The sequence below is a fragment of the Pseudomonas sp. A34-9 genome (genome assembly GCF_029543085.1).
In the GTDB taxonomy this organism is placed as follows: Bacteria; Pseudomonadota; Gammaproteobacteria; order Pseudomonadales; family Pseudomonadaceae; genus Aquipseudomonas.
The window spans coordinates 4,890,227-4,947,053 of sequence record NZ_CP119967.1; the positions used below are offsets into that span (position 1 = coordinate 4,890,227).

The 56,827-nt window shown below is 58.2% G+C and carries 53 protein-coding genes (1 of these 53 only partly in view); 26 read left to right on the forward strand and 27 right to left on the reverse strand.

Translation table 11 applies throughout. The features are described from left to right. Positions 1–5,321: the 3' portion of a DUF6543 domain-containing protein gene (locus tag P3G59_RS21830; RefSeq protein WP_277758917.1), read on the forward strand. The gene continues 2,467 nt to the left of window position 1, outside the view; 5,321 of the gene's 7,788 nt are visible here — the last part of the coding sequence; the start codon falls outside the window, past its left edge; its stop codon occupies positions 5,319–5,321. 14 nt (positions 5,322–5,335) lie between these two features. On the opposite strand, the gene P3G59_RS21835 is transcribed toward P3G59_RS21830, so the two are convergent. The 7 genes from P3G59_RS21835 to acs all read right to left on the reverse strand — a co-directional run bounded on the left by P3G59_RS21835 (position 5,336) and on the right by acs (position 13,434). Then, entirely contained in the window at positions 5,336–6,328 is a 993-nt protein-coding gene (locus tag P3G59_RS21835; protein ID WP_277758918.1) for a GlxA family transcriptional regulator, read from the reverse strand. A gap of 245 nt (positions 6,329–6,573) precedes the next feature. Beyond that, a complete protein-coding gene (locus P3G59_RS21840; RefSeq protein WP_003227281.1) occupies positions 6,574–7,338 on the reverse strand; it encodes an ATP-binding cassette domain-containing protein in 765 nt (254 codons plus the stop codon). 27 nt (positions 7,339–7,365) lie between these two features. Beyond that, positions 7,366–8,478: a M14 family metallopeptidase gene (locus P3G59_RS21845; RefSeq protein ID WP_277758919.1), complete on the reverse strand. Its 1,113-nt coding sequence runs from the start codon at positions 8,476–8,478 to the stop codon at positions 7,366–7,368. Position 8,479: 1 nt separating this feature from the next. Continuing rightward, a complete protein-coding gene (locus P3G59_RS21850) occupies positions 8,480–9,178 on the reverse strand; it encodes an ABC transporter permease (RefSeq protein ID WP_277758920.1) in 699 nt (232 codons plus the stop codon). Continuing rightward, positions 9,175–9,864 (reverse strand): ABC transporter permease, encoded by a 690-nt coding sequence (locus P3G59_RS21855; RefSeq protein ID WP_016773583.1) that lies wholly within the window; start codon positions 9,862–9,864, stop codon positions 9,175–9,177. Before P3G59_RS21855 ends, P3G59_RS21850 begins: the two co-directional genes overlap by 4 nt. 91 nt (positions 9,865–9,955) lie before the next feature. After that, positions 9,956–10,732, reverse strand: coding sequence for an ABC transporter substrate-binding protein (locus tag P3G59_RS21860; protein ID WP_277758921.1), 777 nt, complete (start codon positions 10,730–10,732; stop codon positions 9,956–9,958). 746 nt (positions 10,733–11,478) lie between these two features. Further along, a complete protein-coding gene (gene acs / locus P3G59_RS21865) occupies positions 11,479–13,434 on the reverse strand; it encodes an acetate--CoA ligase (protein WP_277758922.1) in 1,956 nt (651 codons plus the stop codon). Positions 13,435–13,875: 441 nt separating this feature from the next. Here acs and P3G59_RS21870 point away from each other — a divergent pair, with 441 nt between their 5' ends. From P3G59_RS21870 to P3G59_RS21895, 6 genes are all read left to right on the forward strand, one after another. Beyond that, positions 13,876–14,136: a DUF2790 domain-containing protein gene (locus P3G59_RS21870; protein WP_008084846.1), complete on the forward strand. Its 261-nt coding sequence runs from the start codon at positions 13,876–13,878 to the stop codon at positions 14,134–14,136. Positions 14,137–14,688: 552 nt separating this feature from the next. Continuing rightward, positions 14,689–15,939 carry a ribonucleotide-diphosphate reductase subunit beta gene (locus P3G59_RS21875; protein WP_103304059.1) on the forward strand — a complete coding sequence of 417 codons (1,251 nt, stop codon included), beginning with the start codon at positions 14,689–14,691 and terminating at the stop codon, positions 15,937–15,939. A 174-nt stretch (positions 15,940–16,113) separates the two neighbouring features. Beyond that, positions 16,114–17,691 (forward strand): AAA family ATPase, encoded by a 1,578-nt coding sequence (locus P3G59_RS21880; protein WP_277758923.1) that lies wholly within the window; start codon positions 16,114–16,116, stop codon positions 17,689–17,691. Between the two features lie 419 nt (positions 17,692–18,110). Further along, the gene (locus P3G59_RS21885; protein ID WP_277758924.1) at positions 18,111–18,644 is read left to right on the forward strand and encodes a Bro-N domain-containing protein; all 534 of its coding nucleotides are present in this window, start codon (positions 18,111–18,113) and stop codon (positions 18,642–18,644) included. Positions 18,645–18,760: 116 nt separating this feature from the next. Next, complete coding sequence (locus P3G59_RS21890) at positions 18,761–19,477, forward strand: HNH endonuclease signature motif containing protein (protein WP_277758925.1); 717 nt, start codon at positions 18,761–18,763, stop codon at positions 19,475–19,477. A gap of 184 nt (positions 19,478–19,661) precedes the next feature. Next, positions 19,662–20,648 carry a hypothetical protein gene (locus P3G59_RS21895; protein WP_277758926.1) on the forward strand — a complete coding sequence of 329 codons (987 nt, stop codon included), beginning with the start codon at positions 19,662–19,664 and terminating at the stop codon, positions 20,646–20,648. Positions 20,649–20,651: 3 nt separating this feature from the next. Here P3G59_RS21895 and P3G59_RS21900 read toward each other — a convergent pair whose 3' ends face one another. From P3G59_RS21900 to P3G59_RS21910, 3 genes are all read right to left on the reverse strand, one after another. Beyond that, positions 20,652–21,842 carry a hypothetical protein gene (locus tag P3G59_RS21900; protein ID WP_277758927.1) on the reverse strand — a complete coding sequence of 397 codons (1,191 nt, stop codon included), beginning with the start codon at positions 21,840–21,842 and terminating at the stop codon, positions 20,652–20,654. 87 nt (positions 21,843–21,929) lie between these two features. Next, positions 21,930–22,649, reverse strand: coding sequence for a hypothetical protein (locus tag P3G59_RS21905; protein ID WP_277758928.1), 720 nt, complete (start codon positions 22,647–22,649; stop codon positions 21,930–21,932). A 77-nt stretch (positions 22,650–22,726) separates the two neighbouring features. Next, a complete protein-coding gene (locus P3G59_RS21910; protein WP_277758929.1) occupies positions 22,727–23,542 on the reverse strand; it encodes a sulfite exporter TauE/SafE family protein in 816 nt (271 codons plus the stop codon). Between the two features lie 112 nt (positions 23,543–23,654). On the opposite strand from P3G59_RS21910, the gene P3G59_RS21915 reads away from it, so the two are divergent. After that, positions 23,655–24,422, forward strand: coding sequence for a helix-turn-helix transcriptional regulator (locus P3G59_RS21915; RefSeq protein ID WP_277758930.1), 768 nt, complete (start codon positions 23,655–23,657; stop codon positions 24,420–24,422). A 93-nt stretch (positions 24,423–24,515) separates the two neighbouring features. Next, on the forward strand, positions 24,516–24,833 hold the full coding sequence (locus P3G59_RS21920; protein ID WP_277758931.1) for an XRE family transcriptional regulator: 318 nt from the start codon (positions 24,516–24,518) through the stop codon (positions 24,831–24,833). A 36-nt stretch (positions 24,834–24,869) separates the two neighbouring features. Here P3G59_RS21920 and P3G59_RS21925 read toward each other — a convergent pair whose 3' ends face one another. Beyond that, positions 24,870–25,925, reverse strand: coding sequence for an MBL fold metallo-hydrolase (locus tag P3G59_RS21925; protein WP_277758932.1), 1,056 nt, complete (start codon positions 25,923–25,925; stop codon positions 24,870–24,872). Positions 25,926–26,141: 216 nt separating this feature from the next. Between P3G59_RS21925 and P3G59_RS21930 the strand changes: the two genes are divergently transcribed. From P3G59_RS21930 to P3G59_RS21945, 4 genes are all read left to right on the forward strand, one after another. Continuing rightward, positions 26,142–26,750 carry a TetR/AcrR family transcriptional regulator gene (locus P3G59_RS21930; protein ID WP_277758933.1) on the forward strand — a complete coding sequence of 203 codons (609 nt, stop codon included), beginning with the start codon at positions 26,142–26,144 and terminating at the stop codon, positions 26,748–26,750. A 157-nt stretch (positions 26,751–26,907) separates the two neighbouring features. Then, positions 26,908–27,975 carry a diguanylate cyclase gene (locus P3G59_RS21935; RefSeq protein ID WP_277762192.1) on the forward strand — a complete coding sequence of 356 codons (1,068 nt, stop codon included), beginning with the start codon at positions 26,908–26,910 and terminating at the stop codon, positions 27,973–27,975. 190 nt (positions 27,976–28,165) lie between these two features. Next, on the forward strand, positions 28,166–29,485 hold the full coding sequence (locus P3G59_RS21940) for a methyl-accepting chemotaxis protein (protein WP_277758934.1): 1,320 nt from the start codon (positions 28,166–28,168) through the stop codon (positions 29,483–29,485). Between the two features lie 159 nt (positions 29,486–29,644). Further along, positions 29,645–30,178 carry a DUF1003 domain-containing protein gene (locus P3G59_RS21945; protein ID WP_277758935.1) on the forward strand — a complete coding sequence of 178 codons (534 nt, stop codon included), beginning with the start codon at positions 29,645–29,647 and terminating at the stop codon, positions 30,176–30,178. Here the strand turns inward: P3G59_RS21945 and P3G59_RS21950 are convergent, their stop codons facing one another. After that, on the reverse strand, positions 30,179–31,120 hold the full coding sequence (locus tag P3G59_RS21950) for a LysR family transcriptional regulator (protein WP_277762193.1): 942 nt from the start codon (positions 31,118–31,120) through the stop codon (positions 30,179–30,181). It lies immediately after the preceding gene. 16 nt (positions 31,121–31,136) lie between these two features. Between P3G59_RS21950 and P3G59_RS21955 the strand changes: the two genes are divergently transcribed. Then, positions 31,137–31,841, forward strand: a complete 705-nt coding sequence (locus tag P3G59_RS21955) for a CTP synthase (RefSeq protein ID WP_277758936.1) — start codon at positions 31,137–31,139, stop codon at positions 31,839–31,841. Further along, positions 31,841–32,146 carry an antibiotic biosynthesis monooxygenase gene (locus tag P3G59_RS21960; protein ID WP_277758937.1) on the forward strand — a complete coding sequence of 102 codons (306 nt, stop codon included), beginning with the start codon at positions 31,841–31,843 and terminating at the stop codon, positions 32,144–32,146. The genes P3G59_RS21955 and P3G59_RS21960 overlap by 1 nt, the downstream gene beginning before the upstream one ends. 125 nt (positions 32,147–32,271) lie before the next feature. On the opposite strand, the gene P3G59_RS21965 is transcribed toward P3G59_RS21960, so the two are convergent. Next, positions 32,272–32,598 carry a DUF2025 family protein gene (locus P3G59_RS21965; protein ID WP_277758938.1) on the reverse strand — a complete coding sequence of 109 codons (327 nt, stop codon included), beginning with the start codon at positions 32,596–32,598 and terminating at the stop codon, positions 32,272–32,274. 220 nt (positions 32,599–32,818) lie between these two features. Between P3G59_RS21965 and P3G59_RS21970 the strand changes: the two genes are divergently transcribed. Together P3G59_RS21970 and P3G59_RS21975 are read left to right on the forward strand one after the other, a co-directional pair. Then, positions 32,819–33,946, forward strand: coding sequence for a glycerophosphodiester phosphodiesterase (locus tag P3G59_RS21970; RefSeq protein ID WP_277758939.1), 1,128 nt, complete (start codon positions 32,819–32,821; stop codon positions 33,944–33,946). Then, positions 33,947–34,630, forward strand: a complete 684-nt coding sequence (locus P3G59_RS21975; RefSeq protein WP_277758940.1) for a helix-turn-helix domain-containing protein — start codon at positions 33,947–33,949, stop codon at positions 34,628–34,630. A gap of 1 nt (position 34,631) precedes the next feature. Here the strand turns inward: P3G59_RS21975 and P3G59_RS21980 are convergent, their stop codons facing one another. Continuing rightward, entirely contained in the window at positions 34,632–35,510 is an 879-nt protein-coding gene (locus tag P3G59_RS21980; RefSeq protein ID WP_277758941.1) for a sterol desaturase family protein, read from the reverse strand. 167 nt (positions 35,511–35,677) lie between these two features. Here P3G59_RS21980 and P3G59_RS21985 point away from each other — a divergent pair, with 167 nt between their 5' ends. Beyond that, on the forward strand, positions 35,678–35,983 hold the full coding sequence (locus P3G59_RS21985) for a PepSY domain-containing protein (protein ID WP_007917758.1): 306 nt from the start codon (positions 35,678–35,680) through the stop codon (positions 35,981–35,983). Positions 35,984–36,310: 327 nt separating this feature from the next. Here the strand turns inward: P3G59_RS21985 and P3G59_RS21990 are convergent, their stop codons facing one another. Both P3G59_RS21990 and P3G59_RS21995 read right to left on the reverse strand, forming a co-directional pair. Further along, a complete protein-coding gene (locus P3G59_RS21990) occupies positions 36,311–36,757 on the reverse strand; it encodes a hypothetical protein (protein WP_277758942.1) in 447 nt (148 codons plus the stop codon). A 110-nt stretch (positions 36,758–36,867) separates the two neighbouring features. Then, entirely contained in the window at positions 36,868–38,490 is a 1,623-nt protein-coding gene (locus P3G59_RS21995; RefSeq protein WP_277758943.1) for a methyl-accepting chemotaxis protein, read from the reverse strand. A 277-nt stretch (positions 38,491–38,767) separates the two neighbouring features. On the opposite strand from P3G59_RS21995, the gene P3G59_RS22000 reads away from it, so the two are divergent. Both P3G59_RS22000 and P3G59_RS22005 read left to right on the forward strand, forming a co-directional pair. Beyond that, the gene (locus tag P3G59_RS22000) at positions 38,768–39,790 is read left to right on the forward strand and encodes a transporter (RefSeq protein ID WP_277758944.1); all 1,023 of its coding nucleotides are present in this window, start codon (positions 38,768–38,770) and stop codon (positions 39,788–39,790) included. A gap of 249 nt (positions 39,791–40,039) precedes the next feature. After that, a complete protein-coding gene (locus tag P3G59_RS22005) occupies positions 40,040–41,653 on the forward strand; it encodes an inorganic phosphate transporter (protein WP_277758945.1) in 1,614 nt (537 codons plus the stop codon). Positions 41,654–41,773: 120 nt separating this feature from the next. On the opposite strand, the gene P3G59_RS22010 is transcribed toward P3G59_RS22005, so the two are convergent. Continuing rightward, complete coding sequence (locus tag P3G59_RS22010; protein ID WP_277758946.1) at positions 41,774–42,670, reverse strand: LysR family transcriptional regulator; 897 nt, start codon at positions 42,668–42,670, stop codon at positions 41,774–41,776. Between the two features lie 123 nt (positions 42,671–42,793). Between P3G59_RS22010 and P3G59_RS22015 the strand changes: the two genes are divergently transcribed. Further along, entirely contained in the window at positions 42,794–43,552 is a 759-nt protein-coding gene (locus P3G59_RS22015) for an SDR family oxidoreductase (RefSeq protein ID WP_277758947.1), read from the forward strand. A gap of 122 nt (positions 43,553–43,674) precedes the next feature. Here P3G59_RS22015 and P3G59_RS22020 read toward each other — a convergent pair whose 3' ends face one another. Then, positions 43,675–44,112, reverse strand: coding sequence for a multidrug/biocide efflux PACE transporter (locus P3G59_RS22020; RefSeq protein ID WP_277758948.1), 438 nt, complete (start codon positions 44,110–44,112; stop codon positions 43,675–43,677). An 89-nt stretch (positions 44,113–44,201) separates the two neighbouring features. Here P3G59_RS22020 and P3G59_RS22025 point away from each other — a divergent pair, with 89 nt between their 5' ends. After that, positions 44,202–45,056 (forward strand): LysR family transcriptional regulator, encoded by an 855-nt coding sequence (locus P3G59_RS22025; protein ID WP_277758949.1) that lies wholly within the window; start codon positions 44,202–44,204, stop codon positions 45,054–45,056. Between the two features lie 401 nt (positions 45,057–45,457). Here the strand turns inward: P3G59_RS22025 and P3G59_RS22030 are convergent, their stop codons facing one another. From P3G59_RS22030 to P3G59_RS22040, 3 genes are read right to left on the reverse strand one after another with little or no spacing between them, the layout of a single operon-like run. Further along, the gene (locus P3G59_RS22030; RefSeq protein ID WP_277758950.1) at positions 45,458–46,699 is read right to left on the reverse strand and encodes an RNA polymerase sigma factor; all 1,242 of its coding nucleotides are present in this window, start codon (positions 46,697–46,699) and stop codon (positions 45,458–45,460) included. Next, a complete protein-coding gene (locus P3G59_RS22035) occupies positions 46,692–47,036 on the reverse strand; it encodes a YciI family protein (protein WP_277758951.1) in 345 nt (114 codons plus the stop codon). The genes P3G59_RS22030 and P3G59_RS22035 overlap by 8 nt, the downstream gene beginning before the upstream one ends. 40 nt (positions 47,037–47,076) lie before the next feature. Continuing rightward, positions 47,077–47,502 carry a nuclear transport factor 2 family protein gene (locus tag P3G59_RS22040; protein ID WP_277758952.1) on the reverse strand — a complete coding sequence of 142 codons (426 nt, stop codon included), beginning with the start codon at positions 47,500–47,502 and terminating at the stop codon, positions 47,077–47,079. Positions 47,503–47,643: 141 nt separating this feature from the next. On the opposite strand from P3G59_RS22040, the gene P3G59_RS22045 reads away from it, so the two are divergent. Beyond that, entirely contained in the window at positions 47,644–48,129 is a 486-nt protein-coding gene (locus tag P3G59_RS22045; protein ID WP_277758953.1) for a GNAT family N-acetyltransferase, read from the forward strand. An 18-nt stretch (positions 48,130–48,147) separates the two neighbouring features. Then, positions 48,148–48,753, forward strand: a complete 606-nt coding sequence (locus tag P3G59_RS22050) for a pyridoxamine 5'-phosphate oxidase family protein (protein ID WP_277758954.1) — start codon at positions 48,148–48,150, stop codon at positions 48,751–48,753. Between the two features lie 136 nt (positions 48,754–48,889). On the opposite strand, the gene P3G59_RS22055 is transcribed toward P3G59_RS22050, so the two are convergent. From P3G59_RS22055 to P3G59_RS22065, 3 genes are all read right to left on the reverse strand, one after another. Continuing rightward, the gene (locus tag P3G59_RS22055; protein WP_277758955.1) at positions 48,890–49,378 is read right to left on the reverse strand and encodes a GNAT family N-acetyltransferase; all 489 of its coding nucleotides are present in this window, start codon (positions 49,376–49,378) and stop codon (positions 48,890–48,892) included. Positions 49,379–49,689: 311 nt separating this feature from the next. Then, entirely contained in the window at positions 49,690–50,184 is a 495-nt protein-coding gene (locus tag P3G59_RS22060; RefSeq protein WP_277758956.1) for a GyrI-like domain-containing protein, read from the reverse strand. Between the two features lie 68 nt (positions 50,185–50,252). Continuing rightward, on the reverse strand, positions 50,253–50,915 hold the full coding sequence (locus tag P3G59_RS22065) for a LysE family transporter (protein ID WP_016984180.1): 663 nt from the start codon (positions 50,913–50,915) through the stop codon (positions 50,253–50,255). Between the two features lie 139 nt (positions 50,916–51,054). Between P3G59_RS22065 and alaC the strand changes: the two genes are divergently transcribed. After that, on the forward strand, positions 51,055–52,272 hold the full coding sequence (gene alaC / locus P3G59_RS22070) for an alanine transaminase (protein ID WP_277758957.1): 1,218 nt from the start codon (positions 51,055–51,057) through the stop codon (positions 52,270–52,272). A gap of 176 nt (positions 52,273–52,448) precedes the next feature. Here alaC and P3G59_RS22075 read toward each other — a convergent pair whose 3' ends face one another. Together P3G59_RS22075 and P3G59_RS22080 are read right to left on the reverse strand one after the other, a co-directional pair. Beyond that, complete coding sequence (locus tag P3G59_RS22075; protein ID WP_034153367.1) at positions 52,449–53,804, reverse strand: GntP family permease; 1,356 nt, start codon at positions 53,802–53,804, stop codon at positions 52,449–52,451. Positions 53,805–53,886: 82 nt separating this feature from the next. Next, positions 53,887–54,420 carry a gluconokinase gene (locus tag P3G59_RS22080; protein ID WP_250608208.1) on the reverse strand — a complete coding sequence of 178 codons (534 nt, stop codon included), beginning with the start codon at positions 54,418–54,420 and terminating at the stop codon, positions 53,887–53,889. A gap of 215 nt (positions 54,421–54,635) precedes the next feature. On the opposite strand from P3G59_RS22080, the gene P3G59_RS22085 reads away from it, so the two are divergent. Beyond that, positions 54,636–55,667: a LacI family DNA-binding transcriptional regulator gene (locus tag P3G59_RS22085; protein ID WP_277758958.1), complete on the forward strand. Its 1,032-nt coding sequence runs from the start codon at positions 54,636–54,638 to the stop codon at positions 55,665–55,667. Between the two features lie 263 nt (positions 55,668–55,930). Here P3G59_RS22085 and P3G59_RS22090 read toward each other — a convergent pair whose 3' ends face one another. Next, positions 55,931–56,803 (reverse strand): LysR family transcriptional regulator, encoded by an 873-nt coding sequence (locus P3G59_RS22090; RefSeq protein WP_277758959.1) that lies wholly within the window; start codon positions 56,801–56,803, stop codon positions 55,931–55,933. Between the last annotated feature and the right edge of the window lie 24 nt (positions 56,804–56,827).

Genomic DNA, 56,827 nt, shown 5'->3' on the forward strand with positions numbered 1-56,827 from the left:
AAGTCAGCAAAGAGCCACTGGCGCAACCCATCGTCCAGCATGATCCCACCCTGCCCGCCAGCATCACCCGCGAACTGCTCGACACGGCCACCGGCGACGAACTGCTGGCGATGAGCGAAGGACAACTGCCGGCGCGCCAGCAGCAACTGATGCAACTGGCCAGTCAGGAAGTACGCGTCACCCGTGCCTACGAAGGCTTGGAACTCGACTCGGTCAACAACCCGGATTCCGACACCCTGGCCCTGCACAGCCTGCAACAGTTACCCGGCTGGAGCGGCGACGTGCGCATCGAAATCCGCGACGGCCGCTACGAAGGCCCCATGCTCGCCAGCACTGGCCGCGCCCACGCACCGGCACAAAAAATACTGGTTCGCCAGGCTGACGGCCGCTACCAACCCTACGACGACCGCGGCCAGCAACTGCACTCGGTTACCGATTTTTATACCGGCATCTTGTATGCCTTGCCGGACGCAGAACGGCAAAAGCTGAACATACAGATAGGCCAGGGCGCCACGCTGAAAGCGGCCATCCGCAAGCAACCCATGCCACGCAACGAGCTACGGGTGGCGATCGCCCATCCGCCGAATCCGGAGCCGAAGGTCGATACTCTGCGCCTGTTAGGCCGCAGAAGCACCCCGACGCAGGCCAGAGAAATCATCGACCAGGACAACTTTTTCGAAGTGGATGAAGCCGGCATCATCATTCAGGACAACCTTTTCACCCAGGGTGAGCCCCCCATCACCCCGGAACAGCGGGTACAGGCGATTCTGCGCGGGTATTCCCTCGAAGAGGCGCGGGCATTCGTCGCCCGGTTTCCGAACGACCCGGCAGGCTTCAATGCCGAACTCGTCCGCCTGCGCAACGAGTTTCTCCAGCTCACTGAATACCTGCGTCACTGGGAAACCGATGTGCCGGCTTACGATCCTTTCAACGGTCTGCCGCTGTCGGACATACAGCGCAACGCGGCCGTGCGAAACCGTGAACTCTTCGCCAGCGCCATCGAGAGCTGCTGGCGCAGACAAACCGACAGCAGGCTCGGCCCCATTCTCCAGATCGCGCAGCCGATACTCGGTGACCTGCCTGTGCTGGACGCAGACTTCAGCCATGTCACCATTCTGTCGCTCAACGGCAACCGCAGTACCACCGGCTTCGAAGCTTTTCTGCAGCGTCTCCCGGGATTGCAGACCTTCGGCGCGCAAAACCTCAACCTGCCACAGCTGCCCCAGGCTTTGACGTCGATGCCGTCGCTGCGTCAGTTGATCCTGCGCGACTGCGGCGTCACGCTCTCGCCTGCCAACCAGTCCGTGCTGGCCTCGTTGCGCGAACTCGACCTGCTGGATCTGCGCAACAATCCCCTTGGCGCGGCACCTGACCTCAACGCGATGCCGGCGCTGCGTGAAATCAATCTGAACGACACCGAGATCACGTCGGTGCCACTCGACCTGCTGGACCATCCTCGACTGATCAAGGGCAGTTTCGAAGGCAATCAGATCAGCGAGGTGCCTGCTGCGTTTTTCGACCTGGCCAACGCCCTCAGCGATGGCTTCAACTTTGCTCGCAACCCACTGTCGGCGGCCAGTCGCGAGCAGGTGAAACTTTTCTACGGGCGAACCGGCAAGCATTTGGGGGTTGTGCCCGAGCTTGCGGATATCACCCGCACTACAGCGCTGTATCCGGCCCTGAATGCCGATCAAGCGGTGGACCTGCTGTATCGCTTGCCCGGGACACTGGTTGAAGGTCGCGCGCAACTCTCGGCCTGGGAAACTGAAATCAGCCGCTTGAGCGACGACCTCGACCAATGGTCTGCCAACATTCCCGCACAAAACCCGCTGACCGACCTGCCGTTTACGGCTCAGCAAGTGCTGGATGAAGGTGTGGCCAGGAAGGAATTCGCGACCCGGCTCAAACAGTTCTGGCGTAACCGATCGCCGAATCAACCGAGTATCAGAGACAGCCATTTCATGGCGGCACCGTCCTTCATCGGCGACATGCCGGTCCTCAGCGCGGATTTCAGCCATGTGTCGCGACTCACGCTTACGGGCATCCGTACCGTTTCGGGCATGCAGCGGTTCCTGCAACGGTTTGCCAACGTGAACATTCTGGAGCTGCGCCACTTCGACTTGCCAGCCGGCCTGCTGCCCGCTCTCGAGATGCCCCGGCTCAATACACTGGAACTGAAAAACTGCGGATTGGTGATGACGCCGGAAAACCAGGCAGCGCTGATTGCCATGAACCGCCTGCAGTTTCTGGAGTTGAGCGACAACCTGTTGACGACATTTCCCGACGTAAAACTGTTGCCGGAACTGACCTACCTCGACCTGTCCAACAATGGCATTTCCGTGGCTCCCGACAGCCTGGCAGAACATCCCAAACTGCAGACGGCAATTCTCAGCGCAAACTTGATCAGCGAGATACCCACAGGCGTTTTCGAGCTACCCGCCAATCGCGGCGACGGCATCGACTTTGCCAACAACCCCTTGTCGCCAGAAAGCCGCGAGCAGATAAAAGCCTATTACCGTAAAACCGGATACGACTTCGGCGTGCCCGCCGATGCGGCCGACGTCAATCTGGCGCGGGAACTGTTTCCGGGTCTGGACCAGCAAGATGCCAGCGACATCATTTATGACCTGGGCGGCACCCTGGCGGACGGCCGTGCGCGGCTGCAGGGCTGGAGAGCCGAGCTGGAGCGCATGACCGCAGACCTGACCGCTTGGGCGCCACAGGTGCCCAGCGTACACCCCGTAACCGGCGATGTACTGTCGGCCATCGAGCTGTTCGACCAGTACGCTGCCCGCTCGGACTTCGCGCAACGGCTGGAACGACTCTGGCGCAAACGCTCAGGGATGACCGGGATGCGCGAAGATTTCTTTGGCGCGGATTTGAAGTTCATCGGTGAAATGCCACGCCTGACAGTCGATTTCAATCACCTTTCAACGGTGATACTCAGAGGTAATCCGGCGATCCAGAACACCGAAGCATTCCTTGAACTTTTTCCGCATTTGCAAATGCTGGAGATGCATGACTTCGACCTGGGCCAAGTGCCAAACGTCCTCACCCGGATGACGGACCTCAAGGAGCTGACGCTGGCCAAGTGCAACCTTGTACTCACGCCCGATGGCCAGAATGTCCTGAAGTCACTGAGCGAGCTTGAGCTGCTGGATCTGAGCAACAATGAAACGCTCGGCATGGCGCCGGATCTGCCAGGCCTGCCGGCGGTAAGCGATCTGCGGCTGTCCAACACCGGTCTGTCCACCCTTCCCGATGGCATCGTCGATCATCCGCAGCTGGAAAGCGTCGAGCTCGATGGCAACCACATTACCGAGCTGCCGGAGTCATTGTTCGACCCGATCGCGGAGCTGGTGGAGGGTGTCAATCTTGCCAACAATCCACTGTCGACGGCGGCTCGCGAGCGTATCAAGGCGTACTTTGTCGAGCAGCACATTGACTTTGGCGTACTGCCCGATCCGGGTGACATGGCCAAAGCGAAAGAGCTGTTTCCGGTGCTGAGCGATAAAGCCGCACGCGATTTGATTTACGGCCTGCCCGGAACGCTGGAAGCCGGTAGCGCTCAGTTGGTTGCATGGGAAGCAGAGCTCGCCCGGATGAACAGCGATCTGGAACTTTGGGTCAGCCGGGTTCCGATGGGTTCCCCTGCGGGCGGGCGAGTGCTGGACGCTGCCGAACTGGTGACCCAGCGCAGCGCCCGCGAAGCATTCAGGCGGAAACTGGAACAACGCTGGCGTAACAGAATCAGCGATCAGCAGGGCCTCCCCGGCATCACATTCTTCGCCGACCTGAAGCTGATCGGTGAACTCCCGACGCTGACAGCCGACTTCAGTTTTGTCACGCAGCTCACGCTTCTGGGTGGAAAAGCGCTGAACGTGCCCGACGGCTTCCTTGGCTGTTTTACCGGGCTGCGCGGCCTGGAGATCCGCAGTTTGAACCTCGGCCGGTTCCCCCGGGCACTCTCGCGGATGCCCTCGCTGCAAACGCTGATGCTGAGCAGCTGCGATGTGGTCTTCGATGCGCAGGCGCAAACCACACTGACTGCCATGCACCGCTTGACGGCGCTGAATCTGTTCAACAATGCACTCGGCAGCGTGCCGGATGTCTCCTCTCTGCAAGAGCTGGGCTTTCTCAATCTGTCCAGCACCGGGATCGACCGCGTGCCCCCGGGCGTAGCGCGATTACCGCGTCTTGGAACCACGCTCCTGGCCGACAACCAGATAGCCGAGCTACCCGAGAGCCTCACCGGATTCTCCCGCGCAGGGGTCAATCTGAAGGGTAATCAGCTCTCTGCCACATCACGGGAACGGATCAAAACCTACTACAAGGTCACCAGTCGAAACCTCGGCATCATGGCCGAGCAGGCCGATATCGATCTGGCGCAATCGCTCTACCCGCATCTGGGCAAGGCAAAAGCCAGTGATGTCATCTATCGTCTGCCCGGGACGCTGGCCGAAGGACGTGCGGAGCTGCTTCGGCGGGAGACCGAACTGACCACCCTTCTCGGCAATCTGGAAAGCTGGACCCACGAAATCCCTCTCGACCCCGTCACCGGCGCACGTATGGAGGCCGGCGCATGGGCCGAGGAAAAGTCCGGAAAAATGCAGTTCATGGCACAGCTGGAGCAGTGCTGGCGCAGCTTCCCCGGCACAGCGGACACCAACGATTTCACCTGCAATCTGTCGTTCAGCGCAGAACTGCCGCTGATCAGTGCGCAGTTTGCCCATATCCGTAAACTGAAACTGACGAGTTCGGCTTCCGCCTCGCCACGGCTCGACCGGTTACTGGACTTGTTCCCGCATTTGCAAGAGTTGCAGATCAGCGCTTATCCGTTGCACGACTTGCCTGCGCAAGTTCTGCTCATGCCCGATCTCGATACGCTGAGCCTGCCGGACTGCCGCATTGTCCTGACCCGACAAAGCGCTGATGCACTGGCGAGCATGAGTGGCTTGCAAACATTGAACCTGCGCGGCAATCCCCTTGGCATGGCGCCCAACGTGTCGCGCCTGACACAATGCCGCTTGCTGGATCTAAGCAATACCGAGCTGACCGAAACACCGGAGGGATTGTTCGAGCTCGCTCAATTGCAACATGCCAATCTGTCCGGCAATGCCATCGGTGAGTTACCGGCGCAACTGTTGTCCCCGCCACCCGGCACCACTGCTTATTTCGACTTCGCTGGCAACCCGTTGAGTGCCGAGAGCGAGCAACGTCTGGTGGCGCTTAACGCTGCCAATCAGGCAAGGCTGGCCGAGCAGCGAAGAGCGCACGCGGTCGTTCAGCCGGATCCGGTAGCGCTCGAAGGCTCTGACTGAAGCCGGCGCTGCGCCTAGCCGCGCTCGGGGGGCACTGACGACAATTCGAACGGGCTGCTGCTGCGCCGCTGGTTGCGATCTTCCCGCGGCGTGGCACCGAAGAAGTTGCGATAGGCGCTGGAGAAGTGCGGCCCCGAGGAGAAGCCACACGAGAGGCCGATCTGGATGATCGACTTGCTGGTTTGCATCAACATCTGCCGGGCCTTGTTCAGGCGCAGTTCCAGGTAGTACTGGCTCGGCACACGGTTGAGGTATTGCTTGAAGATTCGCTCCAGCTGGCGACGGGATACGCACACATGCTGGGCGATTTCGTCGGTGGTCAGCGGCTCTTCGATGTTGGCTTCCATCAGCAACACCGCTTGGGTGAGCTTCGGATGGCTGGAGCCGAGGCGGTTCTGCAACGGGATGCGCTGACGCTCGCCCCCTTCGCGGATGCGCTCGACCACCAGTTCTTCCGAGACGGCGCCGGCCAGTTCTGCACCGTGATCGCGGGCGAGTACTGCCAGCAACAGATCGAGAACGGACATGCCACCGCACGCCGTCAGGCGATCGCGATCCCAGTCGAACAGGTGGCTGGTGGCGATGACTTTCGGGAAACGCTCGGCGAAATCGTCCTGCCAGCGCCAGTGCACGGCGGCGCGATAACCGTCGAGCAAACCGAGTTGCGCCAATGGATACACGCCGGCAGACAGACCGCCAATGACCGTGCCAGCACGCACCAACTGCTTCAGTGCACTGCTGAGGGCCGGGGCCAACGTGGTCGGCGGCTCGTCAGCGAGCAGGAACAGTTTCTGGAAGTTCTCGAGCTTGCCGGCCCACGGTTCGCCGGGCAATTGCCAGGCGCCTTCGGCCCCAGCGACTGTAACGGCTTCGGCCTGCAGGAACGACAGTTCGTAAACCACGTCCGGGTGCACCCGCTGCGCAACACGCAAGGCCTCCTCCGCCAGCGCCAAAGTCAGAGCTTTAGTGCTGGGCCAAATCAGGAAACCAATTCGATGGGCAGTCATGGGCGGGCAATCCGAAGCGAAAAACAGTGATGAAGGCATGGGCCAATGCTAGCCCGGAAATGAACACAAATCTTGAGTCTGACGCGGATCACCCGTAGGAGCTGTCGAGTGAAACGAGGCTGCGATCTTTTGATCTTGAAAGCAAAGTCAAAAGATCGCAGCCTGCGGCAGCTCCTACAGGGGGATTGTAGCCAGCCATCAGGCTGCGAAGCATGCACTATTCCGGTGCATATCGGCAGCTCTGATTACTTGAGGCTACCCGACAGGAACTGCTGCAAACGCTCCGATTGCGGATTGACCAGCACTTCGCGCGGGTTGCCGCTTTCTTCCACCACACCTTTGTGCAGGAACACCAACTGGTTCGACACTTCACGGGCAAAACCCATTTCGTGCGTGACCACGACCATGGTGCGACCTTCCTGCGCCAGCGCTTGCATGACCTTCAGCACGTCGCCAACCAATTCCGGGTCGAGGGCCGAAGTCGGCTCGTCGAACAGCATCACCTCCGGCTCCATCGCCAGCGCACGGGCAATTGCCACACGCTGCTGCTCGCCACCGGACATGTGCCCAGGGAAAGCATCCTTACGATGCGCCACACCGACCTTGTTCAGGTAGTGCTCGGCTTTCTCGCGGGCTTCGGCCTTGGACACGCCGAGTACGTGCACCGGCGCTTCCATGATGTTTTCCAGCGCGGTCATGTGCGACCACAGGTTGAAATGCTGGAACACCATCGACAGGCGCGAACGCATGCGCTGCAGCTGTTTCGGATCAGCGGCCTTCAGCGCGCCGTCCTTGTTCGCTACCAGCTTCAGCTCTTCGTTGTTGAGCAGGATCTTGCCCGCGTGCGGCTGCTCGAGCAGGTTGATGCAGCGCAGGAAAGTACTTTTGCCGGAGCCACTGGAGCCGATGATGCTGATCACATCGCCGGCTGCCGCTTTCAGGGACACGCCCTTGAGCACTTCGTGACTGCCATAGCGTTTATGCAGGTCTTGGACTTCAAGTTTGTACATGCGGTCGGTTCTCACAAAAACAGTCAGTCAGTCGTTGAGCAAGCGCCCGTGACGCAGCGCTTCGCGCCCCGCCACCTTGGCCAGCCAGAAACCGGGTTGGGCATAACGCAGCCGTTCAATGGCAAACAGCACCCCGGAGGTACCAGCACACACCGTGCTGACCCGATCGGACACAGGATCAATCACTTCAAAAATCTCGTCACCGGCCTCGACCCATTCGCCGGGCTTGCGCAGAAAACTTACGACGCCAGGGTGCGGTGCGAGCAGCAACTCGGTGCCCTCGAACGGCATGCCTTCGCAGGCTTCGTGCGCCGGGTTCGGCCACTCGCCAGTAATCAAACCTTGCTCGGCGAGGAACGCAAGAATGCCTTCAGCATACGCGCAGGCTTCGGCGCGACCCGTGTCGGCCTGACCGCCCAGCTCAATCGTGGTCGCCAGACACGCCAGTGGAATCTGCGCATCGGGGAACTGCCGCGACAAACGCAACCACGGCAACGAGCAGGCTTCATCGAACGAACTGCCGCCGGAATCTTCCGCCAGCAAACCCACCTTCACGTTCAGATGCGCAGCCAGCGAACGCCACTGCGGCCAGTGCTGCGGCAACGCATACATGTGCAGCGCGGCTTCGGCATCGCAATGCAGATCGAGCACCACATCGGCGGTGCAGGCATGGCTGAGCAACACACGCTGCATGCCTTGCAACTGGCTGCTCGCTGGCGGCAATGCCGCCAGATGATCGGCCATGGCCTGACGAATCAGGCGCACATTGGCGTGCGGATCATCACCGAGGCTGTCAGCCAATGCGGCCGCAACCGGCGCGCTCAGCTCAACGAAATCACGGTTGAAATTCTTGCCGCTGCCCGCTTCGAAACGGCCTTGATGATTGCCTTGCAGCAATTGCCCAAGACCCAACGGATTGGCCACCGGCACCAGTTCGATGACACCGTTGAGCAAGCCCTTGGCTTCGAGTTCGCCGAGGCGCTTTTTCAGCTCCCAGGCGGTGCGCATGCCCGGCAATTCGTCAGCGTGCAGGCTGGCCTGAATGTAGGCCTTGCGCTCGCCACTGCCGAAGCGGAAAACCGAAATCTTGCGCTCGCTGCCCAGATGGCTCCACGGCAATACGTGGTCGATGCGTTCCATATCAGTGCTTCCGCGGCGCGAGGTAGCTCAACCAGCGACGCTCGGCCAGTTTGAACAGCTTGACCAGAATGAAGGTCAGGCACAGATAGAACACGCCGGCGGTGATGTACGCCTCGAATGGCAGATAGAACTGCGCGTTGACGGTACGTGCCGCGCCGGTGATGTCGATCAACGTCACGATGGACGCCAGACTGGTGGTCTGCAGCATCATGATCACTTCGTTGCTGTACTGCGGCAGTGCCCGGCGCAGGGCCGATGGCAGCAGGATGCGCTTGTACAGTTTGAAGCGCGACATGCCCATGGCCTTGGCCGCTTCGATCTCACCGTTCGGCGTGGCCTTGAGGCTGCCGGCGATGATCTCCGCGGTGTAGGCGCTGGTGTTGATCGCGAACGCCAGGCACGCACAGAACGTTGCGCTGGACAGCCACGGCCACAAGAAGCTTTCACGTACCGCTTCAAACTGCGCCAGACCGTAGTAGATCAGGAACAGTTGCACCAGCATCGGCGTACCGCGAATCACGTAGGTGTACAGCCACGCGGCGCCGTTGACGACCGGGTTCTTGGAGACGCGCATCAGCCCCAGCGGCAAGGCCGCGAGCAAACCGAAAAACAGCGACAGCGCGAGCAATTTGAGGGTGGTCACCAGGCCGCCAAGGTACAGCGGCAGGGCCTCCCAAATGACGTTGTAGTCGAAGATCATAGATCAGCCGCCCTTACGCCTACCGAGTAGCGCTTCTCAAGGTGACGCAGCGCCAGCAACGAGACACTGGTGATCACCAGGTACATCGCCGCCACTGCGAGGAAGAAGGTGAAAGGCTCGCGAGTGGCATCTGCCGCCTGCTTGGCCTTGAACATCATGTCTTGCAGACCGACCACGGAAATCAGCGCGGTGGCCTTGGTCAGTACCAGCCAGTTGTTGGTGAAGCCCGGAATCGCCAGACGAATCATCTGCGGCACCATCACCCGGAAAAACACCTGAAAACTGCTCATGCCGTACGCCATGCCCGCCTCGGCCTGACCTTTCGGGATGGCCATGAAGGCGCCACGGAAGGTTTCCGACAGGTAAGCACCGAAGATGAAACCGAGGGTGCCGATACCGGCGGCCAGCGGATTCAAATCGATGTAGTCGTCGTAGCCAAGCATCGGCGCCACACGGTTGAGCAAATCCTGGCCGCCGTAGAAGATCAGCAGGATCAGCACCAGATCGGGAATCCCGCGGATCACCGTGGAATACAGATCGCCCAGCCAGGCCAGCCAGCGCACCGGCGACAGGCGCAACGCGACACCGATCAGCCCGAGAACGATGGCCAGAGCCATGGACGACAAGGCGAGCTGAAGCGTCAGCCATGCGCCATCGAGGATGACAGCCCCGTAGCCTTTCAACATGATTCAGGTCCTCGAAAGTTGGGATGAAAAAATGGCGCAAACCGCAGAGATCCTGTTGCTTGCGCCATTTCGGACTTGTCGCAGAGACGTGTTACTTGCCGTAGATATCGAAGGCGAAGTACTTGTCCTGGATTGCCTTGTATTTGCCGTTTTCGCGGATGGCCGCGATGGCCGCGTTGATCTTGTCTTTCAGCGCGTCGCCTTTACGTACTGCGATGCCTACGCCGTCGCCGAAGTATTTGACGTCGGTGAACGCCGGGCCGGCGAACGCGAAGCCTTTGCCGGCGTCGGTGTTCAGGAAGCCGTCTTGCAGCAGGGTGGCGTCAGCCACGGTACCGTCGAGGCGACCGGCGGCCACGTCGAGGTAGATTTCGTTCTGCGAACCGTACGGCTTGATCTCGGCACCCAGTGGCGCGAGAACTTCGCGAGCGAAACGCTCGTGGATCGAACCACGTTGCACGCCGATGTTTTTACCCTTCAGCTCGCTCAGGTTTTCGCTGACCTGAGTACCGGCCTTCATGACCAGACGTGCCGGGGTGTTGTAGTACTTGTTGGTGAAGTCGACCGACTTCTTGCGGTCTTCGGTGATCGACATCGACGACAGGATCGCGTCGATCTTGCGCACTTTCAGTGCCGGGATCAGACCGTCGAACTCTTGCTCGACCCACACACACTTGACCTGCATCTGCTCGCACAGAGCGTTGCCGATGTCGTAGTCAAAACCGACGATGCTGCCATCCGGCGCTTTCGAGGCGAACGGAGGGTACGCCGCTTCGATACCGATCTTCAGAGGTTTTTCATCAGCGAAGGAATTCAGCGACAGCACGGAGGACAGTGCCAGGGCGCCAAGCAGCACAAGTTTCTTCATCTTGGGACTCCATCGGTAAAGGGCAAAAACGGCAGAGTGAGCGACAGCCCAATATGCGAATGGGTGAATCGGGAAATCGGTTGCTGCATCGGTGGGAAATTTCCCATTGAAACCGTCAGAGATTTCAACGTCAGCCACGATGAGCGAGTGATCGGCATTCTAACGACAGGCCCGAAGCCGATATTTCTTCAATGCGACAACTAATTACAGATGCACAGAGAAAGCGACTTTGGCACATTGACAGCCCTGCAAATTCATGCAAGAGCGCACGATTGTGAACCGATCTATGCTGCAAATTGCGGGCCTATTATTCGCAAACCCTTCTAATCCGGCAAGCGCAGCGTTGTGTCTTATTTTTCACCGCAGGTTTTAAGGCTCTAAAACGGGGCGATGCGTTTCCCTTTGCCCCGCTCCGGGGCGGGAGGTTACACATTCGGTTACGTGGAGGGCCGCGGGTAACAGGGGGAAATGTCTTACGGCACAGATCGATAATTATTGACCGCCGATCGTTCCCACGCTCCGCGTGGGAATGCAGCAAAGGACGCTCCGCGTCCCAGGAGCCGACGCAGAGCGTCGAGGGAGGCATTCCCACGCAGAGCGTGGGAACGATCATCTGAAGAAACCCGGTCAAACTGTGGGAGCGAGCCTGCTCGCGAAGAGGCCCGCCCTGCCACCACAAAACCTGCAGACACAAAAAAGCCCCACCCGGCATACACCGGACAGGGCTTTCTTTTCAGACCCGCTACTTAAGCCACATTCATGGTCTTGTGCGTATCAATCAAATGCTGCACCACACCCGGATCCGCCAGGGTCGAGATATCCCCCAAGCCATCGTATTCCGCCGTGGCAATCTTGCGCAGAATGCGGCGCATGATCTTGCCCGAGCGCGTCTTCGGCAGCCCCGGCGCCCACTGGATTACGTCCGGCGAAGCAATCGGCCCGATCTCCTTGCGCACCCAGTTCTTCAGTTCCAGACGCAACTGCTCGGTCGGCTCTTCGCCATTCTTCAACGTGACATAAACATAAATGCCCTGCCCTTTGATGTCGTGCGGCACCCCAACCACCGCCGCCTCGGCAACTTTCGGGTGCGCAACCATCGCGCTCTCGATCTCCGCCGTGCCCATACGGTGCCCGGACACGTTGAGCACGTCATCGACACGCCCGGTGATCCAGTAGTAACCATCGGCATCACGACGCGCGCCGTCACCAGTGAAGTACATGCCACGGAAAGTCTTGAAGTAGGTATCAACGAAACGGTCATGGTCGCCATACAACGTACGCGCCTGACCTGGCCACGAATCGAGAATCACCAGATTGCCTTCAGCCTCGCCCTCGATGATGTTACCGAGGTTGTCGACCAGCGCCGGCACCACACCGAAGAACGGCCGCGCCGCCGAACCCGGCTTCAGCGCGTGCGCACCCGGCAGCGGGCTCATCATGTTGCCGCCAGTCTCGGTCTGCCACCAGGTATCGACGATCGGGCAACGCGACTTGCCGACATTCTTGTAGTACCAATCCCAGGCTTCCGGGTTGATCGGCTCACCGACCGACCCGAGCAAACGCAGGCTGCTGCCATCCGCACCTTCAACCGCCGCCTGACCCGAGGCCATCATCGCGCGGATCGCAGTCGGTGCGGTGTAGAGGATGTTGACCTTGTGCTTGTCGACGATCTTCGCCACCCGGGTGATGTCCGGATAGTTCGGCACGCCTTCGAACAGCAGCGTGGTCGCGCCATTGGCCAACGGGCCGTAGACGATATAGCTGTGGCCGGTGACCCAGCCGACGTCGGCAGTGCACCAGTAGATTTCGCCGGGGCGGTAGTCGAACACGCGCTCGTGGGTCATCGCCGCATACAGCAGATAACCGCCGGTGGTGTGCTGCACGCCCTTCGGTTTGCCGGTCGAGCCGGAGGTATAAAGGATGAACAGCGCTTCTTCCGCGCCCATCTCTTTCGGCGCGCACACGGTGCCCGCCACTTTCATCAGGTCTTCGTACCAGATGTCGCGATGCTGGTTCCACTTGATGTCGCCACCGGTGCGCTTGCACACAATGACTTTCTGGATGCTGCTGGTTTCCGGGTTGGTCAGTGCGTCGTCGACGTTGGCCTTGAGGGAAATCTTCTTGCCGGCACGGATGCCTTCGTCAGCGGTAATCACCACTTTCGAACGGCAGTCGATGATGCGACCGGCCAAGGCTTCCGGCGAGAAACCGCCGAACACTACCGAGTGAATCGCGCCGATCCGGGTACAGGCCAGCATGGCGACCACGGCTTCGGGAATCATCGGCATATAAATGGTCACCACGTCGCCGCGGTGCACGTCCTGACCACGCAGGGCGTTGGCCAGTTTGCACACTTGTTCGTGCAGTTCGCGGTAGGTGATGTTGCGGCTTTCGGAAGGATCGTCGCCTTCCCAGATGATCGCGACTTGATCGCCGCGCTCGGCCAGATGACGGTCGAGGCAGTTGTAGGAAACGTTCAGGGTGCCGTCGGCAAACCACTTGATGTCGACATGGTGATCGTCGAACGACGTCTGCTTCACCGTGGTGAAAGGCTTGATCCAGTCGAGACGCTTGGCTTGCTCGCGCCAGAAGCCGTCAGGATTGACGACCGACTGCTGGTACATGGCTTTGTAGGTCGCCTCGTCAGTCAGCGTGTTAGCCAGAACCTCGGGACGAACGGGATACAGAGAAGCCGCACTCATCTTTCCTACCTCGGTGTAATAGTTGTTTTTGTATGACCCTGTTGTAACGGGGCGGGGGCCATAGAACCATTCGACGATGGTAGTAACAAGCCCTCGCCCACCAGCCGCGCCCCGTGTAGGAGCTGCCGAAGGCTGCGATCTTTTGATCTTGCCTCTAGAAATCAAAGTCAAAAGATCGCAGCCTTCGGCAGCTCCTACAGGGGTTATTTCGGGGATTGTTACCAAATCTGCCAAAGGTGTTTATCAAAACCCGCTCTGTTTACCCCCGCCCCTTCTCCCTAAAATTCACCTCGCCGACAAGGCAAACGCGATTAACAACGTTACAGCCCCCACGAAGGCCGTTAATCCAGCTCTCAAGTAATAACTGCAAACGATGAAGTTCCACACGCAACCCTAAAAAGGTTGCGTGACCCCACTCGACCTCAAAAAGGTAAATTTGAAATGAAAGCTTTATTGGTTCTGGCCCTCAGCAGTCTGTGCGCAACCGCCATGGCAGACGAGGTCCCGACTGATGTCGCACAGCAACAACCAGTGATCGAGGAATACACTTACTCCACCCATCTGGACATCGCCAACGTTGTATCGATGAGTGAAATTCCGAACGTCTGCGAAGTAGTACCGGCAAAAATGGAGTACGACGACTCCAAGGGTCAGCGCCACATCCTGCGCTACAGCGTGATGGGTAACGGCTGCACCAATTGATGATTCGAGACTGCACCGAATCGGATCTCTCAGCGCTTCATTGAGGGTCGATTCCAGCCCGGCTTCGGTCGGGCTCAGTTGTGTCTGGAGTCGTCAAAAGTGCTTGCAAAACACTAGATGTAGTAAAAAACGTGAATTTTTGTTCGTTTTTTGAGCGATTCCACATTTGCGAGATTTTTGCGAAAAAAAATCTATCCCCGGCAAAGCCCTGTAAACCCACGCTCTCATCGAAAAACCAGCCTCCTCGACCGCTTCATGCGGGGATTCGCCTCAGCACAGCCGTGTTTTTTTCCCTATAATGCCGCCCTAATCGGGTCAGCAATATTCCCTTACAGGGATCAAAAGCCATTCTGAAGCCCCGCAGTCGCGCTCAACGTGATCTGCGCCCGTCAGAGGCTCTCGGAAACCCGTACAAAATTCTGTTTGATGCCTGCGTTTAGCTGCTGCAAAGAACGATTCCTTTAGATCCAACGCGGTCTGTACGACCGTGTGAAAAACCAACCAATCAGGTTTCACACGGGCGACAGGCCCTCACGCAGGAGACGACACGTCATGCTGAGCTGGGACGAATTCGACAAAGAAGACAGTGAAGTAGCAACCGTGAAAGGCGCCAACGCCGGCCACGCTACTGAAGCCAACATGGACCGCCTCGACAACGCCGGCGGCGCCGCGGCACTCGAAGCCCGCGCCGTCACCGCCGCCGACTCGGCCGCCGTGGCCCGCGCCAAGGCTGCACTGAACTCCCTCGACGTCGCCGAAGGCCTCGCCGAACTCGAAGGCGCCTCCGCCCGTGTCGCCGTTGACGAAAAGCGCATGATCAACTGCCGCGCCGACCTTAACCAACTCGTGCCATTCAAGTACGACTGGGCCTGGCAGAAATACCTGGACGGTTGCGCAAACCACTGGATGCCGCAAGAAGTCAACATGACCGCCGACATCGCCCTCTGGAAAGATCCGGAAGGCCTGACCGACGACGAGCGCCGCATCGTCATGCGCAACCTCGGCTTCTTCTCCACCGCCGACTCCCTGGTTGCCAACAACCTGGTACTGGCCGTGTACCGCCTGATCACCAACCCTGAATGCCGCCAGTACATCCTGCGCCAAGCCTTCGAAGAGGCGATCCACACCCACGCCTACCAGTACTGCATCGAATCGCTGGCCATGGATGAAGGCGAAATCTTCAACATGTACCACGAGATCCCATCGGTCGCGAAAAAGGCAGCCTGGGGCCTGAAATACACCCGTTCGATCTCCGATCCGAAGTTCGAAACCGGCACCCCGGACACCGACAAAGAACTGCTGCGCAACCTGATCGCCTACTACTGCGTTCTGGAAGGCATCTTCTTCTACTGCGGCTTCACCCAAATCCTCTCCATGGGCCGCCGCAACAAAATGACCGGCGTCGCCGAGCAGTTCCAATACATCCTGCGCGACGAATCCATGCACCTGAACTTCGGCATCGACGTGATCAACCAGATCAAAATCGAAAACCCACACCTGTGGGATGCCGAAATGAAGGAAGAAGCGACCCAGATGATCCTGCAGGGTACGCAGCTGGAGATCGAATACGCACGTGACACCATGCCTCGCGGCGTACTGGGCATGAACGCAGCGATGATGGAGGACTACCTGAAGTTCATCGCTAACCGTCGTTTGTCGCAGATCGGTCTTAAAGAGGAATATCCAGGGACGACTAACCCGTTCCCTTGGATGAGCGAGATTATGGACTTGAAGAAAGAGAAGAATTTCTTTGAGACGCGGGTTATTGAGTATCAGACTGGTGGGGCGTTGAGCTGGGATTGATCCTTCCCCATCATGACTAAAGGGGTGCTACCACTAGGTAGCACCCCTTTTTTATGCTTAAGAAACACCTCAAACTAGACATAAAATCAATGTGCCAGTATCTTCTATAAAACCATTGCCAATACTAATTATATAATTTAAAAACTTTAACTGTGGCCACTGGGGATCTGAAAAGTGAAGTACAGCGAAAGCGAAAAAGATAGAAAACTACGTAAGTGGTTTATTAACGACTTCACTCACACACATCTCCGGCGCATACACGTATACCAAGGCAACATCAGAGGCGTTTCAAAACTAGAACTACCGATAAGCTTTCCACTTATTTGCATCGCGGGAAAAAATGGGTGTGGAAAATCTACTATTCTAGCACTTGCATGCTGCGCCTATCACAATAAAAAAGATGGATTCAAGGCATCTAACAGACAGCGCCCCTACTATACCTTTGCCGACTTCTTTATCCAGCACAGTGAAGAAGTATCACCTGAAGGAATAACTATAGTTTTTGATTTTGCGCACGATAATTGGAGAATAACTAGCACAAACAAAGAAGCCAAACGAATCGGCACGCAAGTTCGACGTAAAAACAAAGGTGGCAAATGGAGCGACTATGCTTCACGCGTCGATCGAAATTGTGTTTTCATCGGAATAGAGCGAATAGTCCCACACAGTGAAAAGAGCCAATCGAGAAGTTATAAAAGACGCTTTCTCAGCACTGGCCCAAAAGGGTGGGAAAACTCGGTAAAAGAAATAGTTGGTCGCATTCTAAATAAGGACTATGAAGAGTTCCGGCTCACGTCTCATTCAAAATATAGATTACCACTCGCAAAGTCGTCTGGAATTTCATTTTCAGGCTTCAATATGGGGGCGGGAGAAAATGCTTTATTTGAAATTTTCTCAACCATATTCAGCTGCCCTGATGGCGCATTATTCGTAATTGACGAAATCGAGTTGGGGCTACACATCGAAGCGCAAAAACGCTTTATTAATGAATTGAAAAGCGTATGTTTGGAAAGAAAAATCCAAGTAATTTGCACTACCCACTCGAAAGAAATATTTGAGTGCCTTCCTTATGATGCAAGATTTTTCATTGAAAAAAATGGCGTTCAAACAACAGCAAAAATGGGTGTATCCGCCGAGTACGCCTTCTCAAAATTGAGTGCCGAAAAAACAAGCGAAGTAGATGTTTTTGTCGAAGATGTTATCGCTCAGGCGCTTATTTCTAATGTGACCCCCAGCAGCATCCGCTCGAGAATCAACATAGAACCTATCGGCTCAGCTACTGCTCTTTGCATTCAACTGGCCGCGCTGCATCGCCGAGCTAACACTGAAAAAACACTCGTAGTTTTTGACGGTGACCAAAGAGCCAAAGAAACAAACAACAAAAATCTTGCCCTGAGAACATCCGAAAAAGCTGACAAAAATTTTGATACGTGGTTCAAAACCAAAACAGAATATTTGCCAGGAAATACCTGGCCAGAATTGTGGATAATGCAAAAATGCAAAGAAACTCCTGATACGCTAGCAACAATTTCAGGCACTGACAAAATTGAGCTGACACAAATAATAGATTCGGGAATACGAGCAGGGAAACACAAAGAATTCCATGAGGTCGCAAAGTTACTTGGAGTAACCAAAGATCATGCAATTTTCATGTTTTGCAGTAGCATATCAATCACACACAAACATCTATTTTCAGACATTATTGAAAAAATATCTTCAATACTAAATGAGACACACCAAGCTATTGCATGAGCAATTTTTAAAGCGCCGTAAAAAGTAACCGTACGAAAAATCTTTATTTTTTAAGGATTTTTCCGAAGAGTGGTATCTGCATTGACCACGGTCTTATCACACCATAATCTCTGTAGCTGGTGCCTAAGAAACACCTCACGCAGCGGACTGACCGCACCCGACAGTAGCGGCTTTTTGTGCCTACGGTTTCCCCGTGCGCATCAAAAACTCTGTTATGCCGGGAGTGGGCGAATACAAGACCCGAAAGGGGAATATGTCCGGCCCTCTGTGTGGGGTTTCTTAGCTCCCGGCACCCAGCCTTAAGAAAGCTGACATCACACAGAGGTAAATGGATATGCCTAAAAATTTCTCCTTCGGCACGAAGGAAATCTGCTTCAACCTCAACATCATCTACATGCTTCCAGCACTGGAGGCCCACCATGTCTGAACCGCACAGTTCGACTGTCTTCACTCTGCACAAGCTCTCTCTTCACGCCCTCCTCCTCGAAGGTCAGCCATGGTTTTGCGCCCGCGATATTGGTCGTTTGATGGGCGTCCATCTCAGTGATCGAATGGTCAGCAAACTGGACAAGGATCAGCATCGTTTTCTGTGGATTGAGTATCACCGGCAACCTGAAAAGCAACTGATGCTCAGTGAGTCAGGCGTGTATGCGCTGTTGGTGTATCACTACGTCCCAGGGAATCGGCTTTTGCGTGAATGGCTGACCCATCAGGTGGTTCCAGCCTTACGCGATGCTGCGTCCTCGGAAAATTCGGTTCTGCCTATGCTGAGTTTTTTGAAATGGCCTGAAATGACGGTGAGTCTGTTGCATTGGCAGGATGAAAGCTGGATACGGCTACGAGATATGCCGTATCTATTGCAGGATCAGACTCATCAGCGAGTAACTGTCACCAAGCCTTGGTGGCGGAAGGCTGCGGAGGTGTTTCAGTCTTCGAAGCATCTGATGGGCTAGGTGCCGTGCTTGTAAGATCACTTGCAAGAACTGTCGCTAACCTCTGTAGGAATTTTCCTAGACAGCCGTAATGGCCACTCAGTATCGTCCGAGGGTTTTCAACCCTCGGCGATTTTATGAGCGACAAGAAAAAAGACACTGACTGGACTGTTGCTGAGATTGAGGCAGCGGTTGACACCTATCTCAGAATGCTTGACCTAGAGCTCGCGGGCCAAAAATTCAACAAGGCACATGAGAATCGCGAACTACGCGCATCAGCCTTGTTGACTCGCACAAAAGGCTCAGTCGAATTCCGAATGCAGAACATTTCCAGAGTCCTGACGACGATGGATCGGAAACCCATTAAGGGTTACAAACCGGCGAAAAACGTTGGTTCGAATGTTGAGCAGTTAATTCAAACAGCTCTCACAAATCGCGGCTTCCAGCCGGGCGACCCTGCTATTCCAACAGCCGACGAAGAAACACTAGAGCGTCGCGCCGCTGCAATTCAGAAGAAGCACATAAAAGAGCCGCCGAAAGGCATAAAGAAACCGAAGAAAGCGTCGAGTACTCGCACGGTTTACGTACGCGATCCCGAGGTTAGAGCCTGGGTTCGAAATGAAGCTGAGGCGCATTGCGAAGGCTGTGGCGACCCGGCTCCGTTTCAAATGCATGATCTGCCGTTTCTAGAAGTCCACCATGTCAAACCACTTGCAGATAAAGGTTCGGATCAAGTCTCAAACGCTGTAGCACTTTGTCCGAATTGCCATCGTCGTTGTCACCATTCGAATGATCGCGTGGCGTTTACAGCTTCGCTTTATCAAAGGGTAAAAAGGCTGATTCCAGAAAAATAAAACTCTGTGACTTGGAGAGTTTTTGCTGCTGAGTGGGTGTCTGGATTCGGTATTCAGTTGATACCACCAACTAGCCAGCAGGCTGGCTCCCACAAATCCCGCATCATCCTGAAAACAATCAGTGCAACCCGCGCCGCCTCCCGCTATTAATACCCCTCCCCCACTCAAGGATCCGAGCCCCACCATGAAATTCGATCTCGCCTACTGCCTCAGCCTCGACGACAAGTTGTCGATCTATGACGTTCGCGATCTCAATTTCGATGAGACGATGGCGTTCGACTCGGCGAAGGAGCACTTCCAGTGCCCCAACGATGCCTGTCGTTCGGCGTTCGAGGTTTCCAATGAGTTGGGTACGTTCAACGCCAAGAACGTGAATTACGTGCGCACGCCGCACTTCAAGAATTTGCCCACTACGCAGCATGTGCCGGGTTGTCCGTATGTGAGTGTGAAGGCTTCAGCGTCTGGCGTTGAGACGGCGGATGGTGAGGTGGATGACGGACGCGAGGACCACTTCCCATCAGAGTTGTTGCTGACGCGGCGTGAGTATGTGCGCAAGCCTGTCGCGCCAGCGGGGGCGGCGGATGTGTTGCGCGATGATCCGGTGCGGGTGGCGGCGGACAGTGGTAAAGAGTCGGCGAGTCGTGAATCGGCACCGGACAAGACCAGTGTGTTTGCGCATCCGGTGGAGTGTTTTGTTTCCAACTTCGCCGACAAGGAGTTGCTTAAGCGCATGCCGTTGAAAGTCGGTGAACATTCGGCGCCGTACAGTTCGTTCTTCAAGAAGATTGAGTATCTGACGGACAACAAGGGGCTGATTTACTGGGGGCGGATCAAGAAGATCGAGGACTTCCACAGTGCCAGTTTTCGTATCGATTTCGAGGACAAGGTCTGGTTCAAGAAGCCCGAGGACAGTAAGAAGAAGCCGTATCCGGTCAGCGTTTATCTGAACAAGAAGCTGATCGACAACTACCGCAAGCGCAAGGCGTTTCTGGAGGAGATCAAGCACGCGGTGGATAGCGACAAGGCGTTGTTCTGTTTCTTCTATGGGGTGACGCCGGAGTTGAAGCAGGTGCCCGGCAAGAAGAACCCCGAAAAGCCTTTCGAGGTCTTCAATGCCAATATCGAGAACCTGGATCACTTCATTATTCGTGAAGCGCCGGGCCTGGAGTGACGGTTAGCCTTGGGGCAGTTGCAGTTTGACGGCGCCGGGGTGTTGTTTGACGAGGGAGTACGGCAGGATCGACCAATCGGGCCTGTCGCAAGAGCGTTGCACGCGAGCGAAGTAAGCACCGAGGTACAAGCCCTTCTCGGTGAAGTACCAAGGTGAAGTCCCCCAGATGCTCTCATCCTGGAAGTTGCAGTCGTCATCTCCCGTCGGTGTCTTCATTTCTGTGGGGTACAGGGCGGTGAATTGCTTGATCACCCAAGGTACCAACTCTTTGCTGACATACTGATAGCGCGCGTCACTTTCGGCCTCGCTCAGCGGTTTGTCGCCCAGGCTGTCACGTTCGGCATGTAGCAGCGGTTTATCTTCTCCGACCCACAGCACATCTTCGAGTGACAATGGGTGTCCGGTTTTCACATCGATGTTGAGCGGAGAATCGCCAAAGTCCGGATGCGCGCCGCCGCAGTAATAGCTGGTCGAGATGTTCAGGCTGACCACGGCTGGCGAGATCATTTTGGGTTCTGCCTGTTGCATGAAATCGACGTTCTCTCCGCCACTCAATTGGCAACTGTGATAACGGATGACTTCAAGCCAGAGCCGCCCCAGCAATTGCTGATTGACCCGCTGCAGGTCATCTTTCGGCAAACCGGATTCCACACTGAAGAGGGCAATTTTCGATTCGGGCTCTGTCCACCATTGCAGGGTATAGCCCATGAAGGTGTCTTTCTTTGTCTCTTTGAGTTTGAGCCCCTGCACTCGCAAGTATTCGTATAACTCGCCGCTCGGTAGCGCGGCGATGATTGGCAGCGTGTTAGCGCCAGGCGTCGGAGCTTTGGCCTCGGTGAGTTGCACTGACAGCTTTTTGCCCTGCGGACTTTGCCACTCGCCCTGCCAACCGTCGCCAGTTTCTTCCAGCTTCAGCGTAGGCAGCGGCTTGTCGTCGCCGTAACGATTGTTGCCCTCGGTCAGGGTTAGTGTGCTGTCCTGCAACGCGCCGCTGAGAGGCAGGTCGCGATGATACTTCTCGTAGAAATAACGCCCAGTCACTTCGTCCGGCTGCGTGGTGTTGAGCTCCACGACAATCGCGGTCTTGCCCAGCGTACCGGTGAACACACGCCGGCCATCTTCGGCATGTACAGTGGAAATCAGTGAGAACAGTACAGCGGCGCACGGTGCCAGGCGCATCAGTCCCTTGAGCATGAATCAATCCTTGAAGGAGTCGTTGGGCGCGTCGGCACACAGGCGCCGGCGCTGAAAAATACGCTGCGGATTATGGCGGGGGGTCGCTTAACTATTCGAGTTTTCTTGCTCGTACTTTTTAAGCCAGGCTTCGCGCTCGAGGGCAGCAATTTCCCGAACCATTTGTTTGCGACGCTCCTTGGCAGCATGAAACTGGACGTCATCCAGAAAGCAATAATGACGCAGCCAGTGAAGCGCCATTTCCTCATTCGGAAAATAGTAAGACTTGGCGCCCTTGCTGTTCCTCGGCGTGTCATTCATTTGCTCGTCAAATACCATCGCTGTGATTTCATCCGGTGGCAAAGATCCCGTATGGGCGACCTTGTCCTGGAAAATCCATGCAATCTCATCAATGTGTTTTTGCGCGCTGCGATGGCTACGTCGATAGAACCGTTGATGCTCACAAGTCTGTTTCAGACGCGCCAACATCAACTCAGGGTTAAGCCACTGCCCGAGGTCATGATGATGTGCGTTGATCACTATCCCCTTGACCCAACGATCCACAAATCGATCAACAAAGTCTTCCGTGTCAGCCTTTTTCGCATCAGCGAAAATCAGGCAATAGCGGGTTTTGACGTGAATGACCAGTAACACATGCTTGCGTTGTACCGTTATCGCGTGCACCAGCCACTGTTCGTCAGCGCCGTTCGACTCATCATCTTCGATGATTGCGGACGGCGGATTAGTATCCACCGGCGTAATCTTTTTGCCTTTGTGAACACGGCTGAAAAACTTGCTGGCGGCTTCGGTGCAATTGAAGATCAACATCCTGGTTCTCTGGTTATTGCTGGAGGACAGCGTTCAGTTATCGATTCTGGTTGCTTGCGCTGTAGCCTGGCAATGGTTCATTTAAGCGAAATACACAGCAGCACGATAATCAACAATCCAATATAAACCCAGGCATGCACCCGATCCGGTATCCGCCCGATCCATGGCGCGGCCAAGCGAATCCCGATGAGCGAGCCAAGCGTCAGCACCGCAAACGCGAGCAAATCCACATACCCGATAAACCACGCCCCCAGATCCGTCTCGCTAAACCCGGCCAACGCCATGTACGTCAGCGTTCCCGCCACTGCTACCGGCAGGCTCAGCGGATTGGCCATGGATGTCGCTTGCGACATGCTCAGTCCACAACGGCGCAACAGCGGCACGGTCATGACGCTGCCTCCTACACCGAGAAACGTCGCAATGGCGCCGATGCCTACACCACCTGCGGAGGTTTCCATAGCGCCAAGTCGGCGTGGGATGACGTCTGCGTTCTGAGTGAGAAAGCCGCGGCGCAGCAGGCAGTCGACGATGGTCACGCCGAGGTAGCCGATGAATGCGTAGCGAATCACTTCGCCACTGACCCAAACCGCGGCTATTGCGCCAACGATCGCACCCAATCCGATAAACCCTGCCAACGGCCACAGGTAATGACGGATGAGATTGCCGGCGCGGCGGTGTTTGTCGGTGGCGATCAGGGCGTTGACGATCATCACACAGGTCGAAGTGGCGACGGCGATGTGCATCGCCGATTGGCCGATCGGGTCGTCGGCGCCGTGGCTGGCGGTGAGCATGCGATACAGCAGCGGTACAGCCACAAAGCCGCCACCGAAGCCGAACAGCACGGCAGTGATGCCGGTCAGGCAGCCGAAGAGAGTCAGCAGTAAATAGAACATGTCGAGACGTCCTTGGAGGGAGAGCCGTCGACGATAGAGCGGCATTGCCTGGCCTGCCTCAGCAAGTCAGCCAATACTGTTTGCGTTTACGCCAACCACCGAGAAACGCCTGATGCGCAATGTTTCGATCAAACAGCTGGATGACACGCCACGCCCAGTGGTGGCGATCGGCACCGATTATTCCCACGGTCACCTACTGCCTATTCATACGCATCGGCGGGCGCAGTTGTTGTACGGCGCGACCGGCGTGATGCAGGTCAGCACCCATGACGGCAACTGGGTGGTGCCACCGCAGCGGGCGGTGTGGATTCCGCCGGGGGTGGCGCATGAGGTGTTGATGCTCGGGGTCAGTACTCGCAGTTTGTACATCGAGCCGGGCGTGGTGGAGTTGGGTGAGCACTGCCAGGTGATTAGTGTTTCGCCTTTGATGCGGCATTTACTGATGGAAGCGGTGGAAGTGCCGCTGGCCTATGACTTGGGCGGGCGGGATGGCGTGTTGATCGATCTGTTGCTGCATGAACTGGCGCGCAGTGCGCCGCTGCCGTTGCACATTCCGCTGCCGACTGACGGAAAACTCCTGTCTCTGTGTCAGAACTTTCTGCATCAGCCGTACGCCCATCAATCTCCACAACAGTGGGCCGAGCAGTTACACATAAGCTTGCGCACCTTCAACAGGATGTTTCGGCAACAGACCGGATTGAGCTTCAGGCACTGGCGGCAGCAGGCCTGCGTGGTCCTGGCGCTGGCGCGACTGGCCTCGGGTGAAGCGGTGACGCGAATCGCGCTGGACTTCGGCTACGAGAGCCCGGCGGCGTTCTCGACGATGTTCCGGCGGATTCTCGGTCAGGCACCGTCCGTCTGGTTGGAGGCGGCGAATTAGGGCAAATCAAAAAATGCGTTTGATCCCGGCCGAAAACAACTGTACAAAAACACAGTATATTTTCAATCAGCACTCTTGAGCCCGGAGCACACCATGGCCTCTCTTGCGATGAACCACATCCTCGAACGCATTGCCCTTTTCCAGTTCACCCCGACGCACTGCGTCCAGGCCCGAGCAATGCTGGGCTGGAGCGTGGAACAGCTATCGCGGGAAGCTGAGGTTTCGGTTGAAGACATTCAACGGTTTGAAGCGCAGCAGGACGTGGCGGATGCGGCGCGACTGGCGCTGGCTTACCGGTTCGAGGCGCAGGGGCTGGTGTTCTTTCCCGGGTTTGCGCCGGGGCGTAGTGCGAGTGTTCAGGGTGCGCCATTGGAGTCGGTGGGGCGTGGGGATTTTGCGATGGCTGAGTAAGACAATCGCCCCCGAAGGGGCGAACTGGGCGAGCTATCAAGCGCTTCGCACCACCGCCTCACTCTCCCCTTCAACCGCCAACCACCACGCCTCACCGCGTTGCGGTTGAGCGATGTTAAACGCCTCACCCATCCGCGGCGTGGTAATTGAAACACTGCGTTCCCACGCCAGTGCCAGAATCCGGTCGAACGGCTCATGCCAGGCGTGCATCGCCAGGTCGAAGGTGCCGTTGTGGATCGGGAAGAGCCAGTGGCCCTTGAGGTCGATGTGCGCTTGCAAGGTTTCTTCGGGCTGCATGTGCACGTGCGGCCATTCGACGTTGTAGGCGCCGGTTTCCATCAGGGTCAGGTCGAACGGGCCGTATTGTTCGCCGATGCGTTTGAAGCCGTCGAAGTAGCCGCTGTCGCCGCTGAAGAAGATCCGCGTGTCGCCGTCGATCATCACCCAAGATGCCCACAGCGTGCTGTTGCCGTCGAACAGGCCACGGCCGGAAAAGTGTTGCGACGGTGTGGCGACGAAGCGGATGCCGGCAATCTCGGCGCCCTGCCACCAATCGTACTGACGGACTTTACTGGCATCGATACCCCATTTGATCAGGGTGTCGCCGACGCCCAGCGGGGTCAGGAACAGGTTGGTCTTGGCGGCCAGTCTGAGCACGGCCTGGTAATCGAGGTGGTCGTAGTGGTTGTGCGACAGGATCACCGCTTCGATCGGCGGCAACTGGTCGATGCTGATTGGTGGCTGATGGAAGCGTTTCGGGCCGGCCCACTGCACCGGCGATGCGCGCTCGGCGAAGACCGGGTCGGTGATGAAGAATTTGTCGCGCAGCTTCAGCAGCAGGGTCGAGTGGCCGAGGCGATAGACGCTATGGTTGGGCGCCGCCATCAGCGCTTCACGGGTCAACGTTTGCACCGGGATCGGCGCGGCGGGCCGGGTATTGCGCGGTTTGTGGAAAATCATGTTCCACATGATCCGCAGCATTTTGCGCAGACCTTCGCGTTGCACGGGTGCGTGGTTGCGAAACAGCCCCTGGTGCTGCCGCGAGGCTTCAGGCGTGGATGCGTGATCCGGGATCGAAACTGGATTGGCCATGACTGAATGACTCCAGAAAAACCGCGCAATTCGCGGTTTTTCCACGGTGGGACGATAAATGGCCAAAGCTGCACGCATAGGCCGAACTGTCTGGTTTTTAGGCTGCGCGGATTAACGCAACATTACACTGACCGGTGTAGTTTCTAGGTTGCATCAAAGCGGATGACAAGTAAACTGCCAAGTGTAATTTCACCTTTTCTCTGCCGAAGCGTACTTATGACAGCTCCACAGCGCCTCACCGACCGTAAACGCGAAGCCATTATTCAGGCGGCGATTGCCGAATTCCGTGCGAACGGTTTCGAGATCACCAGCATGGACAAGATTGCGGCCACCGCCGGTGTGTCGAAGCGTACGGTGTACAACCATTTCCCCAGCAAAGAAGAGTTGTTCGCCGAGATTCTCAACCAGTTGTGGGCACGAATCAGCGCCGAGCAAGCCGTGACCTACAGCCGCGATCAGCCGTTGCGCGAGCAGCTATTGAAAATGCTGCAGGCCAAAGTGCAGTTGATGGCTGACGAGAATTTTCTGACCCTGGCCCGGGTGGCGATTGCCGCGACCATTCACTCGCCGGAGCGCGCGCAGAACATGGTCGAGCGTATGGGCGAGCGAGAAGAAGGCCTGACCGTGTGGATTCGCGCCGCACAGGCCGATGGTCGATTGAAACCGGTCGACCCGGAGTTTGCCGCCCATCAAGTGCAAGGCTTGCTCAAGACCTTTGGCTTCTGGCCACAGATGTCGATGGGCCGTGCTGCCCTCGATGTCGACATGCAGACCCTCGTCGCCGAATCGGCGCTGGAGATGTTTCTGGCCTGCTATCAGCTCTAAATCGCTCTTCTCCTGCGTGAGTCACCGATTAATGGCTCGGAAGGACACTGATTATTCCCGTTGGAATAAATGACAATGTCCGACAATCGACCGACGAACGGTTGGCCTGAAGAAATATACTGCAAAGTATTTCAGGATGAATTTCGCGCAGGGCACCATGGAAAACCAACGCGGCAAAGGCTTGTCATTCGCCAGACGTATTTACCTGCCCCGAGCCATTGGTCTGGGGGTCGGTTTCTTCAGCGTCGGTGCTGCGTTGTATCCGCTGAACATGCCCGTCTGGGTCTGGGGGCTGCTGTTGTTCAACGGCTTCGCCTGGCCACATCTGGCTTATCAGATGTCTACTCGCTCGGCATTCCCGTATCAGGCGGAACGCCGCAACCTGTTGTATGACTCGCTGTGCGGGGGATTCTGGGCGGCGAGTTTTCAGTTCAGTCCGCTGACCACCGTGACCATCCTGTCGATGATGACCATGAACAACGTCGCCGCTGGCGGACACCGCTTGTTCGTGTTCGGCGCACTCGCCCAACTCGCCGGTGTGTTGTTGGGCTGGACGATCTTTGGCGTCAAGTTCAGCCTGACAATGACGCAGGCGCAAATCTGGGCCTGCCTGCCGATGCTCACCCTGTATCCGCTGGCGCTGGGCATGGTCTGTTATCGCCTGGCGATCAAGCTCTCCCAACACAAACGCACACTCAGTGCCCTCAGCCGTACCGACAGCCTCACCGGCCTGCTCAACCACGGTGCCTGGAAAGACCTGCTGCACCTGAAATTTCAGCAATGTCGCCAACACAACACCCAAGCCACGCTGGCGTTGATCGACATTGATCACTTCAAGGAGATCAACGACAGCTTCGGGCACATCGTCGGCGATGAGGTGCTGCGGCAATTGAGTCACGACCTCAAACGCCTGCTCGATCAATACGAACTGGCCGGACGCTACGGCGGTGACGAGTTCTGCGTGATCCTGCCGACACTGCCGCTGCACAAGGCCGAAGCCCTGATGGAGCAATTGCGCGAGGCATTGCAGCAGTATCGTCATCCGCAGGTGCCAGAGTTGCGAGTGGGCCTGAGTATCGGTCTTGCGCGGCATCAGCCCTTGTACAAGGATGCACTGGACTGGCTGGACGATGCCGATAAAGCGCTCTACACCGCTAAACACAAGGGCCGCAACACCATCAGCGTGGCCTTGAGCCGTGCCGCGACAGACAACGTCAGCGCCTGAAAAGTTATACAAAATTACAAATAATTACTTCCTTGTACAACTTTATGAAGTTTTGTATAAGTAGCCATCTGCCAGTTAAGGAATGCTGGCATTGAGCAGTCACCGCCGAATGCCGTCCGCGCATTCGGTCTGCCAGCGCGGAAATAGGGACTGAATCCTCGATCCTCCCCACTTCCAGAGTACTGCGAGCATGTTCTTCAATCGCCACAAATCCGCCATCGACGACCTTCAGCGCACCCTCACCGAACAAGCCGGACTGCTCGATGCGATCAATCGCTCGATGGCGGTGATCGAGTTCAACCTCGATGGCGTGGTGCTGCGTGCCAATGACAACTTTCTCAAGACCATGGGTTACACCGCCGAACAAGCGATCGGCCAGCCCCATCGACGCTTCTGCACGCCAGAGTTCGGGCGCAGCGCCCAATACACGGAGTTGTGGTCACGCCTGAAAAACGGCCAGTTTCAGTCCGGTACGTTTGAGCGGGTCGACAGCAAGGGTCAGCCGATCTGGCTTGAAGCCAGCTACAACCCGATCAAGGATGCCTCGGGTCGTGTGGTGAAAGTGGTCAAGTACGCCATGGACGTGACCGCCAAGGTGCAGCAGGAAAGCGAGGCCAACGCCAAGTTGCAGGCCATTGACCGGGCGATGGCGGTCATCGAATTCAATCTCGACGGCAGTATTCTCACGGCCAATCAGAATTTTCTGACGCGAATGGGTTACACCCTTGCCGAGCTGAAAGGTAAACACCACCGTTTGTTCTGTACGCCGGAACTGGTCAACAGCAGCGCTTATCAGGATTTCTGGCGGCGCTTGAACCAGGGCGAGCTGTTCCACGGTCAGTTCGAGCGCGTGGATAAACGCGGGCAAATCGTCTGGCTCGAAGCCAATTACAACCCGGTTTACGATGCGGCCGGGCGCCTGTGCAAAGTGGTGAAGTTCGCCTCCGATGTGACCGCGCGCGTTGAGCAACACGAGCAGGATGCGCGCAGTGCCAGCGCGGCGTATCACATCTCGGTGGCCACGCGAAAAGTCGCCGAACAAGGTACGCAGGTGATCCAGCAAGCCGCCAGCGAAATGCGCGAAATCGCCGAGGACATCGCCCAATCTTCAACGTTGATTGCGCAACTGGGGGAGCGCTCCGAGCAGATCACCGCCATCGTCAACACCATCCGCGCGATTGCCGACCAGACCAATCTGCTGGCGCTCAACGCCGCGATTGAAGCCGCGCGCGCCGGTGAGCAGGGCCGCGGGTTTGCCGTAGTTGCCGATGAAGTACGACAACTGGCGGCACGTACCAGCGGCTCGACGGCGGAGATATCCAGCATGATCGGTTTGATCCAGAGCGAAACCCGCCAGGCCATCAAGAGCATGGAAGGCACTCGGGGTCGCGCGGCTGAAGGGGTCGAATTGGCGAATCAGGCGGGGACGGTGATCTTGCAGATTCGTGATGGCGCCAGTGAGGCGGTGGATGCCGTGAGCATGTTTGCCAATGAGCGGGCGCCGGGGTAATCGCTGCAGGGACAGTAGACCGAGGCGCGACCTTCGCGAGCAGGCTCGCTCCCACAGGGAAATGCAATCCAATGTGGGAGCGAGCCTGCTCGCGAAAGGGCCATGAGCCGCAATGCAGGACAATAGTGAGCTTCAGTCTCAAGTCCTGCCGAGTGCACCATGACCACTGAAAAACCCGCAACACCTGAAGCAGTCCCCGTCGATCACCTGCGCTTCCACCGCCCCCACGCCCATCTCAGCACCACGTTCGGCAACGACACCTTCGCCCTGCGCGCCGAGGCGTTTGCGCGGTTCTTCGGCACGCCGATGTTCCTCGGCGCGCAAACCCTGATTGTGCTGTTGTGGGTCTGCCTCAACGTGTTTGGCGTGACCACCTTCGACGTTTACCCGTTCATCCTGTTGAACCTCGCCTTCAGCCTGCAATCGGCCTACGCCGCGCCGCTGATTCTGCTCGCACAAACACGCCAGGCCGCGCGCGACAAAGCGCAAGCCGATGCTGACGCACAACACCGTGAAGCGCTGGCACAGGCCAATACCGAGCGTCAGGCCCAAGCCGCGAAGAACACCACGCAACTGCTTGAGCTGCTTGAGCAGAACACCCGCCTCACCGAAATGACCAAAAACCTCACCGAACGTATCGCCAGCCTGACCAGCGAGTTGCACGATCACATGCGCCAGAATCCGCAGCGCTGATCACGGCAAACGCAGCGCTCGCCCCAACTCATCGAACAACGTCACCACCGAACGCAACGCCCGGCAATCCGGACGGGTCAGCAGCCAAAGCGCGGTGTCATAACCGTGCAGCGGTTCGCTCAATGCCTGTAAGCCCTCGGTGATCAGAAAGTCCGGTAACGCTGCAACGCCGAGGCCCGCACGCACCAGCTCCGTGACTGACAACATACTGTTGCAGCGATAACCCGGTGTAACGCCGGGTAGATGCTGACGACGCCAGGCGATGGTCGGATGATCGGGTAGAAAATCATCCGGGGCGATCCAGGTCAGCGCCGCCAGATCCGACGCATCGACGTTCTGCAGATAACGCGAACTGGCGCAGACCCTGTAGGAAACCTTCGCCAGTTGCCGTCCGACCAGATGCTCGGGCGGTGTGCGCGTCAGGCGCAGGGCGATGTCGGCGTCGCGGCGGCTGAGGTTGGCGAAATCGTTGGAGGTGCTCAGCTCAATGGTCAGCGCCGGGTAATTGGGCATGAACTGCGCCAGCGCCGGCAGCAGCAAGCCTTGCAACACAGAGTCAGTGCAGGTCAGGCGCACCGTGCCGCTGACCACCTCGCCGCCCTGCTCCACACCAATGCGCGCAGCCTCCAGTGCCTGCTCGGCGCGTTCGGCTTGCTCGGCCAGCGTCTGCGCGAGAGTTGTCGGTAAATAGCCGGCGCGGCTTTTTTCGAACAATTGCTGACCCAGTGCAGCTTCAAGACGGCGCACGGCGCGAAACACCGTTGACACGTCGACCTTCAACAGCTGCGACGCCCGGGCCAGAGAGCCGCCGCGCACCAAGGCAAGAATCAGGGCCAGATCGGGGTAGTCGAGCTGATAGTGCGTCGCTGCATTGATCACTTGGGGAAACGCCCATATTGAGTGCGTGAACGCCAATCTATAGTGAGTGCCATCGATCAACAAGCGCAGGGAACCCCCAATGGAAAACAGCGCCATCCGTATCGCCCTGATCGGCGATTACGACCCGCAAGTCACCGCCCACCAAGCCATTCCCGTCGCCCTCGGTCTGGTCGCCGAACACCTCGACCGCAACGTGCAATTCGAATGGCTGCCCACCGAGCAGATTCACGCCGACACGCCGCTCGGGCACTTCGACGGTTTCTGGTGCGTCCCCGCCAGTCCTTACAAGAGTGAAGCCGGCGCACTGCGGGCGATCCGTTTTGCCCGCGAACAGCAGCGTCCTTTCCTCGGCACCTGCGGCGGTTTTCAGCATGCGGTGCTGGAGTTTTCCCGCAACGTGTTGGGTTGGACGGATGCTGAGCATGGCGAGACATCGCCCGACTCCGAGCGAGCGGTACTCACGCCGTTGACCTGCTCACTGGTCGAAACGGTGGACAGCATTCATCTCGTGCCCGGTTCGTTGATCGCCAAGGCGTACGAAACGTCGCAGATTCATGAAGGCTATCGCTGCCGCTTCGGTGTGAATCCGCTGTTCGAACAGCAACTGTTGAAGGATCGGCTACACGCCGTGGGTCATGATTCGTCGGGGGATTTGCGTGCGATTGAACTCAAGGATCACCGGTTCTTTGTCGCCACGCTATTTCAGCCGGAACGTGCCGCGCTCAAAGGGTTGATGCCGCCGCTGGTGCGCGCGTTTGTCGAAGCTTGCGTGGAGCCGCGTTGATGGCCTCCTGCTTTGCGGTGATTTTTACGTCGACCCGCACCGAGGGTGACAACGGTTATGCCGAGGCGGCTGAGCGCATGGCCGAATTGGTGAGTGAGCAGCCGGGGTTTCTCGGGGTGGAGTCGGTTCGAGGGGCAGATGGCGTCGGGATTACGGTGTCGTATTGGGAAAGCGAAGCGGCGATTCTGGCGTGGCGGCAGCACCCTGAGCATCGGCTGATTCAGGAGCGTGGGCGCTCGCAGTGGTATTCGGCGTTTCACACGCGGGTGTGTCGGGTTGAGCGTGAGTATCGGTTCAATCAGTAATTGCAGGGGCATACTTTCGGCCGCCTTCGCGAGCAAGCTCGCTCCCACAGGGGATTTGTGAACGCTACAGATCCATTGTGGGAGCGAGCTTGCTCGCGAAGAGGCCCGCACTGCAACAAAAAATATCAGCCCCGCACCAGACTGCGTACCGCCTCAATCTCCGGCACCTCAACCTTGCTCATATACACCCGCAACGGCTCGGTGATGTTGATCCGCTCATCGATGTTCTGATCCAGCAACAACTGAATCAACGCGCGTTTAAGCGTCATTGTCTGCGCTGTCGCCGGCGCCCAGACAAATTCATTCACAGGAATGATGCCGTCATCGGCCACGTCCATGCCGAACGAGTCTTCGCTGAATCGCACGATGTACTGACCGGTCTTGCGGTTGAGGCCGACAAAGCCCTTGAGGTCGTCGGCGGCCTGGCAGATGAGTTGAGAGGTGATGCGCATGGTAAACCTCACGAAAGTTGATCGATGGTTTACACGCAGGGCAACTGACGGCGCGCCCTCTGCCGGGACGTCTGCCGAGGGCAAGCGTACTGCAAACCGCGCCACAAAAGTGCAGGAAAAATCGCTTTTAATACGTTTATGTCGGTCCTGCGATAGCACCCGAGCGCTTCAGTTGTTAAAAGGTACGTCTTTGAAATTGCCCCGCGAAAGGAACTCGAACATGCCCGCTACTTTCACCAAAAGCGCTCTGGTACTGAGCCTGCTGCTCGGCCTCGGTCAGGCGCATGCCGCCAGCCAGACTGATCCGCATGCAGTCGCTGCCGCCAACGGCATCCCGCACCCGGCGGTGATCGCCCACCGTGGCGCGTCCTTCGATGCACCGGAATCCACTGCGGCGTCCTACAAACTGGCCCGTGATCTCGGCGCCGACTACCTGGAAATGGACTTGCAGCGCAGCAAGGACGGCGTGCTCTTCGCCCTGCACGACAACAATCTGCAACGCACCACCGACGTCGCGACCAAGTTCCCGGATCGCAAGGACAGCCCGGCCAACGCCTTCACCATGGCCGAACTGAAAACCCTCGATGCCGGTAGCTGGTACAACACGGCCTACCCCGATCGCGCGCGCCCGACCTATGCCGGGCTGAAAATTCTGACCCTCGATGAAATCATCGACATCGCCCAAGCCAATCCGCAACACAAGCCTGGCCTGTATATCGAGACCAAAGAGCCGCAGTTGTTTCCCGGGATCGAGAAAGACCTGAAAGAGAAACTGCAGGATCGCGGCTGGCTGAGCCCGGCCGGTTCGAAGCTGGCAAAAAGTGCTCTGGGTGTCGGTCAGGGCAAAGGCAAGGTGATTCTGCAAACGTTCGAGAAAAACAGCCTCGAACTGCTGCAAAAGGAGATGCCGCAGGTGCCGAAGATTCTGTTGCTGTGGGTCGGTGAAGGCAGCATCGAGCCGAAATCCAAGGTGACCTTCGCCGAGTCCGGCGAGAAGGACAAAAACGTTTTCTACGGCAAACAAGAGCCGAAGTCCGAAGCCGAATTCAAGCAATGGGTGGATTACGCCAAGGCTCAAGGTGCAATCGGCACCGGTCCTTCGGCGAAGCTGACCAAGGGCGGCGATCAGAGCTATTCGGATCTGGTGCAACCGTGGATGAACCAATACACCCACGATCAGGGCCTGCTGGTGCACGTCTACACCGTCGATGAGCCAGTGGATTTCGAGAAAGTCATGGCGGCCGGTGTCGACGGTATCTTCACCAACCGTGCCAGCGAACTGTTGAAGTTCTATAAACGCCCGGCCGCTGCCAGTGTCGATCAGGTGTTGAAGAACAACGGTTTCTGAGTGACCACACACACCGAGTGGACAGGCCGCCTCTGGCTGGGGCACGACTATGGCCTGATCCACGGAGTGTCGGGGCGCACGGCGCCCCATTGCCACTACGCCCACCAGATTATTCTTGCCCCCGAGCGCCCCGTAACGGTGTTGCTCGATGGCGAAACCCTCAGCAGCTCGCGGCTGTTGATTGCCTCAAACGTGCGCCATGCAATTGTTGAAGCGCCGGATCCGCTGTTTACCGTTTACGCCGAACCGTTGCTGTTTGCTGCACACGCGTTGCGTGATGCGTTGTTTAACGCCGAACTGACGTTGCCAGCGCTTGATCTGGCGATCCGCCAATGCCCGCGTCGTTCACTGAGTGACCCGCGTATCGAACGTGCGCTGACGGCGCTGGACGCTTCACTGACCGATAAAGTCGCCGCCCGCGCCGTGGCCGACACGGCGAATTTATCCCTGAGCCAGTTGCAGCGACTGTTGGTCAGCCAGGTCGGTTTGCCAGTGCGCAGGCTGGTGTTGTGGCGGCGTCTGCGCAGGGCAATGGCCTCGATTCTGGCGGGCGAGCCGGTGACATCCGCTGCGCACAACGCAGGTTTTGCCGATTCGGCGCACTTCTCACGCAGTCTGAAAAAACTCTTCGGCGTGACTGCGCGCCAGGCCTTGCAACACATCGACCTGAAACTGCTCGACTGACTCAGCGGCGCAGCGCATCGGGCACTTGCGGTTCGCGACTCAACTTCACTGCTTCGAACGGATCGAGCAATTGCGCCACATAGTCGCGAGGGAAATCCGGGCGACTGCCAATCCCCAAATCGCCCTGGCCGATCCGGTAACTCTCGGTGTAGAAACCGGTGCCCAGCAGCCGGTCCCACACGGTAAAGAACAGCCCGAAATTCACGTCTCCCGCGCGTCCGTACTTCATGTGATGGAAACGATGCAGCGGCGCCCAGGCGAAAATACGGCGCAAAAAACCGATACGCATGTCGACATTCGAATGCTGCAACAACAGCTGGATCGCGATGGCGAACGCCAGCAGCGTCGCGACCTGTAACGGAATGCCCAGCACCAGCAACGGCAACAGCCCCGCCGATGCTTCGAGCAATTGATGCAAAGGATGCTTCATCAATCCGTTGAAGCCATATAAACGTTCAACACTGTGATGCACGGCATGCAATCGCCACAGCCACGACACGCGATGACTGGCGTAATGCATCAGGCTGATACCGGCATCGGCAATAACAATCGCCAGCCCCAGTTGCAGCCACAACGGCCAGCCCCTTGGCCACACACCGTCAATCGCGAGCACGGCAACCAGTCCCGGTAATGCCAGTAACCCCAACGCACTCAACGCTTCGTTGACCAGCGCATGGAGTATGTCGCGTCGGCGATCATCGGCCGCACGATTCCAATGCACCTCATAAGGCAGCGCCCACTCCGCCATGAACGACACTACCAGCGCGGCAAGAAACAGCGGCAACAGCCATAGGGTCGAGGCCTCTGCCAGCCACACACCCAACCCGATAAAGCCGCCCCAGAACAGTGGCGCGTACAACCCGGCAATCAAACGTTTCATCTGCACCTCCATTGATCGAGGGCACAGCATGAAATGTCACGACGTGGGGTAATTGAACAAACGACGCAATCGAACGGGCGGTTTTAAGGGTGAGTTAAGTTGCGCTGGTTAATCTGAACTCACTGAAACAGCACACCCGCTCAGACAAACACTAAAGGATTGAACCGATGAAAACTTTGACTGCCCTGTTTACCGCCGCTGCCCTGACCCTCACTGCTGGCCTGGCCCAAGCTGACGTACGCGTCGACCAGATCCCTGAGTTGGTTAAGTCCGGCAAGATCAAGTCGCTGGAGTCGATGAACGCCGAAGCGCTGAAACTGCATCCGGGTGCGACCATTACTGACACTGACCTGGATAACCACTTCAACGGTTATGAGTATGAAGTTGAATTGAAAACCGCTGATGGCAAAGAGTTCGATGTGGACTTCGATGCGACTACCGGTAAGGTGTTGAGCAACAAGCAAGACACTTGATTGAACGCACCACCAAAAGCCGCACGATTGAAAGATCGTGCGGCTTTTTTGCGTTTGGTGTCTGGCTTGATTGATGTGTTGTCAGTGGCATTTTCTCCCCCTCACCCCAGCCCTCCCGAAACGTCGGACCGCCCCCAAGGGGGCGAGGGGGAAAGGGAGCTAATCGGGGGATATTCAAGACCTGAGTTCGACTCGCAATCTTGCAGCCGACAAGGAAACACCAAGGACCTGAGTACGACTCGATATTTCAGGTCGGCGTACCTCGAAAGAACACCGCGGTCAGTCCCCTCTCCCTCTGGGAGAGGGCTAGGGTGAGGGGAAAGGGCATCACGCCGAGGTGCTGACCAGCGAACCCGAGGTGCTCGAGTCGGAATCCTGCAACGCCTGCAACAGCGAGGCTGTTGCGGTAGACAGGGAGGCCGAGGTAGCGGTGATCTGCGCTTGTGCAGCGGCTACTTCGGCGGCCTTGGCATCCGAACTTTCCTGCTTCGCCTGCGCCGCTTGCAACGCTTGCTGCTGTTCCTGCAATTGCTTCTGCAGTTCGGCAATCTGCTTGCGCAGTTCTTTCACCGAATCCGATTCTTCGCTGCTGCTGGAGCTGCTGTCGCCCGCCGGCGCAGCGCCGCCACCTGCGGCAACTTTGCTGGTATCGGCAGCCACGCCAGCGCTGGTGGTCGCGCTGGTTGAGGTGTCGTCACCGACATCAGTGATCGCCGTTTTGCTGGAAGGTGTGGTGACGGTCTGATTGATCGAAACTGAAGTGATGCTGACCATGAAAAGGCTCCAATGCCGGTTATAGATAACCGGTCATCGACCACGGCCGCAGGTAATTGAGATCGACTGTGTACCGACTCGGTATCCGAACCGGTACACGCTCAATCACCTCAGGCGCTCAGGCGCGCGGTGACTTCGTTCAGTTGCCCCGACAGGCTATGCAGGTTCTGGCTCGCGCTTTCGGTGCGCTGCACGTTGTCGAGGTTAGTGCTGGCGATCGAGGTGATTTCAGTGAGGTTGCGCGAGATGTCCTCGGCTACGGAGGTCTGCTCTTCCGCAGCGGTAGCGATCTGACGGTTCATGTCGCGAATCGCCTCCACCGCGTGAGTGATACGCTCCAGCATCGCGCCGGCCTGGGTCACCTGCTCAACGCTTTCGTCACTGCGCGTCTGGCCGCTGTCGATGGCTTGCGCCGCATCCACCGCACCGGTCTGCACGCTCTGAATGATCTGGTTGATCTCGATGATCGACTCAGCGGTACGCTGTGCGAGGTTGCGCACTTCATCGGCGACCACGGCAAAACCACGCCCGGCCTCACCGGCACGCGCCGCTTCGATCGCAGCGTTGAGCGCCAGCAGGTTGGTCTGTTCGGCGATGCCGCGAATCACTTCCAGCACTTTGCCGATACGGCCGCTGTCGGCTTCCAGACGACGGATCACCGTGGCGGTGTTGGCGATTTCGCCGCGCATCTGGGTGATCGAGTGAATGGTGCTCTGCATGACCTTCTCACCCTGCTGGGCAGACTGGTCGGCATCGTCGGCCGCACGCGCGGCATCGGCGGCGTGACGCGCCACTTCCTGGGCGGTGGCGGACATTTCATTCATCGCCGTGGCGACTTGATCGGTACGGTTGAACTGCTCATTGGTACCGCCGGCCATGGTCGTGGCGATGGCATTCAACTCGCCGCTGGCGCTGTCCAGATCGCTGGCACTGCGCTGCAAACGAGTGAAGGTTTCGGCGAGGAAATCGCGCAAGGTGTTGGCCGCTGCGGCGAGGTTGCCCAGCTCATCCTGGCGGTCGCTGACCACACGCTCGGCCAGTTTGCCGCGGCTCAATTGAGTGACGTAATCGATCAGTTTGCGGATCGGTTCGACCAGGTTGCGGTTGACCAGCCACAGGCTCAGCAGGCCGATCAGCAAGCCCGACGCGAGCATCACCAATAGCCCCAGCCACACGGTGCGATCGGCCTCGGCACTGATCAGCGCCGATTGCTCGGTCCCCTGTTTGCGCAACTCGCTGACCAGTTCGCTCATCTGATCGCTGGTGGCACGGTCGACACCTTTGACGGCGTTGTCGCCTGCCGTCGGATCACCACCGGCCGCCACGTAGGCATCGCGGCCCTTCTGATAGGCCGAACCGAGCTGACGGTGCTCATCACGCAAGCGTTCGATACGGTTTTTCAGGCTTGGCTCAAGGCCCTTCTGGCTGGCCAGTTCACCGAGGATATTCTGCACATCGCGCTGGCGGTCTTCGAACTGCCCCCAATATTTGCTCAGATCCGCCGGTTGCTTGCCACGCAGCAGAACGTTTTTCCATTCCTGCACCTGCACCTTGAATTGCAGATTGGCCTCGTCGATCAATTGCGATGTGTGCAGGGGACCGGCGATCAACTGGCTGTAGCTTTGCACGCCGTTGGAGAGGAAATGAAAACAGGCCAGCGCGATCAACAGCATCGCCAGCAGGCTGCCGCTCAGCAGGGCGAGAATTTGCGCTCTCAGGGATTTTTGCAGCATCGAAAGATACTCAGGACAAGGATGAGGCACGCCCGGTAAGGCGTGAAATTGTGCCGGACATCCGTGTCGGCGAGCCTTGGCTCATGGCCAAGCGCGCGCAACGTAACCTAAGCGTGATCGGCGTACCAGAGCGCTTCTTGAAGAAAATCCGACCGCCGGCAAGTCGCTGATTTGGCGTCATTTTGCTGTCACACAAACGTCATGTGACATTGCGATGATGCGGCTCAGTGAACCTGCCATTTGCGCGACCGACGCACCCTCTTCGCAGCGAGCCTTCATGAACCACAGCCTCGACATCAGTCATCGCGATCCTGATCTGTTTGGCCTGCTCTACGGCTTTCGTTTCCTGCCCGGTGAGCGTGGCCGCGAAGTCGACTCGGCGACAGCGTTGCGCTGCTTGCAGGACGACAACGACACGGGCGAATTCCTTTGGCTGCACCTCAATCTGGCGCATGCGGCGTGCGAGCGCTGGATGAAAAGTCATCTGCAATTGCCCGAGGAATTTTTCGAAGCGCTGCACGAAGGCTCGCGGTCGACGCGCATCGAGCATGTCGACTCGGCGTTATTGGCGGTGGTCAACGATGTGGTGTTCAACCTCAGCAGCATGGTTTCCTCCGACGTGTCGACGCTGTGGGTCTGCGTGCGCAGCAAACTGATCGTCAGCGCGCGCCTGCAACCGCTGCACTCGGTGGACAAACTGCGCTCGTCGGTGAAGGCCGGCGAGCGCTTTCGTTCGCCTTCGGAACTGCTGGTGCATCTGCTGCGCGATCAGGGCGAAGTGTTGACGCAGATCGTGCGCAAGACCAGCCTGAGCGTCGATCAGATCGAGGACGAATTGCTCTCCTCGCGCCTGTCGACCAACCGCGCCGAGCTCGGCGCCAACCGGCGGGTGTTGGTGCGCTTGCAACGGCTGCTGGCACTGGAGCCGGGGTCGCTGCTGCGCCTGCTCAACCGGCCACCGCCGTGGTTGCAGAAGGAGGACGTCAAGGAACTGCGCAAGTCCACCGAGGAGTTTGCCCTGATCATCAACGACCTCACCGCCCTCGGTGAGCGGATCAAGTTGTTGCAGGAAGAGATCGCCGCCAACCTCAATGAACAGAGCAACCGCACACTGTTTACCCTGACGGTGGTGACGGTGCTGGCATTGCCGATCAACATCATTGCCGGTTTTTTCGGGATGAATGTGGGTGGCGTGCCGTTGTCGCAAGACCCGGAGGGGTTCTGGATATTGGTCGCGCTGGTGGCGACGTTTACGGTGATTGCCGGGCGTTGGGCCTTCCGTAAACGCGGGGATTACTGACCACCGAACCTTATGTCCAGCACAGATCCCCTGTGGGAGCGAGCCTGCTCGCGAAAGCGATCTGTCATTCAACAATGATGGTGACTGACACTCCGTCTTCGCGAGCAGGCTCGCTCCCACAGGGGACCTCATCGGCCTTAAGACCGACGGTGGGATTAATCAGCCAAACACTGACATGGCGCAGTCTCTCTGTAACATTCTGCAATGATCATGGGCGACACTCCTTCCCTCGCTCAGGATTGTCCGCTCATGGCTACTCCCTCCCTGACCGCAAGCACCGCGTCCGCCGCCAGCGGCAGGCCGGCCCTTGATAAAAAAACCAGCCCGTTTACCTACGTGATCTTTTTTGCGGTATTGGCGATGGGGATGCTGTTCACCGCCTACAGCCTGATGCACGACATGCATGAGCTGGGTACCGCGGTCACCACCTGGACGCCATTCCTGCTGCTCGGTGTGGCGCTGCTGATTGCGCTGGGTTTCGAGTTCGTCAACGGTTTCCACGACACCGCCAACGCCGTGGCCACGGTGATCTACACCCACTCGCTGCCGCCGAATGTCGCCGTGGTCTGGTCGGGGTTCTTCAACTTCCTCGGCGTGCTGCTTTCGAGCGGCGCAGTGGCGTTCGGCATCATCGCTTTACTGCCGGTGGAGCTGATTCTGCAAGTCGGATCATCCGCCGGTTTCGCGATGATCTTCGCGCTGCTGATCGCCGCGATTCTGTGGAACCTCGGCACCTGGTGGCTGGGCTTGCCGGCCTCGTCGTCGCACACGCTGATCGGTTCGATCATCGGTGTCGGTGTGGCCAATGCCTTGATGCACGGGCGCGACGGCACCAGCGGTGTCGACTGGGCGCAGGCGACCAAGATCGGTTACGCGCTGCTGCTGTCGCCACTGGTGGGTTTCGGTTGTGCGGCGTTGTTGTTGCTGGCACTGCGCGCTTTCGTGAAGAACCGTTCACTGTACAAAGCCCCTGAAGGCAACACCCCGCCGCCCTGGTGGATTCGCGGTTTGCTGATCGCCACGTGCACCGGCGTGTCCTTCGCCCACGGCTCCAACGACGGCCAGAAAGGCATGGGCCTGATCATGCTGATTCTGGTCGGCACCCTGCCAATGGCCTATGCCTTGAACCGCACCATGCCGGAAGAACAGTCGCTGCAGTTTGCCGCCGTAGCGCAAGTCACCCAGCAAGCGCTGGTGAAAAGTGCACCGCTGCCGGCGCCCGCCGATCCACGGCCGATCCTTTCCGATTACGTGCGCAGCAAGCAAGCCACGCCGCAACTGATCCCCGCCCTCGCCGCTCTCACCGGGCACATCGGCGAAGAGGTCAAAGGCTACGGCTCGCTGGCGAAAGTCCCGGCCGAAGCCATGGGCAACGTGCGCAACGACATGTACCTGGCCAGCGAAACCATTCGCTTGATGGACAAGAACAAGGCCGGCAATTTCGACGCCGACACCAGCGGCAAACTGCAATTGTTCAAACAGCAGATCGACAACGCCACGCGGTTTATTCCGCTGTGGGTGAAGATCGCCGTGGCCATCGCGCTCGGTCTGGGCACCATGGTGGGCTGGAAGCGGATTGTGGTGACGGTCGGCGAGAAGATCGGCAAGACGCACCTGACGTATGCGCAAGGCGCGTCGGCGGAAACCGTGGCGATGCTGACCATTGGCGCGGCGGACATGTTCGGTTTGCCGGTGTCGACGACGCACGTGTTGTCTTCGGGTGTGGCCGGGACCATGGTCGCTAACGGTGGCGGGTTGCAGATGAAGACCATCCGCAATCTGTTGATGGCGTGGGTGCTGACGCTGCCGGCGGCGATCCTGCTGTCGGGCAGCCTGTACTGGCTGTTCACCCAGATCTTCTGATGATTCCCTGTAGGAGCTGCCGCAGGCTCGGGCCGCGTTCGGACGATCTTTTGATCTTTAAAAACAGGATCAAAAGATCGCAGCCTTCGGCAGCTCCTACAGGGGAATGTGGGGTGTTGGTTAGAGCGCGGAGCGAATCAGATCGCCGAGCCAATCCATGAACACCCTGACCCGAAGCGGCAAATGCCGCTGCCGCGCATACAGCAATGAAATACCCATCGCCGGCGCGGTGAATTGCGGCAGCACGGTGACCAGTTCGCCGTTGTCCAGATGCGGCTGCATGCCGGTGCGCGGCACCTGCGTCAGACCGAAACCGCCCAGGCATGCCGACTCATAAGCATCAGTGCTGTTGACCGTCACACTGCCGGCCATCGGCAGGCGTTTAACCTGACCGCCCTCCTCGTACACAAACCCTTCCGAACGCGAACCGAGCACGCCGACGTAATGCACCAGGCGATGCTGCGCGAGATCCTCCAGCGTCTGCGGCACGCCGTAGCGCGCGAGGTAGGCGGGGCTGGCGCAATTGACCATGGGGAAGTCACCGAGGTGCCGCGCCACCACCGATTGATCAGGCTGCGCGCCGATGCGCACGACGCAATCGAAACCCTCGCTGAGCAGATCGACGCGGCGGTCGGTGGTGCTGATTTCCAGCTCCAGATTCGGGTGGCGATCCATGAAGGTTGGCAGGCTCGGCATGACCAGACGTCGCGCGAGAATGTTTGGCATGTCGACCCGAATACGTCCGGTCAGCGACGCTTCGTCCTGGCGAAACAGGCCTTCGATCTCGTCCATGTGCGAGAGCAGATCCTTGCTGCGTTCGTACAACACCAGACCGTCCTGAGTCGCCTGCACTTTGCGTGTGGTGCGTTGCAACAGGCGCGTGCCGAGCAGGGCTTCGAGTGCCTGTACATGCTCCGACACCGTTGAACGCGGCAGCCCGAGGTTCTCGCCTGCGAGGGTGAAACTCGACAATTCGCTGACCCGCACGAAGGTGCGCAGCAGTTCCAGTTTGTTCATGAGGCACCCGTCCATTGTTCGGCTGAGCCGATCAGTGATTCCGATTTCAGTCTGTTTATCACCTCTTTACGGATAAATAAACTGAGTTCCATCATCACCACTCATCGCAATCGAGGACGTCCCATGAACCGCAAAATCGCATTGATCACCGGTGCCAGTCGTGGCCTGGGCAAAAACGCCGCACTGCACCTCGCCGCTCAAGGCGTCGACATCATCGGCACTTATCACAGCCGCGCCGATGAGGCTCAGGCGCTGGTCAGCGAACTGCAAGCACTCGGCGCCAAAGCCGTGATGCTGCAACTGGACGTTGGCCGCAGCGACAGCTTTGCCGATTTCGCCACTCGGGTTGAGCAAGCCCTGACGCAAACGTTCGAACGTCAGCGTTTTGATTTCCTGATCAACAACGCCGGGGTCGGTCTGCATGTCAGTTTTGCCGAGACCAGCGTTGAGCAATTCGACATGCTGATGAACGTGCATTTCAAAGGGCCGTTCTTCCTGACTCAGCAACTGCTGCCATTGATTAACGACGGCGGCCGGATCATCAACATATCCAGCGGCCTTGCGCGTTTCACCATCCCCGGTGCCAGTGCTTATGCGGCGATGAAAGGCGCGATCGAGGTGCTGACCCGCTATCAGGCGAAAGAACTGGGCGCGCGGCAGATTGCCGTGAACACCCTGGCACCGGGTGCGATTGAAACCGATTTTGGTGGCGGCACCGTTCGCGACAATGCCGCGGTGAATGCGATGGTCGCCGACAACACCGCGCTCGGGCGCGCTGGGCAGCGGGATGACATTGGCGGGGCATTGGCGTTGTTGCTGTCGCCGGATGCGCAGTGGATCAATGGCCAGCGGGTTGAGGCCTCCGGCGGTATGTTCCTCTAATCCCCGTTGAAAACACTTACCCCCTGTAGGAGCTGCCGCAGGCTGCGATCTTTTGATCTTGATTTTTAACGGCAAGATCAAAAGATCGCAGCCTGCGGCAGCTCCTACACGGGGATCAGGGGTTAACCCCCACAGACGCGGCGGGTCATGAAGCGTTCGCGCAGTACGTCGTAACCCCAGTGATACACATAGGTGTACGGCAGAAAGAACAGCAATACGCCGATGTCGAGCAAAAACGCCTGCCACAGGCTGACCGACAGCCACCAGGCAATCAGCGGCACGCCCATCACGATCAAGCCCCCTTCGAACAGCAGCGCATGCACCACACGCACCCAGGCGTTGTGCGCCACGTTCAGCCGTTCCAGCAGACGATCGAAAAAGCGGTTGAACAGCACGTTCCAACCTAGCGCCAACAGGGCGATCAACACAGTCACCGCGCCCATTTCAAGCATCGGTTTTTGCATGATCCACGCCAGCAACGGCGTGCAGATCAGGATGGCCAGCAGTTCGAAACCAATGGCCTGGAAAATACGTTCAGAGAGGGATTTGTGGGCAGTCATGGCCTGACTCCTTGAGTGAAGATGGTTGCCATGATCCATCCCCAAACCGATACTTCATAATCAATTACCATCGATCAAGGCGATAGTTGATGATCTCTCAGGAAGTGCTGTTGGCGTTTGTCCAGGCGGCCACGCAAGGTTCGTTTTCGGCGGCGGCGCGCAAACTCGGGCGCAGTCAGTCGACGATCAGTGCGGCAGTGGCCAGCCTTGAGATCGATCTGGACCTGGTGTTGTTCGATCGCAGCAGCCGCAAACCGACGCTGACCCCGGCCGGCCACCTGATGTTGCAGCGAGCCGAGGCGATTCTCGCGGCCAACAGTCAGTTGGAGATGACGGCGCGGCAGTTGTCCCAAGGCGTCGAGCCGAAGCTGACCGTGGCGATTTCCGATACTTACCAGTCGGCGCGTTTCGAAGCAGCGTTGGTCGGGTTTGAGCAGCGTTATCCGGATCTGGAACTGGAATGCTTGATTGCCGAGTGCGATGACTTGATCGAACTGGTCCAGCGCGGTCGGGCGCATCTGGCCTTTGCCGAAATGCAGGACACATATCCGCCGGATCTGGTGACCTCGACCGTCGCCGAACGCACCGATATCGCGCTGTTCGTCAGCCCTGACCACCCGCTGACGATGTTGGAAAATGTTGATCAAGCCATCCTGGAACAGCATCGCGAGCTGCGTCTGGCGACGATCGTCAATCCCTACGACAGTCGCGCGAAGGGCCGGGTTTGGTCGGCGCCGAGTTATCTGATGCTGATGGAAATGGCTGAAATGGGCTTCGGCTGGGCGCCGCTGCCGCGTTGGTTGGTGGGCCGTTTCGGTAATGGCACGCTCGTGGAATTAAAGGTGCGCGGCTGGCCGAAACCGGTGTTTGTCGATGCCTTGTGGTCGCGGCTGTATCCGCCGGGGCCGGCGGGGAGTTGGTTGTTGAGCAAGATGCTGGAATAGCGGCTGAAGATCGCCCCCCCCCTCACCCCAGCCCTCTCCCGGAGGGAGAGGGGGCCGACCGAGGTGTCTTGCGTTGTACATCGACCTGAGAGACCGAGTCGATTATGTATTCATTGCGGCCTTAACCCTCGACCAGATTGGGTCGATTCCGGATTCAAAGCCGATCGTTCAAGTCGGTGAACCTCTCCAATATCCCCCAATCAGTCAGCTTTCCCGGAGGGAGAGGGGCCGACCGAGGTGTCTTGCGTTGTACATAGACCTGAGAGACCGAGTCGATTATGGATTCATTGCGGCCTTAACCCTCGACCAGATTGGGTCGGTTCCGGATTCAAAGCCGATCGTTCAAGTCGGTGAACCTCTCCAATATCCCCCAATCAGTCCCCTCTCCCCCTGGGAGAGGGCTAGGGTGAGGGCAATTCCAGCGCCATGAGCCGCCCTTCAATAAACCGCCGCTCCGGCTCTTGTCGGGTCAGCTCCAGCGCGCGCAAATACGCCGCCCTCGCCTCCTCCACCCGTCCTAACTGCCGACAAAACTCCGCCCGCGCCGAATGCGCCAAGTGGTAATCCTGTAACTCGCCGCGCGCCAAAATCCCTTCAATCAAATTCAATCCGTTCAGCGCCCCATCACGCTTGGCCACCGCCACCGCCCGGTTCAACTCGATCACCGGCGAAGGCACCGCGCGCAACAGCACGTCATACAAGCCAACGATCTGCTCCCAATCGGTTTCTGCCGCTGACGGCGCCTCGGCATGCACCGCCGCAATCGCTGCCTGCAAACAGTACGGTCCAAACCGCCGCGTAGTCAGCGCACGCTCGACCAGCGCGCAACCTTCAGCAATCAATCCGGCATCCCAGCGTGAGCGATCCTGATCATCCAGCAGCACCAGTTCACCACTCGGCGAAGTGCGCGCCAACCGTCGCGATTCATGCAGCAGCATCATCGCCAACAGCCCCATCACTTCCGGCTCCGGCAGCAACTCCATCAACAACCGCCCCAATCTGATCGCCTCACGCGTCAAATCCTCACGGGTCACCTCGGCCCCGCCCGACGCCGAATAGCCTTCGTTGAACACCAGATAAATCACCCGCAACACGCTGTCGAGGCGTTCGGGCAATTCGCTCAGGCTCGGTACTTGATAAGGGATTTTCGCGTCGCGGATCTTGGCTTTCGCCCGCACGATGCGCTGGGCAATCGCCGCTGGCGCGGCGAGAAAGGCGCGGGCGATTTCCTCGGTGGTCAGGTCGCAGACTTCGCGCAAGGTCAGCGGCACCTGCGCATCCGCCGCCAGCGCCGGGTGACAACAGGTGAAGATCAGCCGCAGACGATCGTCTTCCACGTCCTCGCCACTCCAGTCAGCCTGCTCCAGTTCTTCCAGTTGCGCCAACAACAATGGCTGCGAAGCCTTGAACCGCGCGCGTCGGCGCAATACGTCAATGGCCTTAAAGCGTCCGGTGGAGACCAGCCAGGTGCGCGGGTTGTCCGGTACGCCGTCGCGCTGCCAGCGCTCGACCGCGACGAAGAACGCCTCGTGCAAGGCTTCTTCGGCGAGGTCGAAATCGCCGAGCAGGCGAATCAGCGTCGCCAGAATCCGCCGCGAGTCTTCGCGATAGACCTGCTCGACCCGCGCCCGGACTTCAGACATTCAACTGCCGCACCGGGCGCACTTCAACGCTGCCAACCCGCGCCGCCGGAATGTTGCCGGCGACCTGGAGCGCTTCGTTGAGGTCCTTGGCGTCGATCAGGTAGAAGCCGGCCAATTGCTCCTTGGTTTCGGCGAACGGGCCATCGGTGATCGACAACTTGCCGTTGCGCATGCGCACCGTGGTGGCAGTCTGCACCGACTCCAGCGCTTCGGCAGCGACCATCCGCCCACTGCCCTCGATCGACTCTGCGTAGGCCCAGCATTCAGCGTCTTGCGGGCTGTCGGGCGATGAATGCAGCAGGCGCTCATCGCTGTAAACCAGGCATAAATACTTCATGGCGTTCTCCTGAATCGGACGGTTCAACTATGGCTGAAGATCAGGGGGTCACATCGAACAGCGTCGCGCCGCTCATCGGATCGAACGGCGCCGACCAGTGTTCGTGGGCGATTTTCCATGCTCCGCCAATCTGCCGATAGCAGGCGGTGACGCGCATCCAGCAGCTCTGGGTTTCGCCCTTGTCGTTGGTGCCGCCGCAGTTGGCCACCCAGTGGGCGAAGGCGATGTTGTCGGCGCTTTCGATGGCGATTTCGTGGAACTCGAAAATGTGCGGGCCGGGGCACATTTCCATGCACGCCACCCAGTGCGCGCGGTAGGCGGGCTTGCCCTTGAATTGCAGGGCCTTGATCGCGTCGAAGGAGACGATGTCGTCGGCATACAGCGCCATGACTTTCTCCACGTCCTTGGCCATCACGGCTTCGCGGTAGGTGTTGATCAGGGTCTGGATTTCACTGGCTGCGCTCATGGTGTTCTCCGTGGTTTTTGTTGTGAAGACACCCTTAGTCGTTCGGCGATTTGGCAGATCGACAGATCCAAACAAAAAAATTCTACAGAAGACAAAATCGCTAGAATCCGCGACTTACTTTGTAGGAAAAAGGAAATTCCCGTGTCAGCCCAACTCGTGCCGTACGACAGCCTGAACGCCTTGCAGCGTCAGCAAGTCGAAGCGATTGAAATCCATGCCGAGCAGATCAAGTTTTCCGGCGATATCCACGGGGCCTTGCACACCCTGCTGTCGAAACCCGGCCCGGGCGTGAAGGGCTTTGCGCTGCTGGCGGATGACGTGCCGGTGGCGTTTCTTCTGCTCAAACGCCCACCCGTCTTGCCGGCCTGGGCTGATGAGCACAGCGCAACATTGCATGCGTTGCAGGTCGATCACCGCGCGCAGGGCAAGGGTTACGGCAAGGCCTGCCTGCAAGCGTTGCCCGAAGTCGCGCGTCAGGCCTGGCCGGAAATCAAAGGACTGGAATTGTCGGTGGACGCAGACAACGACGCGGCGATCGCGCTCTACGCCAAGCACGGCTACGTCGACAGCGGCGAAGCGTACAAGGGCCGGATCGGTTACGAACGGCGCATGGGGCTGTTTTTCTAAATCATCGAGGGGAACACGATGATCGATTCAATCGAAGCACTGGAAGCTATTTACGGATTGCCCCACGAACGTGCGGTGCGCAAGCAGATCGGCTTTCTCAACGAGGATTATCAGGCGATGGTGCGCGTCTCGCCGCTGGTGATCGTCAGCTCGGTGGGGGCTGATGGCCTCGACAATTCGCCGCGCGGGGATGCACCGGGGTTTGTGCGGATCATCGATGAGCGCACGCTGGCCCTGCCGGATCGCCCGGGCAATAACCGCATCGATACCTTGCGCAATGTGCTGCAGGATTCGCGGGTGTCGCTGTTGTTCATCATCCCGGGGATTGGCGAGACCTTGCGGGTCAATGGCACCGCGACGATCAGCGCTGAGCCTGAGCTGCTGGAAAGCTTTGCGGTGAATGGCAAACCGGCGAAAACGGTGTTGCTGGTGACGGTGGAAGCGGCGTTCTTTCATTGCTCGAAAGCCTTCGTCCGCTCGGATGCGTGGAATCCTGAAACGCATCTGCCGCGCTCGGCCCTGCCCTCTGCCGGTGCCTTCCACAAACGTCTGAACGATGGCGAGTTCGACGCCGAAACCTACGACCGGGAAGCGCCGAAAAGAGTAAACGACACCCTTTACTAAACGCGGATTTTCAAACGCCACAACACCCTGTGGGAGCGAGCCTGCTCGCGAAAGCGTCATATCAGTCAACAAATTGGTTGGCTGACACGGCCTCTTCGCGAGCAGGCTCGCTCCCACAGTTTTGATCAGTGCTGGGTTAGAGAGTGAGGATCATCTCGTGCCACGCCATGCCGCCGTGGTCAGACTCCGACGGTTTAATGTAGGCAAACCCAAACCCGGCATACAACGGGATGTGCTGTTCTTTGCACATCAAATGAATCGTCGCTTTATCCATCCCGCGCATACGCTCGATGAACTCGCCCATCAAACGCTTGGCCAACCCCTGCCCCTGATAATCCGGGTGCACCACCACCGACATGATCACCACGTTCGGTCCCTTCGGGTCGTGGCCGATCAGTTCCTTGAACGCCTCGTCCGACATCTGCACATCAAACGCCGCGCCGGAATTGACGAAGCCTGCGACGACGCCATCCACTTCAGCCACCACGAAGCCTTCCGGCCAAGTGGCGATGCGCGTGGCGATCTTCTCGCGGGTAGCCGCTTCGTCGCCTTCATAGGCAACGGTTTCGATGGCGTAGCAGCGGTCCAGGTCGGCGGCGGTGACGTTGCGAATGACGGTGTTCATGGCGGCTCGGAAATCAGCAGGAGAAAGTGCCGAAAGCATAAAGGAATAAGGCCTGCATATCGATGCGTACAGGCGGCGTAAAGCTTGCGTATAAGCGCTTTTCTTCGTGCAGGCGGCGGGCTATTTCTGCGGTGTATCTCAAACTACCCTTGGGGGAAACCGCTTATGAGCAGCGTTGAAATCGGTCTGTTGATGGTGTTGGGCATCAGTACTTTCGGCTTCATTACGCTGGCGATCGACGTGCTGCGCACGCGGCGTAAACAGCGTTGAAAACATAAGACGGATCATTGATCCGCCTTATGTTTGTCGGCTCAGGCCTTGGTATCGACCGGCACGCAGATTTCCAGTTTGCCGGTGTGCAGCTTCGGATTGAAATCGGCGCTGTAGCGCTCCAGCTCCGGGGCGTTGAGCTCCACGTAGTGAGAGGTCGGCAGCCAGGTTTTGTAGATGTACTGCAGGGTTTGCGGCAATTGTTCGAGCGGTCCCTTGTGCTCGAATACGGCGTATTGCCGGGGCAGCACTTCCACCCACTGGTAGACCTTCTGGTCGAGGTCATCGAGTTTGCTGATTTCCACCCCGGCGATGTAATCGAAGCCACCCTTGCCATCGAAATTGCTGCAGACACCGTAGGTCACTTCGTTCTTTTGCCCCGGGATATTTCCCAGGTGCGGCAAGAACTTTTCCCACAGCGCCGGAATGTCTTTTGCTGTGTCTTGGGTAAATCGACCGCGGAAACCTGCAATCAGCAGGAAGTGTCCATGTTCGAAGCGAGGTTCAGCCACTTCGACGCGTTTTTGCTCATCCATGACTCGACTCCTGGAACAAAAAAGGGGGTTCGGCTGGGAGTATAGAAAGCCGCATCCAAATCGCACGTTTACAACGCGTGCAACTGCTCGACGGCGCCCGAACCCACAAATTCGTTGTAACCAGATACGATCACGTACACCGCGAAATAGCAGAAGATCGCTGCAGATGCCATGTAGGAATAGCGCAACAGCTTGTCGCCCAGCAGCTTGCCGCCATGGCTCGCGGCGAAGCACAAACCGGCCGACCACAGCAGCCCGGCGCAGAGGAAACCACCAAGGAACAGCGCCGAACTCACCGGCCCGCCGCCACCGGAACGGGCGATCAACGTACCGCCAACAGCGGCGAACCAAAGGATTGCGCTCGGCGAGGACATCGCGAGAAAGATCCCGCGGAAGAACTCCTTGCGATGGGAGTTCTGCCCCACTTCAGCCGTCGCCGCCAGTTGCGCTTCGTGATGGATCGCCGAATAAATCATTTTCGCCGCAAAGTAGATCAGCAGCGCTGAACCGCCGATCCACAGCACCCAGCGCACGCTTTCGTATTGCAGCAGAACCGTCATCCCTGCCAGCGCCAGCACCGCATAAATCAGGTCGCCGACACAGGTGCCGAGGCCCAGCGCGAAGCCCTGAAAGTAACCGCGCTGCATCGCCAATGTGATCATGGCGATGTTGGCCACGCCGATATCCAGGCACAGCGAAAGGCTCAGCAAGAAGCCGCTGGTGAATTCCATCTACCGATTTCCTTGGGAAAAAATTGTTTACGCACAGGCTGGACAGTCTGCCATCACTGCCCTTATCTTCGCCAACAGGTCACCGCAGTGACCAGCGTCGCTCGGACGGTTCCGGGCGCTTACGTTATCCGAGGCAACAATGGCTGAACAAGGTTCGCCGCGCCGCTTTACGCGCATAGATCGACTCCCCCCTTACGTTTTCAACATCACCGCCGAGCTGAAGATGGCCGCCAGGCGTCGTGGTGAAGACATCATCGACTTGAGCATGGGCAACCCCGACGGCGCCACGCCGCCGCACATTGTCGAAAAACTCGTACAAGTTGCCCAACGCGAAGACACCCACGGTTACTCCACGTCCAAGGGCATCCCGCGCCTGCGTCGGGCGATTTCCAACTGGTACAAGGATCGCTACGCGGTCGACATCGACCCGGAAAGCGAAGCCATTGTCACCATCGGCTCCAAGGAAGGCCTGGCGCATTTGATGCTGGCGACCCTCGATCAGGGCGACACCGTATTGGTGCCAAACCCCAGCTACCCGATTCACATCTACGGTGCGGTGATTGCCGGCGCCCAGGTGCGTTCGGTGCCGCTGGTGCCGGGCGTGGACTTCTTCGATGAGCTGGAACGGGCGATTCGTGGCTCGATTCCGAAGCCGAAAATGATGATCCTCGGTTTCCCGTCGAACCCGACCGCACAGTGCGTGGAACTGGATTTCTTCGAACGGGTGATCGCCCTCGCCAAGCAATACGACGTGCTGGTGATTCACGATCTGGCTTACGCCGACATCGTCTACGACGGCTGGAAAGCCCCGTCGATCATGCAGGTGCCGGGCGCCAAGGACATCGCGGTGGAGTTTTTCACCCTGTCCAAGAGCTACAACATGGCCGGCTGGCGCATCGGTTTCATGGTCGGTAACCCGGAACTGGTCAACGCCCTGGCGCGGATCAAGAGCTACCACGACTACGGCACCTTCACCCCGCTGCAAGTCGCGGCAATTGCCGCACTGGAAGGTGATCAACAATGCGTGCGCGACATCGCCGAGCAGTATCGCCAGCGTCGCAATGTGTTGGTCAAAGGCCTGCATGAACTGGGCTGGATGGTCGAGAACCCGAAGGCGTCGATGTATGTCTGGGCGAAGATTCCCGAGGCGTACGCGCATCTGGGTTCGCTGGAATTCGCCAAGAAACTGCTGGCCGAAGCCAAGGTCTGCGTCTCGCCGGGGGTTGGTTTTGGTGAGTATGGCGATGATCACGTGCGCTTTGCGCTGATCGAAAACCAGGACCGGATTCGACAGGCCGTACGCGGGATTCGCGGGATGTTTCGGGCGGATGGCCTGGCCCCGAAATCCGCCGGTTAACGCATGATCGTTCCCACGCTCTGCGTGGGAATGCAGCCCGGGACGCTCCGCGTCCCAAAGCGGACGCAGAGCGTCCATTGAGGCATTCCCACGCAGAGCGTGGGAACGATCACCCACAAAAAAACCGCATCGCTGCGGTTTTTTTGTGTCTGCGCTTTCCTTAAACGAAGAAGCGCTTAAACGAACAGCGACAACAACAGGATAAAGCCCAACGCAACCACCGAGAGGATGGTTTCCATCGCCGTCCAGGTCTTGAACGTCTCGGCCACGGTCATGTTGAAGTACTGCTTCACCAGCCAGAAACCGGCGTCGTTCACGTGCGACAGAATCAACGAACCCGCACCGGTGGCGAGCACCAGCAGCTCACGGTTGACGCCCGGAATCATCCCCACCACCGGCACCACAATGCCCGCGCCAGTGATAGTCGCGACCGTTGCCGAACCGGTCGCGATACGAATCACCGCAGCCACCAGCCACGCCAGCAGGATCGGCGAGATCTGTGCACTGACCGCCATGTGGCCAATCACGTCGCCCACACCGCTGGTGACCAGCATCTGCTTGAAGCCACCGCCGGCACCGATGATCAGGATGATCGCCGCGGTTGGCGCCAGGCTCGCATCCAGCCACTTGAGCATCTGTTGCGAACCGATGCCTTGCTTGTGCCCGAAGGTGTACAGCGACAACAGCAACGCCAGCAGCAGTGCGGAGATCGGGTGACCGATCATGTCCATCCACGTGCGGAAGAAATGACCGTCCGGCAGCGCCACGTCAGCGAAGGTTTTCAGCAGCATCAGGAACACCGGCAGCAGCACGGTGATCAGGGTGATGGTGAAGCTCGGCAATTTCGCCGAATCATCGTTTTCGCGGGCCAGTTGATCGACCAGTTCCTGATTCGGGTGACCCGGAATGTGCTTGGCGATGAACGTACCGAAGATCGGACCGGCAATGATCGCGGTCGGCAGCGCAACGATCAGACCGTAGAGAATGGTCTTGCCGATGTCAGCGCCGAACACGCCGATGGCCAGCAGCGGGCCCGGGTGCGGTGGCACCAGACCGTGCACGGCGGACAGGCCGGCGAGCAGCGGGATACCGATCTTGATGATCGACACGCCGGTGCGGCGCGCGACGATGAACACCAGCGGAATCAGCAATACGAAGCCGATTTCGAAGAACAGCGGAATGCCCACCAGGAACGCGGCAAACATCATCGCCCACTGGACTTTGTCTTTACCGAATGCGCGGATCAGGGTCTGGGCGATCTGATCCGCCCCACCCGATTCGGCCATCATTTTGCCGAGCATGGTGCCCAGCGCGAGGATGATGCCGACGAAACCGAGCACGCCGCCGAAGCCGTCCTGGAACGCCTTGATGATGGTGCCGATCGGCATGCCGGAAGTCAGACCAAGGAACGCCGCAGCGATGGTCAGGGAAATAAATGGGTGAATCTTGAATTTGGTGATCAGGATAATCAGGCCGATTACCGTGACCACTGCATCGAGCAGCAGGTAGGCGTCGTGGGACATGCCAAACATTGGGGGTGTCTCCTGGATTGTTGTTGTTATTAAAGCGGGTTAAACAGAAGTCGGGGCGACAGCGCTATCTCTTTCAACACACTCATACCGCCTGTTTCAGACCGTGGGCCTGCCACCAGACGTGAGCCTGGGACGCCAGTTCTTCAACGCTGTGGATCGAGGCGTTCAGCGCCAACGTCAACGGTTCGCCCTTGGGCGATTCGAGGGTGGCGAACTGGCTTTCGATCAACGTGGCCGGCATGAAGTGGCCCGGACGATGGGAGACACGTTCAGCGGCGACTTCAGGGGTCAATTCAAGAAACACGAAACCCAGGCCCGGCAAGGCGCTGCGCAACACTTCGCGATAACTGTGTTTAAGGGCCGAGCAGGTCAGCACCGGGCGTTCGCCCAGCGCGTCGACGCGACGCAGTTCATCGCACAGGCTGTCGAGCCAGCCGGCACGGTCGTCGTCGTTCAGGGGGATCCCCGCGCTCATCTTTTCGATGTTCGCGGCCGGATGGAAAGTATCGCCTTCAATGGCAGTGGCGCCGCTCAATTGGCACAGGGCCTCGCTGACGCACGTCTTGCCGCAACCGGCAACGCCCATGATGACCAGGGCGGTGATGGGATGACTCATATAACACCTCAGCGCGCAGACAGCGCTACCTTTGCTAGCTATGACTCTAGTGCACAGGCAGAAGTTGCCGACGCCTTCTTGTCGTTTTTTTGGGTTGCAGCAGGTTTGCGCCCAACGCCAAAAAGCGAAGATCAGGCAGGACCTCGCTTACGCATTTACAGCTGCATCAGGACAGCGCTACCTTAGTGCCTTGATTTTTGTTTGGCAAGCCGTCGATGACCACCCCTAAAAACGATAAAAATACCCGCACCACCGGCCGTCCCACCCTCAATGAAGTTGCCCGCCTGGCCGGTGTCAGCCCGATTACCGCTTCTCGCGCCTTGCGTGGGGTCAGCACCGTCGCCACCGAACTGGTGGAAAAAGTGCAGAAAGCCGCCAGTGAACTCAACTATGTGGTCAACCCTGCCGCCCGCGCCCTGGCCTCGGCGCAGAGCCATTCGGTGGTGGTTTTGGTGCCCTCGTTATCCAACCTCCTGTTCATCGATACGCTGGAAGCCATCCATCGGGTGTTGACGCCCAAAGGCTTCGAAGTGTTGATCGGCAACTTCCACTACTCGCGCGATGAAGAAGAAAACCTGCTGCGCAACTACATGGCCTATCAGCCGCGCGGTTTCTTGTTGACCGGGTTTGACCGCACCGAAAGTTCGCGGCGGATGATCGAGGCCAGCAATATTCCCTGCGTGTACATGATGGAACTGGACAGTGCTGCCGGAGTGAATTGCGTTGGGTTCTCACAGCTCAGTGCTGGCGAGACGGCGGCTGAGCATTTGCTCTCTCGTGGGCGCCAACGTCTGGCTTACATTGGCGCGCAACTCGATCAGCGTACGTTGCTGCGCGGTGAGGGTTTTCGCAAAGCGTTGCAAAAGGCCGGGCGTTATGACCCGGATCTGGAAGTGCTGACGCCACGTGCTTCGTCGGTGGGGCTGGGCGGCGAGTTGTTCCTGCAATTGCTGGCGGCGCATCCGGATGTTGATGCGATCTTCTTTGGTAACGACGACCTGGCGCAGGGTGCGTTGCTGGAAGCATTGCGCAACGGCATCAAGATTCCCGAACAAGTGGCGATTCTCGGCTTCAACGACTTGCCGATGTCCGAGCACATGGTGCCGCGCCTGAGCAGCATCAACACCCCGCGTGAGGCGATTGGCCGGCGGGCGGCAGAGCAGATGCTGACGTTGATGGCCGGCAACAGCGTGGCGCGCCCGGTTGAAGACATGGGCTTTGAACTGAAGATCCGTGAAAGCACTTAACGGTGTCGCGATCCCCTGTAGGAGCTGCCGAAGGCTCTGGCCGCGATCGGACGATCTTTTGATTTTGCTCTTAAAAACAAGATCAAAAGATCGCAGCCTTCGGCAGCTCCTACAGTTTTATGGGGTGCTCACAAATGCTGAGTTGAAACACAATCCCTGTGGGAGCGAGCTTGCTCGCGAAAGCGGTGGTTCAGATAAACCTGTGTCGTCTGGCACACCGCTTTCGCGAGCAAGCTCGCTCCCACATTGGATCTCCACTGTTTCTAGTGACCGAGCAGGTCGACCAAGGCCAGCGCGCCCTTTTGTAAGGGCTGGCTCTTGAGCCACACCGCATGCACCGGCATCACCAGACCGTTTTCGATGTTGCGAAAATTCAGGCGTTTCAGCCTTCCGTTGTCCAAACGTGCCTGCACCACCGACAGCGGAAAATTGCCCCAACCCAATCCCGCCTCAACCATTTCCATCGCCGTCTCAAGACTGTCGGTGCGCCAATACGACTCCGCCACCAACGGCCGCGTTTCACTGATCGGCAAATCGCGACTGGCGACGATGATCTGCCGCACATGCACCAGGTCCTCGAGAAACACATCCTGCCCCTGCAACAACGGACTGTCCGCCGCCAGCGTGGCGATCATCCGTTCGTTGCCGACAAACTGAAAGCGCTCCAGCACATTCACGCTCAACCCGGCGAACGCCAGACACAGGCTGACGCGGCCGCTGTGCAGCATCGCCAGCACGTCATCTTGCGGCGCGGTCAGCACTTCGATATCCAGCAGCGGATGACGCTCGGCGATCACCTTGATCGCCGCCAGCAAACGACCTCGGTCGATGTCCGCGACCACACCAATCGATAACTTGCTTTCCAGCCCCAGCGACAACTCCACCGCGTGCACTTGCAATTGCTTGAGCTGCTCGGCGATCAATCGCGCATGCGGAACCAGCGACAACGCCATTGCCGTTGGTTGCGGTTCGCGATGGCTGCGGTCGAACAACGCATAACCCAGTTCCGCCTCAAGGTTGCCGATGGCCATGCTCACTGCCGAAGGGACCTTGCCCAACGCCCGCGCCGCCGCCGAAAACGAGCCGCGTTCGATCACGGCGAGAAACAGTTCGATGCTGTCGCTGTTGAAATTCAATCGATCTACCTGTCAAAAAAACTG

Excerpts from the sequence above, each read along its gene's own strand:
- P3G59_RS21835 (WP_277758918.1), bottom strand. The coding sequence starts at position 6,328 with ATGACTGCCCATCGAATTGGTTTCCTGATTTGGCCCAGCACTAAAGCT.
- P3G59_RS21840 (WP_003227281.1), bottom strand. The coding sequence starts at position 7,338 with ATGTACAAACTTGAAGTCCAAGACCTGCATAAACGCTATGGCAGTCAC.
- P3G59_RS21845 (WP_277758919.1), bottom strand. The coding sequence starts at position 8,478 with ATGGAACGCATCGACCACGTATTGCCGTGGAGCCATCTGGGCAGCGAG.
- P3G59_RS21850 (WP_277758920.1), bottom strand. The coding sequence starts at position 9,178 with ATGATCTTCGACTACAACGTCATTTGGGAGGCCCTGCCGCTGTACCTT.
- P3G59_RS21855 (WP_016773583.1), bottom strand. The coding sequence starts at position 9,864 with ATGTTGAAAGGCTACGGGGCTGTCATCCTCGATGGCGCATGGCTGACG.
- P3G59_RS21860 (WP_277758921.1), bottom strand. The coding sequence starts at position 10,732 with ATGAAGAAACTTGTGCTGCTTGGCGCCCTGGCACTGTCCTCCGTGCTG.
- acs (WP_277758922.1), bottom strand. The coding sequence starts at position 13,434 with ATGAGTGCGGCTTCTCTGTATCCCGTTCGTCCCGAGGTTCTGGCTAAC.
- P3G59_RS21870 (WP_008084846.1), top strand. The coding sequence starts at position 13,876 with ATGAAAGCTTTATTGGTTCTGGCCCTCAGCAGTCTGTGCGCAACCGCC.
- P3G59_RS21875 (WP_103304059.1), top strand. The coding sequence starts at position 14,689 with ATGCTGAGCTGGGACGAATTCGACAAAGAAGACAGTGAAGTAGCAACC.
- P3G59_RS21885 (WP_277758924.1), top strand. The coding sequence starts at position 18,111 with ATGTCTGAACCGCACAGTTCGACTGTCTTCACTCTGCACAAGCTCTCT.
- P3G59_RS21890 (WP_277758925.1), top strand. The coding sequence starts at position 18,761 with ATGAGCGACAAGAAAAAAGACACTGACTGGACTGTTGCTGAGATTGAG.
- P3G59_RS21895 (WP_277758926.1), top strand. The coding sequence starts at position 19,662 with ATGAAATTCGATCTCGCCTACTGCCTCAGCCTCGACGACAAGTTGTCG.
- P3G59_RS21900 (WP_277758927.1), bottom strand. The coding sequence starts at position 21,842 with ATGCTCAAGGGACTGATGCGCCTGGCACCGTGCGCCGCTGTACTGTTC.
- P3G59_RS21905 (WP_277758928.1), bottom strand. The coding sequence starts at position 22,649 with ATGTTGATCTTCAATTGCACCGAAGCCGCCAGCAAGTTTTTCAGCCGT.
- P3G59_RS21910 (WP_277758929.1), bottom strand. The coding sequence starts at position 23,542 with ATGTTCTATTTACTGCTGACTCTCTTCGGCTGCCTGACCGGCATCACT.
- P3G59_RS21915 (WP_277758930.1), top strand. The coding sequence starts at position 23,655 with ATGCGCAATGTTTCGATCAAACAGCTGGATGACACGCCACGCCCAGTG.
- P3G59_RS21920 (WP_277758931.1), top strand. The coding sequence starts at position 24,516 with ATGGCCTCTCTTGCGATGAACCACATCCTCGAACGCATTGCCCTTTTC.
- P3G59_RS21925 (WP_277758932.1), bottom strand. The coding sequence starts at position 25,925 with ATGGCCAATCCAGTTTCGATCCCGGATCACGCATCCACGCCTGAAGCC.
- P3G59_RS21930 (WP_277758933.1), top strand. The coding sequence starts at position 26,142 with ATGACAGCTCCACAGCGCCTCACCGACCGTAAACGCGAAGCCATTATT.
- P3G59_RS21935 (WP_277762192.1), top strand. The coding sequence starts at position 26,908 with ATGGAAAACCAACGCGGCAAAGGCTTGTCATTCGCCAGACGTATTTAC.
- P3G59_RS21940 (WP_277758934.1), top strand. The coding sequence starts at position 28,166 with ATGTTCTTCAATCGCCACAAATCCGCCATCGACGACCTTCAGCGCACC.
- P3G59_RS21945 (WP_277758935.1), top strand. The coding sequence starts at position 29,645 with ATGACCACTGAAAAACCCGCAACACCTGAAGCAGTCCCCGTCGATCAC.
- P3G59_RS21955 (WP_277758936.1), top strand. The coding sequence starts at position 31,137 with ATGGAAAACAGCGCCATCCGTATCGCCCTGATCGGCGATTACGACCCG.
- P3G59_RS21960 (WP_277758937.1), top strand. The coding sequence starts at position 31,841 with ATGGCCTCCTGCTTTGCGGTGATTTTTACGTCGACCCGCACCGAGGGT.
- P3G59_RS21965 (WP_277758938.1), bottom strand. The coding sequence starts at position 32,598 with ATGCGCATCACCTCTCAACTCATCTGCCAGGCCGCCGACGACCTCAAG.
- P3G59_RS21970 (WP_277758939.1), top strand. The coding sequence starts at position 32,819 with ATGCCCGCTACTTTCACCAAAAGCGCTCTGGTACTGAGCCTGCTGCTC.
- P3G59_RS21980 (WP_277758941.1), bottom strand. The coding sequence starts at position 35,510 with ATGAAACGTTTGATTGCCGGGTTGTACGCGCCACTGTTCTGGGGCGGC.
- P3G59_RS21985 (WP_007917758.1), top strand. The coding sequence starts at position 35,678 with ATGAAAACTTTGACTGCCCTGTTTACCGCCGCTGCCCTGACCCTCACT.
- P3G59_RS21990 (WP_277758942.1), bottom strand. The coding sequence starts at position 36,757 with ATGGTCAGCATCACTTCAGTTTCGATCAATCAGACCGTCACCACACCT.
- P3G59_RS21995 (WP_277758943.1), bottom strand. The coding sequence starts at position 38,490 with ATGCTGCAAAAATCCCTGAGAGCGCAAATTCTCGCCCTGCTGAGCGGC.
- P3G59_RS22000 (WP_277758944.1), top strand. The coding sequence starts at position 38,768 with ATGAACCACAGCCTCGACATCAGTCATCGCGATCCTGATCTGTTTGGC.
- P3G59_RS22005 (WP_277758945.1), top strand. The coding sequence starts at position 40,040 with ATGGCTACTCCCTCCCTGACCGCAAGCACCGCGTCCGCCGCCAGCGGC.
- P3G59_RS22010 (WP_277758946.1), bottom strand. The coding sequence starts at position 42,670 with ATGAACAAACTGGAACTGCTGCGCACCTTCGTGCGGGTCAGCGAATTG.
- P3G59_RS22015 (WP_277758947.1), top strand. The coding sequence starts at position 42,794 with ATGAACCGCAAAATCGCATTGATCACCGGTGCCAGTCGTGGCCTGGGC.
- P3G59_RS22020 (WP_277758948.1), bottom strand. The coding sequence starts at position 44,112 with ATGACTGCCCACAAATCCCTCTCTGAACGTATTTTCCAGGCCATTGGT.
- P3G59_RS22025 (WP_277758949.1), top strand. The coding sequence starts at position 44,202 with ATGATCTCTCAGGAAGTGCTGTTGGCGTTTGTCCAGGCGGCCACGCAA.
- P3G59_RS22030 (WP_277758950.1), bottom strand. The coding sequence starts at position 46,699 with ATGTCTGAAGTCCGGGCGCGGGTCGAGCAGGTCTATCGCGAAGACTCG.
- P3G59_RS22035 (WP_277758951.1), bottom strand. The coding sequence starts at position 47,036 with ATGAAGTATTTATGCCTGGTTTACAGCGATGAGCGCCTGCTGCATTCA.
- P3G59_RS22040 (WP_277758952.1), bottom strand. The coding sequence starts at position 47,502 with ATGAGCGCAGCCAGTGAAATCCAGACCCTGATCAACACCTACCGCGAA.
- P3G59_RS22050 (WP_277758954.1), top strand. The coding sequence starts at position 48,148 with ATGATCGATTCAATCGAAGCACTGGAAGCTATTTACGGATTGCCCCAC.
- P3G59_RS22055 (WP_277758955.1), bottom strand. The coding sequence starts at position 49,378 with ATGAACACCGTCATTCGCAACGTCACCGCCGCCGACCTGGACCGCTGC.
- P3G59_RS22060 (WP_277758956.1), bottom strand. The coding sequence starts at position 50,184 with ATGGATGAGCAAAAACGCGTCGAAGTGGCTGAACCTCGCTTCGAACAT.
- P3G59_RS22065 (WP_016984180.1), bottom strand. The coding sequence starts at position 50,915 with ATGGAATTCACCAGCGGCTTCTTGCTGAGCCTTTCGCTGTGCCTGGAT.
- alaC (WP_277758957.1), top strand. The coding sequence starts at position 51,055 with ATGGCTGAACAAGGTTCGCCGCGCCGCTTTACGCGCATAGATCGACTC.
- P3G59_RS22075 (WP_034153367.1), bottom strand. The coding sequence starts at position 53,804 with ATGTTTGGCATGTCCCACGACGCCTACCTGCTGCTCGATGCAGTGGTC.
- P3G59_RS22080 (WP_250608208.1), bottom strand. The coding sequence starts at position 54,420 with ATGAGTCATCCCATCACCGCCCTGGTCATCATGGGCGTTGCCGGTTGC.
- P3G59_RS22085 (WP_277758958.1), top strand. The coding sequence starts at position 54,636 with ATGACCACCCCTAAAAACGATAAAAATACCCGCACCACCGGCCGTCCC.